This window comes from Streptomyces sp. NPDC050388 (assembly GCF_040655635.1).
Lineage (GTDB): Bacteria > Actinomycetota > Actinomycetes > Streptomycetales > Streptomycetaceae > Streptomyces.
On sequence record NZ_JBFAKH010000062.1, the window covers coordinates 1 to 48,761 of the forward strand.

Annotated in this window: 55 protein-coding genes and 1 pseudogene; 23 read left to right on the forward strand and 33 right to left on the reverse strand. The window is 70.2% G+C overall.

The window, feature by feature from the left end:
* Positions 1-132: 132 nt before the first annotated feature.
* From AB0I73_RS28975 to AB0I73_RS28995, 5 genes are all read right to left on the reverse strand, one after another.
* The gene (locus AB0I73_RS28975; protein ID WP_363042187.1) at positions 133-594 is read right to left on the reverse strand and encodes an RRQRL motif-containing zinc-binding protein; all 462 of its coding nucleotides are present in this window, start codon (positions 592-594) and stop codon (positions 133-135) included.
* A gap of 196 nt (positions 595-790) precedes the next feature.
* The gene (locus tag AB0I73_RS28980) at positions 791-1,030 is read right to left on the reverse strand and encodes a hypothetical protein (protein WP_363042189.1); all 240 of its coding nucleotides are present in this window, start codon (positions 1,028-1,030) and stop codon (positions 791-793) included.
* A 109-nt stretch (positions 1,031-1,139) separates the two neighbouring features.
* A complete protein-coding gene (locus AB0I73_RS28985) occupies positions 1,140-1,391 on the reverse strand; it encodes a hypothetical protein (RefSeq protein ID WP_202279315.1) in 252 nt (83 codons plus the stop codon).
* Between the two features lie 49 nt (positions 1,392-1,440).
* Positions 1,441-2,208 (reverse strand): hypothetical protein, encoded by a 768-nt coding sequence (locus AB0I73_RS28990; protein ID WP_363042191.1) that lies wholly within the window; start codon positions 2,206-2,208, stop codon positions 1,441-1,443.
* A gap of 121 nt (positions 2,209-2,329) precedes the next feature.
* Complete coding sequence (locus AB0I73_RS28995) at positions 2,330-2,878, reverse strand: hypothetical protein (RefSeq protein WP_363042193.1); 549 nt, start codon at positions 2,876-2,878, stop codon at positions 2,330-2,332.
* Between the two features lie 152 nt (positions 2,879-3,030).
* On the opposite strand from AB0I73_RS28995, the gene AB0I73_RS29000 reads away from it, so the two are divergent.
* Positions 3,031-3,192: a hypothetical protein gene (locus AB0I73_RS29000; protein ID WP_019329449.1), complete on the forward strand. Its 162-nt coding sequence runs from the start codon at positions 3,031-3,033 to the stop codon at positions 3,190-3,192.
* On the opposite strand, the gene AB0I73_RS29005 is transcribed toward AB0I73_RS29000, so the two are convergent.
* From AB0I73_RS29005 to AB0I73_RS29060, 12 genes are all read right to left on the reverse strand, one after another.
* Entirely contained in the window at positions 3,193-3,381 is a 189-nt protein-coding gene (locus AB0I73_RS29005; protein ID WP_202279311.1) for a hypothetical protein, read from the reverse strand.
* 71 nt (positions 3,382-3,452) lie between these two features.
* On the reverse strand, positions 3,453-5,597 hold the full coding sequence (locus tag AB0I73_RS29010; RefSeq protein ID WP_363042196.1) for a chromosome segregation protein ParM: 2,145 nt from the start codon (positions 5,595-5,597) through the stop codon (positions 3,453-3,455).
* A gap of 78 nt (positions 5,598-5,675) precedes the next feature.
* A complete protein-coding gene (locus tag AB0I73_RS29015; protein WP_363042198.1) occupies positions 5,676-6,095 on the reverse strand; it encodes a conjugal transfer protein TraB in 420 nt (139 codons plus the stop codon).
* An 18-nt stretch (positions 6,096-6,113) separates the two neighbouring features.
* The gene (locus AB0I73_RS29020; protein WP_363042200.1) at positions 6,114-7,883 is read right to left on the reverse strand and encodes an ATP/GTP-binding protein; all 1,770 of its coding nucleotides are present in this window, start codon (positions 7,881-7,883) and stop codon (positions 6,114-6,116) included.
* A gap of 550 nt (positions 7,884-8,433) precedes the next feature.
* Positions 8,434-8,742 (reverse strand): hypothetical protein, encoded by a 309-nt coding sequence (locus tag AB0I73_RS29025; protein ID WP_202279307.1) that lies wholly within the window; start codon positions 8,740-8,742, stop codon positions 8,434-8,436.
* The gene (locus AB0I73_RS29030) at positions 8,739-9,215 is read right to left on the reverse strand and encodes a hypothetical protein (protein ID WP_363042202.1); all 477 of its coding nucleotides are present in this window, start codon (positions 9,213-9,215) and stop codon (positions 8,739-8,741) included. The genes AB0I73_RS29025 and AB0I73_RS29030 overlap by 4 nt, the downstream gene beginning before the upstream one ends.
* Before the next feature lie 114 nt (positions 9,216-9,329).
* A complete protein-coding gene (locus AB0I73_RS29035) occupies positions 9,330-11,051 on the reverse strand; it encodes a DUF2637 domain-containing protein (protein ID WP_363042204.1) in 1,722 nt (573 codons plus the stop codon).
* A gap of 240 nt (positions 11,052-11,291) precedes the next feature.
* Positions 11,292-11,696 (reverse strand): hypothetical protein, encoded by a 405-nt coding sequence (locus tag AB0I73_RS29040; protein ID WP_363042206.1) that lies wholly within the window; start codon positions 11,694-11,696, stop codon positions 11,292-11,294.
* A 64-nt stretch (positions 11,697-11,760) separates the two neighbouring features.
* Positions 11,761-12,063, reverse strand: a complete 303-nt coding sequence (locus AB0I73_RS29045) for a WhiB family transcriptional regulator (protein WP_363042208.1) — start codon at positions 12,061-12,063, stop codon at positions 11,761-11,763.
* 160 nt (positions 12,064-12,223) lie between these two features.
* On the reverse strand, positions 12,224-12,409 hold the full coding sequence (locus AB0I73_RS29050; protein WP_363042210.1) for a hypothetical protein: 186 nt from the start codon (positions 12,407-12,409) through the stop codon (positions 12,224-12,226).
* Positions 12,410-12,491: 82 nt separating this feature from the next.
* Entirely contained in the window at positions 12,492-12,656 is a 165-nt protein-coding gene (locus tag AB0I73_RS29055; RefSeq protein WP_363042212.1) for a hypothetical protein, read from the reverse strand.
* Positions 12,657-12,828: 172 nt separating this feature from the next.
* Positions 12,829-13,428, reverse strand: coding sequence for a hypothetical protein (locus AB0I73_RS29060; RefSeq protein WP_363042214.1), 600 nt, complete (start codon positions 13,426-13,428; stop codon positions 12,829-12,831).
* 360 nt (positions 13,429-13,788) lie between these two features.
* Here AB0I73_RS29060 and AB0I73_RS29065 point away from each other — a divergent pair, with 360 nt between their 5' ends.
* The 9 genes from AB0I73_RS29065 to AB0I73_RS29105 all read left to right on the forward strand — a co-directional run bounded on the left by AB0I73_RS29065 (position 13,789) and on the right by AB0I73_RS29105 (position 24,456).
* Positions 13,789-14,547: a GntR family transcriptional regulator gene (locus AB0I73_RS29065; RefSeq protein ID WP_363042216.1), complete on the forward strand. Its 759-nt coding sequence runs from the start codon at positions 13,789-13,791 to the stop codon at positions 14,545-14,547.
* Positions 14,544-15,254, forward strand: coding sequence for an ATP-binding protein (locus AB0I73_RS29070; RefSeq protein ID WP_363042218.1), 711 nt, complete (start codon positions 14,544-14,546; stop codon positions 15,252-15,254). The genes AB0I73_RS29065 and AB0I73_RS29070 overlap by 4 nt, the downstream gene beginning before the upstream one ends.
* A 521-nt stretch (positions 15,255-15,775) precedes the next feature.
* Positions 15,776-16,723 (forward strand): XRE family transcriptional regulator, encoded by a 948-nt coding sequence (locus AB0I73_RS29075; RefSeq protein ID WP_363042220.1) that lies wholly within the window; start codon positions 15,776-15,778, stop codon positions 16,721-16,723.
* 1,297 nt (positions 16,724-18,020) lie between these two features.
* Positions 18,021-20,225, forward strand: a complete 2,205-nt coding sequence (locus AB0I73_RS29080) for a hypothetical protein (protein ID WP_363042221.1) — start codon at positions 18,021-18,023, stop codon at positions 20,223-20,225.
* Entirely contained in the window at positions 20,222-21,049 is an 828-nt protein-coding gene (locus AB0I73_RS29085) for a DciA family protein (RefSeq protein WP_363042223.1), read from the forward strand. The genes AB0I73_RS29080 and AB0I73_RS29085 overlap by 4 nt, the downstream gene beginning before the upstream one ends.
* A gap of 111 nt (positions 21,050-21,160) precedes the next feature.
* Entirely contained in the window at positions 21,161-22,327 is a 1,167-nt protein-coding gene (locus AB0I73_RS29090) for a protein kinase (protein WP_363042225.1), read from the forward strand.
* A gap of 645 nt (positions 22,328-22,972) precedes the next feature.
* A complete protein-coding gene (locus AB0I73_RS29095) occupies positions 22,973-23,161 on the forward strand; it encodes a hypothetical protein (protein WP_363042227.1) in 189 nt (62 codons plus the stop codon).
* Positions 23,162-23,165: 4 nt separating this feature from the next.
* On the forward strand, positions 23,166-23,822 hold the full coding sequence (locus AB0I73_RS29100) for a sigma-70 family RNA polymerase sigma factor (protein ID WP_363042228.1): 657 nt from the start codon (positions 23,166-23,168) through the stop codon (positions 23,820-23,822).
* A gap of 4 nt (positions 23,823-23,826) precedes the next feature.
* Positions 23,827-24,456: a hypothetical protein gene (locus tag AB0I73_RS29105; RefSeq protein ID WP_363042230.1), complete on the forward strand. Its 630-nt coding sequence runs from the start codon at positions 23,827-23,829 to the stop codon at positions 24,454-24,456.
* A 123-nt stretch (positions 24,457-24,579) separates the two neighbouring features.
* Here AB0I73_RS29105 and AB0I73_RS29110 read toward each other — a convergent pair whose 3' ends face one another.
* Positions 24,580-24,771 carry a hypothetical protein gene (locus tag AB0I73_RS29110; protein ID WP_363042232.1) on the reverse strand — a complete coding sequence of 64 codons (192 nt, stop codon included), beginning with the start codon at positions 24,769-24,771 and terminating at the stop codon, positions 24,580-24,582.
* A 379-nt stretch (positions 24,772-25,150) separates the two neighbouring features.
* A complete protein-coding gene (locus AB0I73_RS29115) occupies positions 25,151-25,576 on the reverse strand; it encodes a DUF4357 domain-containing protein (protein WP_363042234.1) in 426 nt (141 codons plus the stop codon).
* Positions 25,577-25,774: 198 nt separating this feature from the next.
* On the opposite strand from AB0I73_RS29115, the gene AB0I73_RS29120 reads away from it, so the two are divergent.
* From AB0I73_RS29120 to AB0I73_RS29135, 4 genes are all read left to right on the forward strand, one after another.
* Positions 25,775-28,132 carry a helix-turn-helix domain-containing protein gene (locus AB0I73_RS29120; RefSeq protein ID WP_363042236.1) on the forward strand — a complete coding sequence of 786 codons (2,358 nt, stop codon included), beginning with the start codon at positions 25,775-25,777 and terminating at the stop codon, positions 28,130-28,132.
* 12 nt (positions 28,133-28,144) lie between these two features.
* On the forward strand, positions 28,145-28,702 hold the full coding sequence (locus AB0I73_RS29125) for an XRE family transcriptional regulator (RefSeq protein WP_363042238.1): 558 nt from the start codon (positions 28,145-28,147) through the stop codon (positions 28,700-28,702).
* 272 nt (positions 28,703-28,974) lie between these two features.
* Complete coding sequence (locus tag AB0I73_RS29130; protein ID WP_363042240.1) at positions 28,975-29,898, forward strand: hypothetical protein; 924 nt, start codon at positions 28,975-28,977, stop codon at positions 29,896-29,898.
* Positions 29,899-29,987: 89 nt separating this feature from the next.
* A complete protein-coding gene (locus AB0I73_RS29135; protein ID WP_363042242.1) occupies positions 29,988-31,061 on the forward strand; it encodes a hypothetical protein in 1,074 nt (357 codons plus the stop codon).
* On the opposite strand, the gene AB0I73_RS29140 is transcribed toward AB0I73_RS29135, so the two are convergent.
* Positions 31,000-31,599, reverse strand: a complete 600-nt coding sequence (locus AB0I73_RS29140) for a DUF6233 domain-containing protein (protein ID WP_363042244.1) — start codon at positions 31,597-31,599, stop codon at positions 31,000-31,002. The two genes, AB0I73_RS29135 and AB0I73_RS29140, sit on opposite strands and share 62 nt — an antisense overlap.
* A 2-nt stretch (positions 31,600-31,601) precedes the next feature.
* The gene (locus AB0I73_RS29145) at positions 31,602-31,751 is read right to left on the reverse strand and encodes a hypothetical protein (RefSeq protein ID WP_363042246.1); all 150 of its coding nucleotides are present in this window, start codon (positions 31,749-31,751) and stop codon (positions 31,602-31,604) included.
* A 267-nt stretch (positions 31,752-32,018) separates the two neighbouring features.
* On the opposite strand from AB0I73_RS29145, the gene AB0I73_RS29150 reads away from it, so the two are divergent.
* Together AB0I73_RS29150 and AB0I73_RS29155 are read left to right on the forward strand one after the other, a co-directional pair.
* Positions 32,019-34,052 carry an HNH endonuclease gene (locus AB0I73_RS29150; RefSeq protein ID WP_363042248.1) on the forward strand — a complete coding sequence of 678 codons (2,034 nt, stop codon included), beginning with the start codon at positions 32,019-32,021 and terminating at the stop codon, positions 34,050-34,052.
* Between the two features lie 9 nt (positions 34,053-34,061).
* Positions 34,062-35,420: a hypothetical protein gene (locus AB0I73_RS29155; protein ID WP_363042250.1), complete on the forward strand. Its 1,359-nt coding sequence runs from the start codon at positions 34,062-34,064 to the stop codon at positions 35,418-35,420.
* A 139-nt stretch (positions 35,421-35,559) separates the two neighbouring features.
* On the opposite strand, the gene AB0I73_RS29160 is transcribed toward AB0I73_RS29155, so the two are convergent.
* Positions 35,560-36,009: a hypothetical protein gene (locus AB0I73_RS29160; protein WP_363042252.1), complete on the reverse strand. Its 450-nt coding sequence runs from the start codon at positions 36,007-36,009 to the stop codon at positions 35,560-35,562.
* A gap of 121 nt (positions 36,010-36,130) precedes the next feature.
* Positions 36,131-36,385 (reverse strand): annotated as a pseudogene (locus AB0I73_RS29165) (YnfA family protein); the annotation flags it as partial.
* Between the two features lie 137 nt (positions 36,386-36,522).
* On the opposite strand from AB0I73_RS29165, the gene AB0I73_RS29170 reads away from it, so the two are divergent.
* Together AB0I73_RS29170 and AB0I73_RS29175 are read left to right on the forward strand one after the other, a co-directional pair.
* Positions 36,523-36,786, forward strand: a complete 264-nt coding sequence (locus AB0I73_RS29170) for a hypothetical protein (RefSeq protein WP_307080270.1) — start codon at positions 36,523-36,525, stop codon at positions 36,784-36,786.
* 90 nt (positions 36,787-36,876) lie between these two features.
* Complete coding sequence (locus tag AB0I73_RS29175; protein WP_363042254.1) at positions 36,877-37,407, forward strand: hypothetical protein; 531 nt, start codon at positions 36,877-36,879, stop codon at positions 37,405-37,407.
* 69 nt (positions 37,408-37,476) lie between these two features.
* On the opposite strand, the gene AB0I73_RS29180 is transcribed toward AB0I73_RS29175, so the two are convergent.
* From AB0I73_RS29180 to AB0I73_RS29210, 7 genes are all read right to left on the reverse strand, one after another.
* The gene (locus tag AB0I73_RS29180) at positions 37,477-37,914 is read right to left on the reverse strand and encodes a hypothetical protein (protein ID WP_363042256.1); all 438 of its coding nucleotides are present in this window, start codon (positions 37,912-37,914) and stop codon (positions 37,477-37,479) included.
* 163 nt (positions 37,915-38,077) lie between these two features.
* On the reverse strand, positions 38,078-38,605 hold the full coding sequence (locus AB0I73_RS29185; protein ID WP_363042258.1) for a DUF6233 domain-containing protein: 528 nt from the start codon (positions 38,603-38,605) through the stop codon (positions 38,078-38,080).
* 2 nt (positions 38,606-38,607) lie between these two features.
* Complete coding sequence (locus AB0I73_RS29190) at positions 38,608-38,970, reverse strand: nucleic acid-binding protein (protein ID WP_363042260.1); 363 nt, start codon at positions 38,968-38,970, stop codon at positions 38,608-38,610.
* A gap of 86 nt (positions 38,971-39,056) precedes the next feature.
* Positions 39,057-39,365, reverse strand: a complete 309-nt coding sequence (locus tag AB0I73_RS29195; RefSeq protein ID WP_363042262.1) for a DUF6300 family protein — start codon at positions 39,363-39,365, stop codon at positions 39,057-39,059.
* Positions 39,366-39,634: 269 nt separating this feature from the next.
* Positions 39,635-40,618, reverse strand: coding sequence for a thioredoxin-disulfide reductase (trxB, locus tag AB0I73_RS29200; protein ID WP_363042283.1), 984 nt, complete (start codon positions 40,616-40,618; stop codon positions 39,635-39,637).
* A gap of 5 nt (positions 40,619-40,623) precedes the next feature.
* On the reverse strand, positions 40,624-41,043 hold the full coding sequence (locus AB0I73_RS29205) for an arsenate reductase ArsC (RefSeq protein WP_363042264.1): 420 nt from the start codon (positions 41,041-41,043) through the stop codon (positions 40,624-40,626).
* Between the two features lie 43 nt (positions 41,044-41,086).
* A complete protein-coding gene (locus tag AB0I73_RS29210) occupies positions 41,087-41,722 on the reverse strand; it encodes a three-helix bundle dimerization domain-containing protein (RefSeq protein WP_363042265.1) in 636 nt (211 codons plus the stop codon).
* 104 nt (positions 41,723-41,826) lie between these two features.
* On the opposite strand from AB0I73_RS29210, the gene AB0I73_RS29215 reads away from it, so the two are divergent.
* The 4 genes from AB0I73_RS29215 to AB0I73_RS29230 all read left to right on the forward strand — a co-directional run bounded on the left by AB0I73_RS29215 (position 41,827) and on the right by AB0I73_RS29230 (position 45,334).
* Positions 41,827-42,141: a metalloregulator ArsR/SmtB family transcription factor gene (locus AB0I73_RS29215; protein ID WP_363042267.1), complete on the forward strand. Its 315-nt coding sequence runs from the start codon at positions 41,827-41,829 to the stop codon at positions 42,139-42,141.
* 59 nt (positions 42,142-42,200) lie between these two features.
* Positions 42,201-42,986: an aquaporin gene (locus AB0I73_RS29220; protein ID WP_363042269.1), complete on the forward strand. Its 786-nt coding sequence runs from the start codon at positions 42,201-42,203 to the stop codon at positions 42,984-42,986.
* Entirely contained in the window at positions 42,983-44,044 is a 1,062-nt protein-coding gene (locus AB0I73_RS29225; RefSeq protein WP_363042271.1) for an ArsO family NAD(P)H-dependent flavin-containing monooxygenase, read from the forward strand. Before AB0I73_RS29220 ends, AB0I73_RS29225 begins: the two co-directional genes overlap by 4 nt.
* A 120-nt stretch (positions 44,045-44,164) precedes the next feature.
* Positions 44,165-45,334, forward strand: a complete 1,170-nt coding sequence (locus tag AB0I73_RS29230; protein WP_363042273.1) for a hypothetical protein — start codon at positions 44,165-44,167, stop codon at positions 45,332-45,334.
* Positions 45,335-45,349: 15 nt separating this feature from the next.
* Here the strand turns inward: AB0I73_RS29230 and AB0I73_RS29235 are convergent, their stop codons facing one another.
* From AB0I73_RS29235 to AB0I73_RS29245, 3 genes are all read right to left on the reverse strand, one after another.
* Positions 45,350-45,541, reverse strand: a complete 192-nt coding sequence (locus tag AB0I73_RS29235; RefSeq protein ID WP_363042275.1) for a hypothetical protein — start codon at positions 45,539-45,541, stop codon at positions 45,350-45,352.
* Positions 45,542-45,641: 100 nt separating this feature from the next.
* Positions 45,642-46,019, reverse strand: coding sequence for a metalloregulator ArsR/SmtB family transcription factor (locus AB0I73_RS29240; protein ID WP_363042277.1), 378 nt, complete (start codon positions 46,017-46,019; stop codon positions 45,642-45,644).
* A 42-nt stretch (positions 46,020-46,061) separates the two neighbouring features.
* Positions 46,062-47,120, reverse strand: coding sequence for an NAD(P)/FAD-dependent oxidoreductase (locus AB0I73_RS29245; protein WP_363042279.1), 1,059 nt, complete (start codon positions 47,118-47,120; stop codon positions 46,062-46,064).
* 116 nt (positions 47,121-47,236) lie between these two features.
* Between AB0I73_RS29245 and AB0I73_RS29250 the strand changes: the two genes are divergently transcribed.
* Positions 47,237-48,631 (forward strand): NAD(P)-binding domain-containing protein, encoded by a 1,395-nt coding sequence (locus tag AB0I73_RS29250; protein ID WP_363042281.1) that lies wholly within the window; start codon positions 47,237-47,239, stop codon positions 48,629-48,631.
* The last annotated feature ends 130 nt before the right edge of the window (positions 48,632-48,761 follow it).

Below are 48,761 nucleotides of genomic sequence, written 5' to 3' on the forward strand. Positions count from 1 at the left end.
TTCGACCCGGCGCGGCCGAAACCGAGGACGGCGGCGAAGAGGGCGGAGCGATGCGTCATGCTGGGCTTCTCCTGATCTCGCAGGGGTGAGGGAGCGGGCAGCCGGCCCTTGCCGGTGCTGCGGCCGCCCGCGCTATGCGGCCAGCCGGTGGGCGACCGGGGCCGTGAACGTCATGTAGGTGTCGGGGCTGGGCTCGTAGCCCTTGTCGCAGGGGTCACAGACGCCCTGAGTGCGCAGCGGGAGGCAGAAGTAGTACCTGCGGCGGCACCGGGGGCACGTGGACCTCGCGGCCATCGCCCGGTCCAGCGCTTCTTCCTGCGCGAGCGTCGGCACCCGCTTCGGCCGGGCGAGCTCCACGCTGTAGAGCCAGGCCCGGGTGGGGTGGATGCATGACTGGTCGGGCCGGTAGGCGCACGCCCTGCAGCGCAGCACCGCGACCGGGCCGTGCCCGCCGGGGCTCAGTCCGCGCTCGCGTAACTGCCGCCGGGTGACCAGGCCCTTGGGACAAGCGCGCCGGTCGAACTCCGGCAGTGTCGCGTCACTGCGCGGCACCCGTTTCACCTCGCGGCGGGGCTTCTTCCTCGGGCGCGGCATCACCTGCTCCAGGCGCCGGGCAGCCGGTCGGGGCGGTGCGGGTAGCGGGGGCCGGGACGCTGTGGGCGGGGCCGGCCGATCCGGCGGCGGGGGCAGGGGATGAGCATGAGCAGTTCCTCCAGTCGTCGGGGGACAGCGCTGCGCCCCGCCGACGTCGTGCTGGTGTCGGCGGGGCGCAGCGGGTGGTGCGGCTGGGTTATGCGGCGAGGCTGTGGGCCGTGCGCGTGGGGTGCTCACCGGGCGTGGCCGACGCGGGCGTGGTGTGGCCCGGCCGGGGCGTGTCCGGCTGCTGCTCGGGGGCCCCGTGCAGGTGGGTGCCGATCAGGTAGCCGATCAGCAGCCCGGTGACGCCGAAGATCTTGTGGCGGTTGACCTTCCACCAGGTCGGAGCCGGGGGCTCGGTGAGCACTCCTATGACGGTCGGGACTTTCGCCAAGACGGGGTCTCCTTCTCTCGTGGGCGGGGTGGTGCGTGCGGCCGGGCGGCCTGTCCGGTCCTCGTCGGCCCCGGGTGCGGGGCGGGCGAGGGCCAGGCAGAGCGTCAGGTCAGCGGGCGGTGAACAGGCGGGTGGCCCACGACCGCAGCCGGTCGAAGCGAGTCGGGTGGGTGTGCCGCCAGGCGGTGGGGAACACGCCGTGCTCGGTGGGGAAGGAGCGGGACGCGCCGCACGTGCACGTCCAGGCGAAGGGCTCGGGGCGGGTGTCGTCGCGGGTCGCGGTGACCTTGGCGGGGAGGCCGTCGTGGCTCCCGTGGAAGGTGCCGACCCAGAACTCGGTCTGTTCGAGCTGTGTCTTCATGGGATTCCTTCGGTGCGTGGTGGCGGTGCCGGACAGTGCGAGTGCGGGGTCAGCGCTGGAGCGGGTGGACGTTGTCGGGGCCGTGGTCGTCGCCCGCCGGGGTGGGGGCGGGGATCGTGGCGTGCAGGTGGAGCGCGGGGCTGAACTGGTACTGCGGCGGGTGGTTGTGGACGATGGGCCGCAGGGTCAGGCCGCGCAGGGCGAAGATGCTGGCCAGTGCCCACATGAGGGCGGAGAGCCCGGTGGCGGCGGCGCGGCCCCCGGCCGGGGCGGCGGACCAGATCATGGCGAGGCTGCCGATGCCGAACAGCACCCAGGCGATGCGGGCGCCGGCATTGCCGAAGAACCCACCGACCAGCCCGAGCAGCCCGGTCAGTTGCCAGAACGCGTACAGGGCGGCGGGGGCGACGGCGAGGTGCGCGGCCTGGTCGGCGAGGAACACGCGGACGGGGTGGTCGACCATGCCCCACAGCCCGCTGCCGTCGCTGGCGCTGGTGGCCGGGACGTTGGAGAGGCCCTTGAGTGCGGCGGAGGTGATGTCGCCGGCGGCGTCCAGCATCAGCACGATGAGGCTGAGTCCGCCGAACAGCGCGGCCGTCTTGATCCAGTTGGCGACCTCGTGCCAGCTGGCGTGCCGGGCCTGGCCGACCTCCTCCCACCGCTGGTGGAGGAAGCCGCCCTCCTCCCAGGACTTGCGCCACGCGGTGCGCAGCCGCGTCAGGCGCTGCTTGCCCTTGCGGGCCGGGGACAGTTCGAACTGGTCGAGGATGTTGTTCGGGCGGTGCTGGCCGTTCATCTGCCTGTCGTTGTGGGACATGCGGAGTCGCTCCTTCGGCTGGGAAGTCGGTGGTGCGCGTGGGTGTCCGGCCGGGTGGCCTGCCCCCGCTCCGGCCCCCGGGCAGGCGGGGTTCGGGCGCGAGGCAGGGGACCCGGAGCGGTTACAGGCCGCGGGCGTCGGCGAGGTGGGCGGCCTGGTCGACCATGCGGAGTGGGACGCGGGCCGATCCGTGGGCGTCGTTGAAGGACGGCACAGAGTCGACGCCGTCGCCGAACGTGCGGCGGATCGTGTCCAGGAGCACGGAGGCGGCGCTGGCTTCCAGGCCGCTGTCGCCGCGGGCCTCGGCTCGGATGGCTCCGAGCATGCAGCGGGCGCCGTCCTCGTCGACCAGGGCGCCGGAGCACCAGCCGCCGGTGAGCAGCCGGTGGTGGGCGCGCTGCAGAAGGGCGGCGATCGGGGTCGGGTAGGACTCCGGCGGTGGCTGGAGCGTCGGGGTCAACGGGATGGTGACGACGTCGCCCAGGTCCACGGGCTCGGTGGGGATGTGCGCGGTGTTGACCTCGTAGGCGACGGCCGCTTCGTCCAGGCGCGCGGTCATCGCCGCGTTCACGAGGGTGAGGCGTTCCTCGAGGCTCAGTTCCGCCGGCGGCGCGGCCGGGGTGGTCGGGGCGGGGTGGTCTATAGCGGGGGAGAGCGAGGCATGGGACATCGGGACTCCAAGCAGGGGACGCCGAAGGGCGCCGCCGGGATGGTCTCCGGCGGCGCCCTTCGGCGTTGTGTAGCGGGGGAGTGGGCGTTTGGGTATCAGCGCACCCGTGTCCCGGGCATCCTCGGACCATCAGGCGCGGGGAAGGGGATCGAGTGGAGTTCGTCTTCGAGTGCGGATGGTGCGGCGGGGACAACTACTTCGTGGGCAAGCAGGTCGGCTTCTGGGTCGACAAGTGGGAAGTGCCCGCGGAGTGGGACTGCCGTTTCTGCGACGGGCTCAACTACACCCCTGACCCGCCGTGGACGGAGGCGTAGTCAGAGGCTGGAGATCAGTCCGGCGAGCGAGGCGAGGCCGCTGTTGATGGTCGGGGCCAGGCCGGTCGCGGCGAGGGTGAAGCCGAACAGCGTGCAGGCCAGCGCGGAGCCGACGCGGACGTAGCCGCCCTTGACCAGGACGAAGACGATGATGCCCAGCAGCACGGCGGCGGAGATGGACAGGGCCACGGTGGTGGTGCTCCTTCACATCGGGTGGGGCCGGCCGTGCTCGGGCAGGCCGACCCCGGGGATGGGTGTGATCAGGCGTCGGTGAGGCTCTTGATGGCCTCCAGCGCCTGGCGGGGAGAGGCGACCTGCTCGGAGCGGCGGTTGCCGCTCTTGGAGCCGCGCCCGCCTCCGCCCTTGCCGCCGCCTCCGCCGCCGCGCCGGCGGGAGCGGCCCTCGCCCTCGTCGTCCTCGTCGGGCTCGGGCCAGAACTCGCCGGGCCGCACGGGCTCGTTCCAGTCGAACCACAGGCCGCGCTTCTCCAGCTCGCTGATCTCGTAGTCGGTGAGCCGGTTGACCTCGTCGGGGAACAGCCGGGAGAGGTCGGTGTCGAAGTCGGCGTACAGCGACCGCATGAGCACGGCGCGGCCGTTGTCGAGGACGATGACGGCGACGCCGCCCGTGGAGACGCCGTTCTCCGGGTCGGCCTCGCCGCGCATGGCCCGCTCGATCGCGGAGCCTTCGCTGCGGGAGTAGCGGGCCGGGATGGTCGGCACGTCGTAGGCGTTCTCCATGGTGCCTTCCGCCGCCTTGCGGGTGGCGCCGGGCGAACCCATGTTGAAGATGACCGGGCGGCTGTTCTGCCGCAGGTTGTCCTTCATCTCCGTGGAGAACCCGTTGTGCGCGAACGGCGACTGGCCGGCCGGGTTGAAGCCGATGCCGTACTTCAGCCCGGTGACCGTGAGGTCCTCGCCGTCCTTCTGGATGAACTCGCCGAAGTCCGAGTCCTGGGCGGCGGTCATGAACTCATCCGCGTACACGTTGAGCTGCCGGTACGGGCAGCGGGTGTCGCCCGGCTTGTAGTCGTGCGGCTGGCCGTCGTGCGGCCAGGGCATCTCCGCCCTGATCTCGCACAGCGCCTTCGCCGCCCGCAGGGAGCGGGCCATCCACAGGGCGTTCGAGCCCTGCCGGTCGATGTACTTCCCGAGCACGGTGGTCTTCTCGTCCTTGCGGACGGTGGACAGCCACACCACCTGGCTGTCCAGGGACTGGGCGGCCATGTTGATCGCGAAGAACTGCGTCTTGCCGGAGCGGGACACTCCGAGGGTGAGGCCGTGGGCCGGGGCGTTCTTGTCGTGCTGGTACACCATGGTCTTCACCGGCTGGCCGGTGATGGTGAACCCGCACACGTACATGCCCTTGGCGTCCGGGGTGAGCAGCTCGCGGGTGGCGGGGAAGATCGCGCTAAGCGGCGGGGTGTCGAACGCGCTGATCAGGAACTCCGAGCCGTCGATGAGGACGAACACGCAGGAGTCGTCCTCGGGCAGGTCCAGCGCGCGGCAGACCTTGGGCAGGTCGATGCGCGGGGACTCGGTGGAGTCGCTCATCTTCGCCCGGTAGAAGGTCACCCCGCGCTCGTTGTCGCGGGTCTTGTGGACCAGCTCGGAGCCGGGGGCGCCGCCCTTGGGGCCGGCGACCCGGTCGATCCAGCGCTCCTGGTCGGTCGGCTTGGTGCGCCGCCGGGCGTTGGCCTCCGGGGTGATGAGGGCCTCCATCCAGCCGGGTCCGCCCTGGCGGCCGGGCTGGATGGCGACGTCCGCGAGGGTGACGTCGGCCGCGGACACGCCGAACGCGGCTCCGACGATCTCGGGGGAGAGGCCGGTGATCGGCCGCCCGGTCTCCGAGGCGCGCAGTAGCAGGGTGAGGTCGTGGCGCATGGCGGTGTGCCGGGTGGCCTTGACGACGTGGGTGCGGGCGGGCATCCCGGCGCGCTCCCACAGCATCCGCGCCTCGCGGGTGAGCTGGTCGGCTCCGTCGTCCGGCTGCGCCACGGTCGGCTCCGCGGCCTGGGCGGGCGCCGGCTGCGGGGCTGGGGCGGCGAGCGCGGGGCGGTGACGGCGGCGGGCGTGGCGGGAGAACGGCAGCACGAAGGAGCCGGCCGCCGCCCATCCGGCTGCGAGCAGTCCGTCCAGCCAGTACGGGCCGAAGCCGGTGGTGTGCCCGGCGGCGACGTCGACGGCGGCGGCCAGGACCAGCGGGGTCCAGCGCAGGATCTTGCGTCCGGCGCCGGTCTCATCGCTCTTGGCGGCGAGGAAGATGCCGCCGATCCCGGCGGCGCCGGCCAGCTGCACGACGGAGTTGACGGGGCTGTCGGGGTAGAGGTTCGGGGCCACGGCCAGCACGGGCGCGGCGAGGGTGTAGGCGAGGCGCTCAAGCGCGACACTGCGCGGCGTGGTCACCGGCTTCTCCTTCGGGAACGGGCACGGGCGGCCCCGCGGAAGCTGCGGGGCCGCCCGTGGCGGGGTGGGGGAGTGGGGTCAGCGGTTGAAGAAGGCCGGCTTGGGGGTCTTCTCGCGCCGGTTGGAGCGGATGTCGTCCAGCGCGCCGTAGAGCTTGGAGTGGGTGCGCCGGGCCTGGTGGGTGAGGTCGGCGGTCTCCTCCGCTGTGTCAGCCAACTTGCGGACCTGGGTGGCGGCACCGCCCAGGGCGACGGCCACGTTGTTGGTCAGCTCCACGAACTTCACGTCCAGGTCGGCATTGGCGATGTCGCGGGCCACGTCCTCGGTGCGGGAGGCGTTGGCCTGCATGCTGCGCCGCAGCCCCTCCAGTTCGAGGGTGGCGTCGTCCATGGCCTTGCCCAGCTTGAGGAGTTTGGCCTGGACGGCCTTGTAGCGGTTGTCGCCGTCGGCCGGGGCAGGCGCTGCGCTGGTGTTGCGGGGTGCGAGATCGCTGCTCATCAGCGGGGTCCTCCGTGCTTAGTCGTGGTGGGCGGCGGCCGACGCGTACTTCAGGCCCGCGTCTTCCTTGGCGGCCATGTCCTGGCCGTAGACGCGGGCGACCATGGCGGCCGCGAGCGTGGCGGCCTCCTTGGCGATGCCGCACTGCTCGGCACACCGTTCGGCCTGCTGCTTCATACGGGCTGCGGCGTCGGCGAGGTCCGTGATCAGGTCGGTGACCTGCGTGGAGACGTTGTGGTCGCTGATCAGGTCGGTGGCCATGTCCCGCAGGGCGTCGGCGACCTTGGTCAGTGCCTCCGCTAGGGCTTCGGCGCGCTCCTGGTTCATGCCGGCCTGGATGGCGATGTTCGCCATCTCCATCAGGAACTCGTCGAACGTGATGTCCGTGCGGTGCTGGGCGGCCAGGCCGCTCTGCCCGGACGGCCTGCTGACTTCCGAGCTGCTCACGTTGCTCCCTTCCGTGCCGGGCCGGCTGGTGCCGGGCCGTGCGGTGTGCGGCTCCGGCGCGGGCGGCAGGCCCTTCACGCCGGTCGTGACGGCTGTGGGCCCGTCGGGGACGATGTCCGCGTCGACGATGTCGTCCTCGCCCTTGGCGTCGGTGCGCGGCGGGCGGGTGGGCCGGTCGGGCCACTCCACCGTCGGGGTGGAGTCCTCCGCGCCGAACGGGCTGTCCGCCGGGCGGCCGCGCCGACCGGCACGACCCGTACGACCGCGCCCCGTCCGGCCGGTGCGACCGGTGCGGCGGGTACGTCCGCGCCGTTCGGCCCGGCCCGTGCCGCCGGTGCGCCGACGCCGGAACCGCCGCCGCTTCTTCGAACCGTCAGACGCCCCGTCACCGGCCGTGGAGTCCTTGCCCGGTTCATCGGTCGCCTTGCCGTCCTTCGCGGTGCTGGAGGCCCCGTCCGAGCCTTCCTTGGCGGTCTTTCCGCCCTTGCCGTCGGTGCCCTTGCCCTTGGAGTCCTTGTCCTTGGACAGGTTCACCTTCTCGGTGCCGGCCTTCGCGGCCTTCGCGGCCTCCGCGTCGGCGCGGCGTTTGTCCCAGCGGCGCTGGGCTTCCTCGCCCACGGCCTGGCCCAACGTGGTGCGGCCCGGCGTGGCCGACGCGGCGGCTTCCCGCTTCGCCTTCCGCGCTGCGTCGCGCTCCTGCCGCTTCGCGCGGCGGTCCTCCCAGGCCTGCTGCCGCTGGGCGCGGGCCTGGTCGCGGCCCTTGGACCGGTCCGCGACGCCGGCGGCGTGCCCGGCGCTGCGCCGCTCCTGCCGCCCGGCCTGCCGGACCCCGGCGCGCTCCTGGCGGCTGCGGGCCCGCTCGGCCCGAGCACTGGACGCCGGACCCTGCTGCGTCCGACCGCCGTCACCCTTCGAGCCGCTGCTCCGGCCAGAGCCGCCAGAGCCCGTCTGAGAGCCTTTCGAGCCCCCGGACGAACCGCTGCGCCCGGAACCGGCTGCGCGGCCGCCAGAGCCCGACTGAGAGCCCTTCGCGCCGCCCTTGCCGCCTCCGCTGCCCCCGGTCGATCCGGAGCCGGAACGACCGCCGGGGCCGCCGGAGTTGGAGCCGCGTGAGGCCCCGGACCGGTTCGCTCCCGAGCCGGAGTTGTTGCGGGACGGCCCGTTGCCGCCCCCGCCGCGCGAGGACCCGCCCCCGCCGCCGGCCTTCGAGCGGCCCTTGTCCGACCCCAGGCCGGAGGCGGACGACTTCGCGCGGTCGGCGTCCGCCTTTCCGCGTGCCGCCGCCTTGTCGCCCTTCGCTTTCATCATCGCGGCGTGGAGCTTTCCGTTCTGCTCCATCATCGCGACTTCCTGCGCGGTGCGGCCTTCCAGTAGCGCAGCCTTCCGCGCTATTTCGGCCTCGCGGAAAGGCGCTTCGCCTTCATGGAGCGCCCGCGCCCTTTCCAGCCGGAATTCCAGCCAGTCACCGAGACGGTCAGCGAGAGAACGAGGCTGCTCGTATTCGCCTTCCTCGTATTCGCCGTCATCTTCACCGGTTTCCGGCGCCGTAATCCCTTCGGAACGCAAGGCCGTCGACGGGTCCGGGGCAGCCGGAATCGTCGGCAGTTCCATTGTCGTCTCTTCCGGCGATTCCGGGGGAGCCGGGGGAATGTCTTCCGGCGGCGGAATGGTGTCGCCGTAATCCGGGATCGGCGGTGGCACGTACGTGGAATCACCGCTCCAGGGGCCTTGGACCAAGGTCCCGGTGCCGTCCTCATCGGACACGGTGCGCCTCCCTCCTGGGACTTGACAGAGCGTGGGGTCTTGTGTGCACGCGTGTGCACGTGCACGTGTGCACGCTTTACGCGCGCGAGGCCCCGCCGGAGTCCGGCGGGGCCTTCGCTGGTGACGTTCAGTGACGCGGGGGGTGCTTCGCCACGACCTGCTCCGCGTACTGCAGCAGGTCGTTCCAGATCCGTCCGTTGCCCTCCACGCGCTGGTCCATCGCCGTGATGAACAGGCGGCAGATCAGCGCGAATCCGGAGTAGACGTCGCCGCGACCGGCTTTAACGTCCTTGGCCATTCGGGATCGTGCCAGGCGGAGCCAGAATTCCATCTGCCCTGCCTCGCCGCGAGATTCGCGGGCTTTCGTCGCCTCTTCCTTCAGCCAGTTCTGGCGCCGCTGTGCGGAGCGTTCGGCGCTGCTGAGGGGGCGGTTCACGCCGACTCCCGACCCATGTCGTAAATCGACGTGGGACCACCATAGCCGAGATTCTGGCTCTGTGCATCTTGCTGCGGCGGATTCGGTGCGGCCTGGAGCGGCTGCGGGTTCTTCTTACGCTGCCTTTCCAGCTCCTTTTCCTTCCTTCCCTTTGCCGTATTCACCACGGTCTCGTCGTGAGCGCGACGCTTATAGGCGCTCTTTTCCAGGCCGTCGGTGAGGTTGTTCAGGTTCTTGAGCACGTTCCCGAGGGCCTTTTCGACGGGCATCGCGCGCAGCCTGGCGTGGTACCAGCGGTCGCCCTCCACGTGCGTCTTGCGCAGGTGGAGGCGGGTCTCGATCGCGAGGGTCTCCAGGTTCTTGCCGATGTCCAGCAGGACCCGCTGAACGTCGGCCAGGTACCGGGCGGTTGCCTCCGGGCTCTGTGCGACGTCGCGCAGAGGGGAGTAGTTCGGGTCGTTGTTGCTGTTCACGGCGGGGATTCCCTCCTGGTGTACTGGTGGGGCTGTGACTGCTTCCGGCAGTCGCAGCGAGGGCCAGCCCGCTTCCTTCGGGCTGGCCCTCACTGGTGTGTGCCGGACGGTGGGTCAGGGGCGGTAGCCGCCGGCGAGCAGCTCGGCTGCCTCCTGGCGGTACTCCGAGGCGGTGCCGGGCGAGGTGACCGCCAGCTCGTGCTGGATGTCGGCCAGCGGCAGCCGGTCGGCGTCGCCGCCGGCCGCGAGGATCATCCGGGCGACCCGGCGGACCGCCCGCTCGCGCGGCTTGAGCTTCGCGACGTCCTCGGCTTCGACCGCGCGCCGCTCGATTTCGGCAGCAGCCCGCCGCGTTTCGGCGGCGGCCCGCTCGGCTTCGGCGGCTTCCTGCTTGGCGCGCGCGGCGTCGGCGAGCGCGACCTCCCGGAGGCGCTCCTCCTCAGCCTCCTTGCGAGCGGCTTCGGCGGTGGCGCGCTGCGTTTCGGCAGCAGCCCTCTCCGTTTCGGCAGCACGCCGGTTCGCTTCGGCAGCAGCCTCGCGGGCTTCGGCGATGGTCTGGGTCTCGATCGCCTGTGCCTCCGCCGCGGCGACCCGGTCGGCCTCCGCCGCTTCCTTCCGCTTCTCGGCTGCCTGCCGCTCCAGGTCCGCCGCGCGAAGGTCCGCTTCGGCCTTCGCCTCGCGCTCGTCGGCCTCCTTGCGCTCCGCCTCCGCCTCACGGGCTCGGGCTTCGGCCATGACGGCCTGGTCCAGCGCCTCCTGCTCCAGTGCGGCGGCCCGCTCTGCGGCGCTGACCTGAGCTCGGGCGTGAGCGCGGGCCTGTCCGGTCTGGCCGTCGACCTCCGCGCGGACCGCCTCCACCTTGCCCTTGGCGCGCAGCCGCTCGGCTTCGGACTCCGCCTGGGCGACCTCACTGCGTGTCTCCGCGTCCAGGCGCCGGCGTTCGGCTTCCTCCTCCCGCTCCTGGGCTGCCTGGTCCTGCTCATCGGGCATGGCCAGGGCCTGGTCGACGGTGTAGCCGTAGGGGGCCATCTTCATCGGCAGCAGCTCATCCTCGCTGGCCTTGGAGATGTCGCCCTTGTACTTGCGCTTGAGCCACTGCTCGTAGGCGATGAGCTGCTGGTCGCGGCGGATCATCTCCGGGTAGGAGGTGACGCCCCACAGCCGCATCCGGCGGAAGATCCGGGCGGTCGCGACCGGGGCGAGGATCCACCGCAGCCACGGGATCGAGTCGCGTTCTTCCTGGTCAGGCCGGAGGACGCGGTCGATCGCGGTGCGGCCCAGCTCCACCACCATGATGAAGAGGACCGGCACGACGCCGTGGGCGCCGGCGGCGACGTAGTCCAGCAGCTTCCAGGCGCCCTCCGGGGCGCCGGAGGCGGCATTGAGGACGACCGTCGCGGCGGTCAGCAGCCACACCGGGTAACGGATCCAGCTGATGGGGCGCTTGAGCCAGGCCATCAGCAGGTCGACCGCGATCATCACCATGATGCCGACGTCGACGCCGACCGCGAACAGCTGGCCCTTGCCCAGCGAGCCGAAGCGCAGCTCGGTGAAGGCGAACTGGGCGACGTGCTCGAAGGACAGGTACAGGCCGATGCCCGCGAGGGCGAGCGCGGCGATGACGATCGCTGCGGCCGTCCACTTCTGGGTGCCGGTCAGCTTCGCCAGGGAGGGTTTGGTTCCGGTTCCGCTTTCCGTCTCCGAAACGAACTCCGGCGCATCCGAAACGGTGCCGGTCGTCCGCGAAACCGGCCTGGGCGTTCCCGAAACGGCGGCCGGTGCGTCCGTCTCGGAGTCGGGTTCGACCGCGGTGCGCGGCCAGTCGGTGATCGTCATGCGTGCCTCCGGAGGGGGTCGTTCAGGGCGTGCGCGAAACGGCGGGGGCTGCTCCCGAAACGCGGCGGCGCGTTCCCGAAGCGGCGGTCGGTGCGGGCGGGTGATCACGAAGCTGGCACCGGCTCTACCCGCTCCGCGCGCACGAAAAGGCCGGCGGCCCGGGTGGCGGGCGGCCGGTCTCGCGAAGCGTCGCGGGGCGGGCTCGAAACTCGATGCGGCTCCCGCCGGGCGGGCGCGAAGTCAGCTCTCGGGGAACTGCGCGCCGTGCCGCTCGAGGTCGGCGGTGGTGATGCCGAAGTGCCGGCACCGGTCGATCAGCGGCTGGAGCCTGCTGCCGTCGCCGAGTGCCTCGGGCGAGCCGACGCCGTACAGCTTCTGCGTGGCGAACAGCTCGTTGAGCGCGGCCGCGGTGCGGGCGGTGTGCCGTTCGAAGCGGCCCTCACCCACCCACTCCTCCGCGATGACGTGGAGGGTGGTGCGCCAGCTGCCGCTGTAGTCCTCCGGCCCGATCGGCGGGATGTCACTGCCGAAGATCGCGAAAGCGGCGGCCTGGGCGGCGGCTTCCGTGCCGGGCGGAGCGGGGTCATCGTCGTGGCCATGGGGCCTCCCTCGACTGTCGGTCCGGGCTGTCCGGCCCCCCTTCACCGCCCGTCCTGGCCGTCGTGGTGCAGCGGTCGGTGCGGGCGGATCAGGCAGCCGCCAGAACGGATCAGGCAGCGCGGTTACGGGCGGCGCGGCGCTTGAGGGAGCGGCGCTCCTTCTCGGACAGCCCGCCCCATACCCCGGCGGCCTCGCCGCGCTCCAGCGCGCCCTGGAGGCAGGACTCCATCAGCGGGCAGCGACGGCAGACAGCCTTGGCCTCTTCCTCCTGGAGCAGGGCCGGGCCGCTGTCCCCGATCGGGAAGAACAGCTCCGGGTCCTCGTCGGCGCAGGCCGCGCGGGGACGCTCGGGCGCGGCCGCGGTGGAGACGGCGCCGTAGTACGGGGTGCGTACGATGGAGTTGCGATTCATCAGGGCCTCCCAGAAGGTCCAGTGCAGGAGACAGCCCCAGGGCGGCCACCCTGGGGCTGTTCTGTGTCGGCGGCCGGACGGCCGGAGCGGGCGGGAACTCCCGGCGCTCTCCGCCGGCCCCGGCCGGGAAGGCGCGGGGGCGACGGGGCAGGGCCGGGGATCAGCGCTGCTGCTTCTGGCGTGCGGTGTAGGCGTCCTGGAGGCGGGCGAACCGATCGTGGATCGGCACCCCCTCCGCGCACGGCGTCTCGCCCTGGCAGGCCGGGCAGTCGGCAGTGTGCTCGGTGGAGTCCTGGAACGCGCGCATGTAGCGGACGAACAGGTCGTCGGTCGGGCGGGCGCTCATCGGCGGTTGGCCTCTGACCTCTTGTTCTGCTCCCGGTTCTTCTGCGAGAGCGCCTCGCGTTCGGCGTCGGTGAGGCTGGTAATCACGCCGCCACCTCCCAACCGGCCGGCACCGGCGCGAGGTTGGGAACGAGGACCAGGGCAACGTCGACGCGGGCGGCGTCCTCGGGCTCGTAGCCCTGGTCGTCGTCCTCGCGCTCGATGTCGTCGATGATCCCGGCCCGCGGCTGCGGCGCGGTGCGTGTCATGCTGTGCTGCATCAGGTCCTCCGAGTCAGGTCCTGGACAGTCCCCGGGGCCCTAATCCCTGGGGCTGTCGCGTTCACTCCCCAGTTGGGGAGGCGGCCGCTGTACGAGCAGCCACGGCCCCGGCCACCCCTCTGCGGGGTGGCCGGGGCCGTGGTCGTTCGTCCGGAGCGGGTCAGCTCGCGCGGCGTTCGGGGTGCAGCGTCTTGAGCGGTACCGGCGGCGCCCCCAGCGGCGCGTCACCGGCGGGCGGCTCCGCGCGGCGGGTGTCGGCGTCGCGGACCGCCGACTCGATCGACGCCCACTTCATCTCGCGCAGCAGCCACAGGGGCCGGCCGTCGTCACCCGTCGCCGTCTGCTTCTGCGCGGCGATCTGGCTGACGGCCGGGGCAACCGCGACCTTCGGCTTGCGTCGCACGGTGGTCCGGCGGCGGTGGACGGTCTCCGAGTTGCCGTCCGTCAGGCGCTCCTCCCACTTCCTGACCGTGACGTTGATGGTGACCAGGCGGTTGCTGCCCAGGCGACAGCGGAGGGCCGCGTCCTTGCCCGCGCGGCCGGTGTCGTGCGGCACGAGCTTGGGCTTCTTGGTCTGGAGGCCGGTGATCGGCACCCACGTCTTGCAGTCGGGGCAGATCAGCGACGCACAGGCTGGGCGCAGGTCGTATTGGTGGGGCTTGAGGGTGGAGAGGGTCAGCGCCGGGCGGCTGTTGACGCTCCGGGAGCGGATCCGGCTCCGGCGGGGACGGGCGGTGCGCTCAAGGGTGGAAGCAGACATCTGAACTCCTCACGGACGGAGAGGCAGGGAGCGCGTCGCGATGCTCTCTCCGCCCTCCGGGCCGCGCGGCATAAGGCCGGCGTCCCGCAGGACAGACAGCGCACAGCGCTGCGACGTGCACACAGTCGTCGCGGCCGTCAGGCTCTGGGGGAGTTCGATGGTGCTCTCGCGCCCTCAGTGACCCGAGGACTACCCCGGCCGCCCCTAAGGGCGGACGACTACTGCGGTCTTGCGGTGGTGCTCGCTCGGTGCTCCCGGAGGATCACCGACGCCCTACATACATCAGGTTGCATCAGGTATCCTCAGGTGTCAAGCGGTATAGTGAGGCACCCAGAGGGAATTTGAAGGAGGCGAAGGCACATGCCAGGGCCACCCCGAGCCGACAATCGGCCGCCGTACGCGCGCATCGCGGGCCACTACCGCGACTTGATCAGCTCCGGGGAGCTCTCGCCGGGCGACCTCCTGCCCAGCATCAAGACGCTGGCAACCGAGTGGGAGGTCAGCACAGCCACTGCGGACCGGGCCATGCGACTGCTGCGCGAAGAGAAGCTGGTGCGGGGCATCCCGGGCGTCGGCACCGAGGTGCTGGCGCGCCCGATCTCGCTGTCCTCCGGGGCGGAGCGTCACGACCGCAGCATCAAGACGCAGTCGTCGTGGGGTGTCGGCGAGAAGTCGTCCGGCCACACCGCCGGCATAGTCGAAGCTCCCGAAGACGTTGCTGACGTGCTGGGCATTTCGGCTGGTGACGACGTGATTCGCCGTAGCCGTGTCTACCGAGACGGTCACGGCATCGTCTCCCACTCCACGTCATGGATCCCGGCGGAGTTCGCCCAGGCCGTGCCCGAGCTGGCGCGGAGCGAGCGGCTCAAGGGCGGGTTGTCGCTCGACTTGATCGCTCGGGCCACCGGGCGGCACGTCGTGAAGCGCGTGGATGAGGAGACAGCTCGCATCGCGACAAAGCGCGACCTCGAGCTCCTGGAGCTGGAGGCCGACACCGTCGCGGCAATCCTCGTGCTGACCGCGCGCTTCCTGGACGCCGACGGCGAGCTGCTGGAGTACGGCGTGGACTTGGGCGCCCCGGGCCGCACCCGACGCACGACGTCAGAGGTGCAGCGGTGACCACACGGAACGTCGCCGTCCTCGACGACACGCTCGTCTCCTGCCTCGAAACCCGCCTCAGCCAGCTTCTTCGAGCCGAGCACACCGACACCCTCACGCTGGAAGGACGATTCGAGATCACGCGCACCTCCGCCGCTTTGTCCGGCCGACCGGGCCCCGCGCCTCGCGCGATCCTCATGTCCGGTCTCCAGGGCTCCGGCAAGACAACCCTCGCCCGTGCCCTGGAGAAGGCCGACTTCCGGCGCCTGTGCCCTGATGAGGAGATGTTCCGCCGCTACGGCCACTACGGCAGGGACTTCCCCCGCGGCGAGTTCAGGGTCCGGGAGGCGCCCGTACTCAAGGACATCGCCCTTGAGCTCCAGGACCTCCTGGCGGCCGGACACGACACCGTGGTCGACCACGGCTTCTGGACTCCGGAAGAGCGAGCCCAATGGGCAGCGACCGTGATGGAGGCCGGCGGCGAGCCCGTTCTCATCTACTTGCCGGTGCCGCATGAGGTGCGCTGGGACCGAATCCGGAAGCGCAACGAGCAGTCGCTGGTCGACGCGAACAGCATCGAGTTCAGCGAGGAAGACCTCCTCAGGCACGCGGGCCGCTTCCACCCGCCGACCGCCGATGAGCCGCACATCCTGTACGACGGTCACCCGGAGACCGTGCTGGCCGCGCTCCGTCGTACACGTCCTCCCATGGATGGCGGCCCCCATTGACCCCTACCTCCCACACGCAGCTCCTGGCACTTGTTGACCATGACCGTGCTCGGGTCCTGCGACTGCGGAAAGTGACATCGGCCGGTGACATTCGGAATGTCACCACCACTTGTCACCTCCGCGCGATCAAGAGGCCGTGCCATGCTCGGCCGCAGAAGGGCCGGCTTCCGCTCCGCGGGCATCACCCTGTCGGGGCGCAGGCTGCGCCGCTGGACCGTACGGGGAAGGGGATCGCGATGGTTGACGAGCGTCCTGACTGGGCTCGCCGGATGGTGGATGAGCGCGCGGCTCGTAACTGGTCGCAGTCCGATGCAGTGCGCGCGTTGATGGTCCGGCTCCCAGACGACCAGGTCGTAAGCGAGCAAGACCTACTGCGCCAGTGGAAGCGGTGGGAAGCGGGGGAGAGTCAGCCGACGAAGTACCGGTCGGCCATCGCCGCCGTGTTCGGAACGACCACGGGCGCCTTTTTCCCCGAGCGCTCCCGCCGTGACGGCCGTGCGGAGATTTTGCAGGTCAGCGGCATGGACACAGTGGACATCATCGCGCGGCTGCGAGCCTCGGACGTGGACGTCGCCACGCTGGACGCACTGCGGATCACAGCGGATCGGCTGTGCTGCGAGTACGCGTACATGCCCGCCGACCAGCTGCTCCTGGAGGGCAAGGCATGGCTCGCCCGCGTCGTCGGCCTCCAGCACCAGCGGGTCAGCTTGGCGCAGCACCGCGAGATCATCGCGCTCGCCGGGCGGCTGTCGCTCCTGGTGGGTTGTGTCGAGTACGACTCCGGCCGGCCCCGCGACGCCGAAGCCACCCGGCAGGCCGCGCTGATGCTCGGTCAGGAGGCCGGGGAGCTGAGCGTGCAGGGCTGGGCTCATGAGATGAGGGCGTGGTTCGCGCTGACCCGGGGCGATTATCGCGGTGTCATCGCGGCCGCGGAGGCCGGCATCGCCGTGGCGCCGACCGAGAGCGTCGCCGCGCAGCTGTACGCGCAGAAGGCCAAGGCATGGGCCCGGTTGGGCGACCGGTCGCAGACTGAGGTCGCGCTCGACAAGGGCCGTCAGATCCTCGAACTCCAGCCGTATCCCGAGAACATCGAGAACCATTTCGTCGTCGACCCCGCGAAATATGACTTCTACCGCATGGACGCGCTGAGGAAGTCGGGCGAGAACCGGCTCGCGGAGCAGCTGGCCAACGAGGTCATCCGGGCGGGCACGGATTTCGACGGAACGGAGCGCTCGCCCATGCGGATCGCGGAGGCCCGCGTCACGCTCGGCGTGGTCGCCGCGCGCGAAGGTGACCTGGACACGGCGCTCGCCCACGGGGAGCGGGCCCTGACGGGGGAGCGGAAGTCTTTGCCGTCGCTGGCGATGGTGGCCGCCGACCTCGGGCAGGCCCTACAGACTCACTACGGGTACGCCTCGGAGGCGCAGGAGTTCGTCACCCATCTTCGTGAACTGCGGGGTGGACAGTGACTTTCCCGTGGGGCGGGCACTTTCCCGCGCGCTTCCCGTCAGGCGGGATCGTCTCGGATACTGCGCGAATTCGCCCCACAGTTCTGGCCGGTTATGCAGTTAGGCTGTGCGCAGAAGTGATCGACAACGGCGAAAGCCCCCGGGACCGGGCCTGGTCCACTGGGGGCTCTCGAACGGGGCGAAGCTCCGTTTGGGCGAGCACCTGGTTGGGAGGTGATCGCGGAATGAAGACTACCCGCACCCGTGGAACTTCACGCGCAGCTGCGCCGTTCCATCATCGCGATCACGCCTTCGGGTGCGCTTTCCGGCATGCCGACTCCACCTTCGGTATTGAGGGGGTCGGGATGACCTAGGTCATCGGCCGCGCGCGCCATTCTGCGGACTGACAATCCGCTTCGGCCTCGCGCGGCCCTTCGCACCGACCGGGCTTGACACCCCGGCTCGGCTGCTCGGTCCCGGGCTTGACACCAGTTCCGAGCTTCGGCTCATCGAGCCACTTCCTTTTCAGCAATACCCCGCCTTCGACAAGCGGGTCGGCCCCTTTGACAAGGGCCACCAGCAGCACCCCGGCCACTGACAGGGCTGGCGCACTACCTGAGCAAGACCCCGGCCGCTGACAACGGTCGGTGCCCTACCCGATCCGCGGGGCCCTTTGACGGGGGCCCTGCGGTTCACCAGCACCCAAACGAGAGGAGAAATCTCCCCCCTTCCGATCCACCTCGCGGCGTTTCGGTTGGGACCGCGCCCGCTCCTCACGGAGGGGGCTTGGTGCCTTCCATCCACTCGTCGGCCCGTCCCGCGTTGCGGGGTGGTCCGGCTCGCATATGAAAGTTGGTGTCCCCGCCATAGTGCACGACTTCGCGTCTCCTTGTCAGCTCGACCGTGTCCGATTCACACCGGTTCGAGCCCCCCACACTTCCCGCGTGACGGAATTCGCACACCCTGTTTGCGCAGTTCACGGCATTAGTCACGAAGATTCCTGGGGTCGGAGTGTCACACGTATCCCGGTCCGCGACACCTGTCTAAAGAGGGGGTCCTCTGTCCTTCTGACGGTCGCCGGGGGTGCGCTCCTGCTGGGCCGCGCTCGGCTCTCCGTTGTCCACAGCTCCGGCGCCGGTCGCCGGGCTCTGCCCACAGGTCGTTCGGTGCAGGTTCACCGGATAGATGAGGAAGCGCGCGTTCTATCCCCAAAGGGAGGTGTCCGCTTTGGCGTGTACACCGGCCCGATGGCGACACAGGCGACGTTGGGATGCTCGGCCTTTGCGGTGTCCACCGCTCCTGTCGGGGCGGTGGGCCGATGAGCGCCGTGGCGGCACCGGCCGCCGCGCTCGCGCATCCCCGCTCGGAGTTCATTGACAACTCCGTCGGCGGGGCCTCGCGCCGTCGGCTGCGGCCGGTGCCCGCGCAGGCCGGTCCGGTCGTTCCGCTGGAGCTGGGCAACCCGCTCCAGCTGTCGAAGACGATGCGCGCCCGACTGCTCGCTGCGGTGCGCGTGCTGGTCACGTCCCCGGCCCTGGCCGGTGCGTCGGACGGCGCCCGGCTGGCCTCCGTCGTGCTGATGGCGAAGTCGAAGGTCCGCGACGACTACCAGGCGTCCATCTGGGCGGCTGAACTGGGCCGGTGGCTGGGGGTGTCGCAGTCAACGGTCGCGCACACCGTGCTGCCCGAGCTGCGCGCTGCCGGGTACCTCGGCTCGAACGTCGCGACCAATGCCTTCGGGCACGCGACGGGCTTGGAGTGCTGGGTGATTCCGATGTACCGGGCGCAGAAGGCCGGCGACCGGCGGCACGTCCTGGCGCTGTCCCGCTCGGAGCTCGCGGTGCTGCTGCGGCTGTGCGAGGTGCTGTTCGGTCCGGGGTGGGCGCCGAAAGACAAGGAGCCGATCCCGGCCGGGCTGCTCGCCGGGCGTACGGGCCGGGGCGCGGCAACCGACCGGCTCGGGCTTCTGCTGATGGTCCTGACGACGGGTTCGACGGGCTGGCTGCAGCTGTGCCCCGGCAGTGTGGACTCTGCGCGGGGACGTCCGGCGGCGACAGTCGGGCGGCTGCTGGGCTGCACGGCGGCGGCCGGAGCGAAGGTCCTCAAGCGGCTCCAGGAGCACGGCGTCGCGGACGTCGTGCGGCAGGAGACCGGCTCGGGCCTGCACGCGAAGTCGCGGGTGCGTCTGGTGCCGGTCGCTCAGGCTCACGGCGTGGCCGTGCGGGAGGCCCGCCGGGCGGCGAAGGCCGTGTTTTCAGACCTCGCCGGTACTGCATCCGGAGATCTTGAATCCGGCGAGACGGGCGAGACCCTTGTCATTACTGGGGCGGAGGGGGCACGGCAGGGCGAGAAGACCGGATCGGCAGACCTCGCCGCAGCTGCACAGCACCACGCTCTCCACGCTCCTGTGGTTACTCCCGGTGGGTCTCTTGCGCTCTCTGGTGGCTTTTCCGGCGAAGGCCGTGGTGGGACCGGTGATCTGCCGGACCGCGCGTGCATGCGCGAGGACGGCGGCCCGCTGCGCGGGGAACAGCCAAAGAAGTCCCCGTCGATCAGCAGCGAGAAGCCCGGCCGCGGGCCGGTGACCGGTACCCCGGTGCGGGTCGTGGACGGTGCGGGGCAGAGCAGGCAGCAGCGGGGGAGGGCGCCCCTGCCGCCGGAGGATCTGCGGACCGTCCTGGCTCCGGTCGACCTGGTGTGGGCGCGGCTGGACCGTGCGGCCGCTCGCCGCCTGGTGGAAGCCGCCGCCCGCAGTGAGCTGAAGCGGGTGATCGGCTTCGCCGGCCGCGCCGACGGTCCGCAGGTCCTCGCCGACCGGCTCACCCGGCGCCTGGCCGACCAGATGCGGTTGCATGGGCCGATCAAGGACCCGGTGGGCTGGTTGATCGGCCTGGCCCTGCCGCAGCGTCAGCAGTGTGGCGACGTGCGGTGCGATGACCGGGTGCTGCTCGACTCCGGGCAGGACTGCCCGCGCTGCGCGGAGAGGCAGGCCGACCGTCGTGACCAGCGCCACGCGGTTGCGGCCGCCGTCGACGCGGCGATGCCCGGCGCCTCTGAGACCGAGCGCCGCGCGGTGACCGAACAGCAGCTGCACCAGGACGTGACCGCCAGGGCGTGGGCGAAGGCGTACGAGTGGGAGCAGCACCGCGCTCGGCAGGCCGTCGCAGCTCAGGCCCGTGCCGAAGCTGCGGCCGCGCAGTCGGCCGACGACGTTCCGGCCGCGCCGGTGGCCCCGGTCGTGGTGCCCTCACCCCGCCCGGCTGGCGTCGTCCCTGCTCCGGAGCCGGAGCCCGCCGACGTCGACGACGACCAGGAGCTGGTCCTCGAGGAACTGACCCGCGAGCAGGTCCGCGGCTGGCGGGTGCGGGCGCTGAAGGACCACCAGGTGGTGTTCGACCACATCGACCGCTACGGCGAGACGTCGGCCAGGCGTCTGTTCAGCAACCAGCTGGTCGACCAGGCGCAGCACTTCGCCCGGCTCGGGCACCTGGATCTCGGCTATGCCACCTGGGGGCAGGCGTGAGCGGCGGCGAGGTGTCCGGCGTCGACCTGGCCAGGGTCGCGCTGCGGGCCGCGATGGAGGCGGCACGCGCCAACGGCGGCGGCCAGAAGGCGAAGGCGAAGCCGCGGATGATCCGTGCGGTGCGCCGAGACGAGCGCGAGCCGATGGGCCTCGGGGCCGCGATCGGCGCGCTGGTCACCGAGCGCGCTTGGGAGCTCCCGGCCGTCGGCGCGACGCTGCGCGAGCGGTGGGCGGCCATCGCCCCCGAGCTCGCCGGGCACGTCGCCGCTGTGTCGTACGACGCCGACTCCGGCCAGCTCACGGTGTGTCCGGAGTCGTCAGCCTGGGCGACGAAGGCCCGGCTGGAGCAGACCCGCATCATCGCGGCCGCCAACCAGTCGGCGGGCCGGACGGTCGTCCGGTCCCTGCGGATCCTCGCGCCTGGCTCTGTTCCGGCGCCCGAGCCGGCCGACGTCGATCCGGTGCCCGTCACTGTGCCCGCCGGGCCAGTGCGCACCCGGGAGACCGCCTCGCCCGGGTACCGGCTTGCCCTCGAAGCGCACCGCGAGGTTGCGCCAGCGCCCCGGGTGGATCCGGGTATTGCGGAGGCGGTGGAGCGACAGACCGCCGCGCTGCGGGAGCTGTCCCGCCGTGCGTTCCCCGAGATCGACGACGTGCCAGACGACGCGCCGACCCCGTTCGATGCCGCCCGTTCCGAGCGGCGCCGCCAGGCGGAGGTGTCCCGCGCGGCCGCGCTGCGCCGGGCCCGACAAGAACGCGCGGCCCGGGAGTCGGGGGCGACGGCCAGCGTCCCGGATGCGGCCGTAGTGCGGACCACGGCCTGAGCCAACTGATAGATCAGCACCCCCTGTTACTGGTGCATGTCCCGGCGTAGCGTGACGGATACACGCCTGGTACACATCGTGCGTCGCGTTGTGTACCGAGAAGAGGGAGCCGTGCAGGCAGGGACCGTGCTGGACGGCCGCTACCGGCTGATCGAGCCAATCGGTGCGGGCGGGTTCGGACAGGTCTGGGCAGCACACGACCCGAGGGTCAACCGCCTGGTGGCGGTCAAGGTCCTCACCAGTGACGGAAGCGCGGACCACGACCGGCAGGTGGCCCGGTTCGCCCGCGAGGCCGCGGTCGCCGGCGGCCTGTCCCATCCGCACATCGTCACCGTGCACGACTTCGGCTCCGCCGTGCACCACGGACGGCCGTACGCGTACCTGGTGATGCAGCTGCTCCCCGGCAAGTCCCTCAGCGCCGTCCTCGAGAACGGCCGACTTCCCCTGCCGACGGCCCTGTACGCGGCATCCTGCGTCGCCGACGCCCTGAGCGCCGCGCACGAGGCGGGCCTCACCCACCGGGACATCAAGCCGTCCAACATCATGGTCCTGGACGACGGCGAGGCGACGGTCGTGGACTTCGGCATCACCAAGGGGAGCGACGCACGGCACGACATCACCACCACCGGCGTCCTGATCGGTACCCCGGCCTACATGGCGCCCGAAGCACTGTCCGGCTCCTTCGACCACCGCTCCGACCTGTACTCGCTCGGATGCGTGCTCTTCGAGACGATCACCGGCCGCCGGCCCTTCACCGGCACGTCCTGGCACCTGATCAACCAGCACCTCAACGAGCGGCCCGCCCCACTGCGCACCCTGCGCCCGGACGCCCCCGTGGAACTGGAACGGCTGGTCAGCCAACTCCTGGCCAAGGACCCCGCCCAGCGGCCGGACAGCGCCGAAGAGGTCTATGACCTCCTGGAAGAGATCGGCGACCGCTACCTCGGTGACACTGCGCCGCCCAGCCGCGGGGCCGACGTCACTTCCGAAGTCTGGCTCCACCCGGACGAAGCCACCGGTGGTGCAGTCGTCCCCATGCGTATGACCGCCCACGAGAACTGCCCTGCCTGCGCCACCACAGGAGACGAGACGAGGGTGCTGGACTGCGCCATCTGCAGAGGGGAGGGCCGGGTCGCCAGCAAGCGGCGCACCTTCAAGATCCGCCTTCCCGCTGGTGTCCGGAACGGGCAGAAGATCCGACTCAGGGAATTTGGCGCGCCGGGGAAGCACGGCGGAGCGCCTGGAGACCTGTACGTCACCGTGCACGTCACCAGCTGATCGAAGGCAGCGGGACGGGGTCGGCTACTCGCGCTGAGCGAGGTCCTCGGGTGTGGGCTGGTACCGGATCTCGTGAGAGGGCCGCTGTAGTTGACGGTCACCGTGTGCTGCAAGACGTCGTCCTCGGCGTCGTAGAAGACCTGCTCGACCACCAGGTAGGCCCGTTCGGTGACCCCCGAGGGCGAGAACGTCCTTATCCCGTCCGTCGGCCAGCTCTCCGTCATCCACTCGCGAACCGCGCGCTGTGCCACCTGTCCGTCCTGGTCATCGTCCGGCTCGGCTGACTCCCGTACACGGGGCGTGTCAGCCGCAGGTCCGGGGCGAAGTGCCGCTTCATGCTGTGATCTGCATCACTCATTCGACGGGCGGTCGGCTGTTCGCACCCCCGACTCGGCTGCACCCGCCTCCTGAACGGATCACATTTCCGCTGATCACGAAGAGTGCCTGAGCGGTAGCTTAGAGGATTGTTTATATCTGTACGTGTTCGCGTGATCACTTAGTGTCAGAAATTGATCGGCCATGAAATGCGCGTCCGGGGGGCCTGATCCGAAATCCTGCGGAGGAGGACAGCGGTGTCCTCCAGCGTCACCCTCCCTGTGGGGAAGGGGAGTTGGCGCTGCCCGCAGACTGAAGGACAGGGCCCCTGTGACCGTTGACGACCTGCTCGCCGTGCTGGTGGGGGTCACCGCACTGCGCGTATTCGCTCCAGACGTACGCAAAGTGACGCGCCGCCTGCTCCGCGCGGGCGTCCGGGTCGGTGTGACCGAGCTGCTGCAGAGCCCCGCGAGCACGCCGGCCCCGGCCCCTCCTGCCTCTCGTGACCAGGAGGCCTGACGCCATGACCAACTTCCCGCCGTACGAAGACTCCGACGGGGCGAGCGAGATGCAGTACACCCTGCCCAGCACCGCCACCGAACTCAACGCCCTCCACGGCGTGCACTACGTCATGCCCCCGGACCTCGAAGCCTTCATCGACCTGTACTCCCGGCCCCACCTGCGCTACGCGCACACCATGCTGGGCGACAAACAGGCCGCCAAGGCCGTGGTCCAGCGCTGCTACTCGCACCTGGCGCTGAACTGGGCCGTCGTCCTGAAGGAAGAGAGCCCCGAGGCGTACGCCTGGCGGCTGCTCAAACAGCGGGTTGAACTCCATCTGCGCATCACCGGCAGCGCATCGGGCCGGGGAACTTCCGCCTCGCCGGACATGCGCACCGTCGCCATGCAGCGCGCCGCCCGCGCCACGCTGGAGGCCCTGCGTCGGCAACTCGAGGTCATGGAGTCCGCCCTCGGCCTCTACACCGCCATAGCCGCTCTGCCCGAGCGCCAGTACGACGTGATCGTGCTGCACTACGTCCTGGGCTATCCCACGCAGCAGGTCGCCAACATCATGGGTATCAAGCCGGACACCGTCCGCGGGCACCGGCGTTCGGCCCGTGAACGCATCGCCAGCAAGCTCCGCCTGAACATCACAGCTGGCGACGAGGACAAGGAGTAACACCGTGCCGCGCAGCATCCACGACATCTTGGCGCAGGCCGTGCTGCCCGATGCCTTCACCGACGAGGACGTCGCCGACCTCAAGCAGGAAGTCGTACGCGACGTCACCGCCACCCTCATGTTCGGCACGCAGCTGGCTCCCGAAGGACGCTTCCCCACCGCGCTGGACCGAGCCGACCAGGACCTCCAGGCCCTGACCGCCGAACTCCTCTACAGCGACGACGCCGCAGCGCACCTGGCCAAGTTCACCGAAGAGCCCGCCGACATCGACGGCGCCCTGCACTTCGCCTGCCTCCTCAGCCTCGCCGACTCCCCCGATGGCGCCCAGTGGTGGTGGCAGTTCGCGGCCGGCGCCGGAAACGCCACCGCCGCCTACTGCCTCCACCTGTTCCACTTCAGCCGCGGCGAACTCCGCGACGCCGACCACTGGGCCCACCAGGCCATTACCCTCGACACCGACATCCACCTCACCCCCTTCTCCCGCCGCCGGACACGCCCCCGCCGCCCGCCCCTCGCCCTGCGGGAAGCGGTCGGCCGACTCAAGGTCAACGAAATCGAAGGGTGGGGCTTCCAGGTACTGCGCCCCGACTCGCACCTCGCCCACCAGATCGAAGAACTCGCTGACGCCCGCTGACCCGGCGATGGCCGGCATCACCTGGCGCGGTGGACCCACGCCATGAAAGAACGGCTTGTTCCCCGGCACCGAAGCCGCCGGGGAACGAGCCGTTCCGTGTCTTGCCCGTGATAGCCGCGAAGGTCAGCGACGGATGTTGATCGTCACGTTCGCCGCGGTGCCCGTGGCGAAGACGGCGCCGCCGAACACCGCGACAGCGGTGATGTGCTCGGTGTGTCCGCGAGCCGCCAGCAGACAGATCGCGATCATGGCCAAGAGAGCAGTGATGGCCGGGGCCGCCTGGCTGACCTGGGCAAGCCGGGACGCCGGTCTCATTGCTGTACTGTTCCGCGGTGTCGCTTCAGGATTCATCTCTCATGATTTCGCTCGTGCGGATGTGATCTCAGCGCGACACCGGGGAGTCCCGGTCATACCCTCCGCCTGCAAGCTCGGGTACGACCTTCAGGGCTCCCCTTTTGCGTGCGGAAACCACGGCGGGCCAGGCAGGAGACCGCACGGTCTCAACCGCCGCCCCCTGCACAGAGTTCTACGACTCAACCGCTCGCGCGGTCACATCGAGATGCTCAGGGCGCATCCTGCACCCGCCTGCCGCGGGAAAGCCAATTTGGCACCCATGGGAGTCACACGATTTGGCACACTCGAGGCGCTGACAAGGTATTTACGGATCTCCGCCGGACGGCTGCGGGACTTGCGGCTACTGCGCGTTGCGTGACTCCAGCTCGCGGCGCAGGGCGTCGAGCGTGGGGCCGGGCCCGTCATCCTCCACATGCCACAGCGTCCATCCATTGATCACGTTGCCGGTCACGGCCTCCGCTGCCTTGGACGGCGAGGGGAACGGAGTGGCGTGGCCGTCGACGACCAGCTGGCCGTCGGGCGTCACCACGGCCCGCCCGGATCGATTGGCCCGGCGCTGATGGAACCTCAGGACCGTGCCCGCCTTCAGCAGGTCCGCCTTCATGAGATCGGCGAGTGGGCCGTGGGGGACCACAGGCTTGGCCGCTGGTGCTGCTGTCGGGTCCCCGGTGCCAAGGGTGAGCGTGACATGAACGGTGTCATCGCCGCTCGCGCTCATCAGGTGCGCGATGACGGCTGGATCGAAATTGATGCTGAGCGTAGGCATACGGCCTCCCGTTGACGGTGGTCCGGCTAGCCCGAACCCCTCGCTTCCCTTCGATCATATGCTATCCAGGAGGCTTACTTTTGCTTTTAGTTTCAGCGGTCCAGGAGAATAAATAGAGTAGGAGACGTACGCCATTCGTACGCGTTTGGTACGCGATTTGTACGGTTCGCGCTACACTTGAGGAGCAGGAGGTGTTCCATGTCCGAGTTGTTCGACGCGGTCGACGCGCTGATCGCGTCCCGCGCCACGCTGCCGCCACCGGCGGAGCGCAAGCGGCTGCGTGCCGCGCACGGCCTGACGATCGACGCAGTGGCCACCGCGCTGAAGGTGCGCCGGGCCACGGTGTCCGGCTGGGAGTCCGGCAAGACCGAGCCCCGCCCGCCGGAGCGCGACGCCTACGCCCGGCTGCTGGACAAACTCGCGGAGCTCTACCCCGCCGCTCCGGCCGACGCAGCCGCACCCGTTAAGGACGCCGCGGTGTCGGCCACGTGCACCGGCGCGCCCGACGCGGCAGGCGAAATGCCAGAGGTTCCGGACGCTGTATTCGACGAAATCGCCGAATCCCTTTACCCCACCAGGGCCACGCCGACGTCGCGTCGTCCTGGGACACAGAAGGCGACCCCGGCGGAAGCGCGGACTCTGTCCACAGGGGAGGCGTCCGAGGCTGCGGCCATGACTGCAACCGAGAACACCCAGACTCCTGCCCCTGTCGCCGCTGCTCCGGGCGCCGCGACCCGCCCGGCGCGCACCACCAGGACGTCGTCGACGTCGCGCCGCCCGGGTGCGAAGAAGGCGGCCCCGGTCGTCACGCCGGCGGGCGGCACCGATCCGCGGTTCGAGAACGGTCCGTTGGCGGTCGTCGACGTCGAGGACGGGCAGGTGCTGGCGTACTGCACCGGCAGCCTGGTCCTCGAGGTGCCCGCCAAGTCCATCCCGGCCCTGGTCGACTGGACGCTGCGCGAGGCGAAGCTGGGGCAGCCGAAGCTGTCCGGGCCGGGCAAGGAGGCCGACCCGCTGCTCGTGCTCACCGAGGCCGCGCTGGAGCGCTACGGCCTCCCTGTCACGCTCACGGAGGAGGAGAAGCGCGCCGGGCGGATCCCGGAGGGCCACAAGGTCATCAAACAGCTGACCCGCGCCGACTGGAAGCTCACCAAGCGCGGCTTCGGCCCGTGGGCCAGGATCTACCGCCCCGCGCAGGGTTCGGAGCGGGCCTGCGTGCAGCTGTGCATCCCCTCCTGGCACGCGCTGGACACCCGGCACTGGGGCGAGGCCGGGCAGCTGGCGCCCGCCGAACTCGCCCGCGTCCTGGGCGTGTACGCCTCGCGAGTGATGACGCCGCGCGGATCGACCGCAGTGACCGGCCTGGAGCTGATGACCGCGCTGCACCCGCCGACGCGCGCCTCCGAGCCGGACGCCGACGGCAAGCGGCACTCCGAGCACAACCCCGGCTCGCTGGGCAAGGACCCGGTCGACCCGGCACCGTGCGAGGCCCCCGACGGGCACCCGGTCCTCAAGGACCTGCCCCGGTTCCACGTGCGCGGCCCGGCGGAGAAGCTGTTCGAGGAAGCGTACGACTGGGCGCGGCCGATGACCGACGATGAGTGCACTCTGCGCCACTTGGTCGGCATCGACGTCAACATGGCCTTCGCCGCCGGCGCCAACGGCCTAGTCCTCGGCCTCGGTGCGCCGACGCACGTCACGAGCCCGGCGTTCGACCCGAAGCTGCCCGGCTCGTGGCTGGTCGACCTCTCCCACGTCGACCTGTCGAAGGTGAAGGTCGCCAAGGACAAGTGGGCGGACCTGGACGGCAGCCTGCTGCCCAGCCCGTTCACGCCGACGGGCCAGCGCCCGGAGGGGCCGGCCTGGTACGCCACGCCCACCGTCGCCTACGCGGTGGAGCTCGGCTACGAGGTGCGCCCGATCGAGGCCTGGGTCCGGTACGAGAACGGCCGCTACCTGGACGGCTGGTACAACCGGCTCCGTGACGCCTACCTCGCCACCATGGCCGACCTCGGCGTCGACGCCGACCTCGCCCCGAACGACTTCCTCGCCGCGATGGACGACTACAAGAGCCGTGACCCGGAGCTTGCGATCGTCGTCTCGGCGATCAAGGCGACGGTCAAGGGCGGCCTGGGCAAGCTGCGCGAACGCCCGCGCGGGGAGGGCTGGCGGCCCGGCGAGCCGTGGCGCGCCCTGTCCCGCTCGACGTGGCGGCCGGACATCCGGGCGGCGGTCATCTCCCGCACCCGGATCAACCTGCACCGCAAGATCGTCAAGCACGCGGCGTTCACCGGGCAGTACCCGATCGCGCTCCTGTCCGACTGCGTCGTCTACGCGGCCGACGGCACCAGCCCGCTGGCCTTCCTGCCCTACCGGGAGGGTAAGCCGCTGCCCGGCGGCTTCAAGCTCGGCATCAACCCCGGCCTGGTCAAGCACGAGGGCACCCAGACCGTGCTGTGGGGCGAGGAGGTCCGCGAGCGGTTCAACGCCCCGGAGCTCAACCTCGCCCGGTACATCAAGGACGGCACCGTCACCGACGTCGACAACGGAGAGTAGGAGTAGGCCACGATGAGCCTGTTCGGGGACGGCCTGGACGCCGCGGTGCAGAAGTCCTTCACCCGCCCGGCACCCAAGAGCGCGGGTGCGCAGATGCGGTACCTGGTCAAGCAACTCAAGGGCACGAAGGCGGTCGCCCAGACGCTGCGGGTCTCCCAGCGCACCGTCGAGCGGTATGTAAAGGACCAAATCAAAAAGCCCCGTCCCGACCTCGCTGCACGTCTGGAGAGGGAGGTGAAGAAGCGGTGGCAGCCGCAGATCCGGGCCAAGGCCCGGCAGAAGGCGGCGTCCACGGGCGGCATCGTCATCGACACCCGGGCCCGCATGGGCTACGTCGCGCCGATCGGGTCGACGGACGAGGACCGCATCCGGCACCTGACCGTCGCCCTGCCGCCCGTCTACGCGGCCCGCCTCTTCGACGCCCAGGAGGCCGGCGCTGGCGACGCCCGACTCCAGGAAATCGCGGCCGAAGCGCTCAAGGAGGTCTACTTCCAGGACGGCGGCCGCCGCGCCGGGAGCCTGGAGGAGGTCCGGTTCACGGACATCGAGCACCTCGAGTTCGACCTGTAGTAGATGCGCCCCGAACAGGTGACGATGCCCCGATGTGATCCGGCTACCCGACCACACTCGAGCGAAGCGAGGGCGAGGCCGAGTCGCCGGTACGCTGCCGAGCAGGAGCCGAGACAGCCATCCCGGGATCGTTGTCCGTGCCACCCCAACGCCGCGCGGAGGGTCATCAATATCCGCGGTAAATGGCCCTTGCTGACCTGATCAAGGTCGGCAGGGGCCGTTCTGCACGGAAACTTCCGGCGCGTGTCAGTGGGTGGCGCTACCGTTCGCTCATGTTCATGCGCGGCCGCAAGCGGCGTGATCCGCAGGCGGCGGATCTACGAGGTTCGATAGACAAGTCCCTCTCCGAGGGCGTCCCGGACTACATGGAGATCCCTCTGCGCCAGTGGGTGATGGCTCTCCTCGAAGACGACGAAGCCAACGCACAGAGGATCGCCCTGCACCTGAAGCTGCGTGTCGACACCGGTCCCCGGGTGTACTCGCCGGCGAAGTTCCTGGCGGCTGGTACCGCCAAGGAGCAGCTGCTCGATGTCGTCAACGCGATGCTGCACTTGAGCCTGCCGCCGACTACGCAGACGTATTATCCCAACCCAGCCACGTGGAGCGGCCGTCGGCAGTACCTCGGGACACACGGGAGCAGCGCCCGCGAGCAGGCCATCGCGGAGCTGGAGGACATGCTGACGCTCGCGGGGTCCGCGTACCGCGTCAACGACGCTCGCACCGGGCTGGAGCTCCGGGTCGACGCAACGGCGCAGCAAGCTGTCGCCGGCACTCTGGCAGCTGCTCGTACCCCGCAGAGCGGATCCGCCGCCGACCACCTGGCAACCGCTTGGAAGTGCGCGTATGGACGGGACCCCGATCCCTCCAAGGCGTACAGCGAAGCGATCAAGGCCGTGGAGTCGGCCTCCCAGTCTCTGATCGAACCGAACAACGCCAAGGCGACGCTCGGAACGATGCTGGGCGTGATTCGGAACTCGCCGCAGCGGTTCTCCACGGCGATCCCAGCAGGCGGGGGCGGGGACGACATCACGCTGGTGGCCGACATGATGCGGCGCCTGTGGCAGGGCCAGACCGCCCGGCACGGATCGCAGAACCCGACGCGGCTCGAGAACCAGCGCGAGGCCGAGATGGCCGTGCACCTGGCTGCCACCCTCGTGCAGTGGTTCACCGTCGGCCTGGTCCAGCGAACACCGTAAGCAGGGCACTGCGCAGTGCGCCGATGCCGCTGTCGTACCCCGAGCAGGCGGGCGCTGCCCGACCGCACCACGATGGAAAGACAGACGTGATGACCGATCTGACGGCCGCCCTCTCCCGGGAGCAGACCATGCTCCTGACGACGATGGCCCATCAGTACCTCATGGAGGACGAGTGGCCCGTATGGCAGTTCACCGTCGACACCCTGGATCGGCATGATCTCGATGCCGAGGAGCTCCTCCGCTCCCTGCCCCGCGTCGGTTCCTCCGGGCATGTGGGCCCCTCTTACGGCCTCACGACACACAACAGCTTCCACATCTCCGACGACGACCGCCCCGCCCTCACGATCGCTGCCGCTCTCCACGTGCCCGAGCTCCAGCCGTACGTGGCCGACCCCTTCCTACGCGTCCTCCACGCGCTGATCGCGATCCAGCGCAGCGCACCGCTGTCGACGCAGAAGGCAGCCAGGCCGCGGTTCACCCTCGCGGACATCGAACGGGAGCTGCCCGGACTGCCCCGGGGCTTCCTGGCCCGGCTGCCCGACGTCCTGACACATGAGCCGGCCACCTGGGGCGGCTCCAGCGGAACGGAAGACGGCGCCTGGTGGCGCGAGCTGCGCCGGGAGATCCGCCAGTACCGGGACGCCACCACCCTGCACGAGTACGTGCACACCACCGCCCGCCTCATCACGGCCCAGGCAGAAGCTCTCCCGGCTCCTCACCCCCTGGTTCCAGCCCCCGCGCCCACTCCAGCCGTCGGCTCGTACGTTGCCGAAGAACTCATTGCCGACCTGGAGGCCAAGGACACCACCTTCCGGACGGACAAGCTGCTCGCCCTGGTCCGCGAACTCAACGCCAGCTACGCCGACGAGCGTCCGTACGCGTGCCAGATGCTGCTCCGAGCGATTTTGGATCACGTCCCTCCGGTCTTCGGTCAGAAGAACTTCCAGCACGTCGTCGCGCACGGGCCGTGGGGCAGGACCGAGAAGGTGTACATGAAGCAGCTCACGGAGTTCCGCGCCTCCGCCGACGACGCACTGCACCGGCAGATCGGCACTCGGACCAGCCGCTTCAGCATCGGTGACCTCCCGATCCGCGCCAGCGTCAACGCCCTCCTAGAGGGCGTGCTGGACCACCTTCCCGCGCTCCAGCAACAGGAGGCATAACGGCCGCAGGACGCGCGTCAGCCGTCGAAGCCTCGATCGAACCCGCGGAGCACGGGTCGAGCTCGGCGGCGGCGCCGCACAGCGAGCACAGCCGGACGCCCGGCTGCGCCGCCACGTCCAAGGCACGCTCCAGCGTGAGCACCGGCGCCCCGCCCGGGGCCTCTTCGCAATCGATGGCGTGCACGACACCGCCCCGGCCGGGACCGCGGCCGCCGGCCTTCGCCATGACCCAGCCCGACGGGCGGTGCGGCCCGAGGACCTGGTCCACGACGGACGGCTTCGGCCGGTACTCGGTGGGCACCTGCTCGTACGAGACGCCCTTCACGGGGCGTACGTGCTGCGGCGCCCGCACCCAGACCCGGTACTCGGCAGGCTCCACCGAGTCCCCGGGCCCGTTGCGGTACGCGGGCAGGCCCACCTTGTACAGCCAGTCGTCGAGGACCTGGCGCTTCGCCCACAGCCGCGCGACGACCTCCTGGCCGTCGGGGAGGACCACGGTGATGTGCGGCGGCTCCGGCTCGGGTGGCGTGTCCGCCACGGCTACGCCGCCTCCTGGCCCTCGCCGTCCTCACGTTCGAGGGCGTGCTTGAGCTGGGAGCGGGCATCGAGCCGTTCAGGCCCGGGGACCTCGCTCCAGAAGGCGTGCGTGAGGATCACCCCTGTGAGGTCGCGTTCCTTCTCCCGCAGCACGGCGACCTCCTGCTGCTCCTGCTCCGACCAGCCCGGCGAGTCCAGATACGCGCGGGAATGCGACTACGGCACCGACGGCCTGACCACAGACCCTGCCACGGCTGCTCAGTGCGTTGTACGCCTGCCGACCTGTCCTTCGGTCCGTAAGCCGATCAGAAAGAAGTGATGATCGGTCAATCCCGTTCAGTACACGGCTCGTTGTCAGACCCCGCCTGTAGCCTGCGAACCGGCAACTGAGGTGCATATCGGGGGACTTAGGGAGCTGTAGTGGCGGATCGGGATCCTCAGCGGTTCTTCACCCAGAACCAGCGCAACATCCTGTACGACCTCGCCGAAGGACGGTGCGAGACGTGCAGTGCACCGCTGCTGGACGGCTGGGAGGCCGACCACATGGTGCCCTGGGTGCAGGGCGGCCGGACAGTGATCGAGAACGGGCAAGCACTGTGTGCGCAGTGCAACAAAGGAAAAGGACGTGGGGTGCAGTACACCGACGAATTCTCGCCGCGGCCCTTCCAGCGGGAGGTCATCGACCAAGTCTTTGACCGTATCCATGCGGGTGAGCGCCTGACGGCCGTCCTTGCCTCTCCCGGATCGGGAAAGACGCTCACCTACCAGGCAACAGCCACCAAGCTCTTTCGGGCTGGCCTGATCGACCACGTGGCGGTCTTCGCCCCCCGGGTCGCCCTCGCCGCGCAGTGCGAGACCGACTGGATGCAGCGGGACAGCCAGGGTTCTGTGACGAAGGGGATGTGCCTGCTGTTCGACAGCACCAAGCGCATCGGGATGATCCGCCACAAGATCAAAGAAAAGCCGCTCACACCGGTAACCGAACCGGGAAGCGGCTTCGTCTCCACCTACAGCGCGCTGGTCACCAACGAGTCGGTCTTTCTGGAATGGGCGGCCAAGCATCAGGGCCGGTTCCTGCTCGTGGCTGACGAGGCGCAGTTCTGCGGCGACACGACCGACCCCGACGCCGGCGAGGGCGGTACCCGCGCAGGCGCATTGATCAAGCAGATGCACGAGTACGCCCGGCACACCCTGCTTTTGACCGGAACGCCGAACCGCGCAGACAACCAGCGGCTGGTGCTGGCTGACTACGAGCCCCACCCGACCGACCCCAAGCGTGAGGTCCTGGTCCACCACGCGGAAGCCAAGTACTCCAACGGCATTGCGGAGGGCTACCTGCGCAAGTTCGAGATGCGCCTCACCAATGCACGCGTCTCCAAGCGCACGCTCGCCGACGATGCCGGCCGCGGGGACAGCGTCCTCGAGTACAACCTGTCCGACGACGGCAGCGAACTCGTACCCGTGCTCAGGGACGAGAAGACCTGGCAGCCCCTCGTCGACGACGTCGTGAGGGCCATCCGGGACAAGCAGAAGTTTCACGCCTCCTACCGCGGCCTGATCTCCTGCATGCAGCAGCAGGACGCCAAGAAGGTCTACAAGTACCTCCAACAGCGCTACCCCGACCTGCGCGTGGCGCTCGCCGTGTCATCCGACACCGGCGCCTCACAGGTCCTGCAGGACTTCAAGGTCAAGCCGATGGACCTGCTGGTGACCGTGCGCATGGCGTTCATCGGCTACGACTGCAAGACCATCACCGTCGTCGGCATCCTGACCCACTACCGCGACGGCGGCCACCTGATGCAGCTGATCGGCCGCGGCCTGCGCGTATGGGACGGCACACCGGCCCGTGAACAGACCTGCCTGATCGTGGCCCCGGACGACCCGAAGATGCAGGGCTTCCTCGACCTCCTGCGCGAGGAGAACGACCGGGGACTGAAGGTCCTGGAGGAACGGGAACAAGAGGAGCGTGAGGAGCCCGGAGACGCCGTCCAGGAAGAGTTCTCCTACATCGACTCCGCGGTCGCCACGACCACCAGAGCCTCAAGCAACGAACTCGACATGGACGCGGACGAGACGCTGATGGTCGAGACGCTGAAGCGAGCTGTCGACGCCGCAGAAGACGTCACCAAGCTGAAGCAGATCATCGAGATGGCCGGGATGATGCTCAAGCAGCCGACCCCGGTCCCCCAGCCGCGCACCGAACCGGAACCGGAGCCGCCCACAGAGGCCCCGAAGACCGAACGTCAGCAGATCGCCGATTTCAACTCCAAAACTTCAGACACGATCAGGCAGTATCTGTACCGCGGCGGTGTGAAGCCGGGAGACGCCGGCTACCGGGACGCTGCGATGAAAGCGACGGCACGCGTGAACGAGGCTGCCGGCTGCACGGCAGCGAACGCCAATACCGTAGAGAAGGCCAGCAGGAGGTTCCGCGCTGCACTGGCCCTCAAGTAGGAGAGCTCCATGACCGTCCGAGTCGAATCAAACAGCTATCTCACTGAGGAGCAGCATCAGGTCTACCAGCTCCGAGACTCCCTGGAACGCAACGGTGGCACGCCGATCGGCTTCCTGGAGCTGCTGGCAGCCGTCATGGCGGAAGGAACCTGGAAGAAGGTCCCCTCCGGCGTCAACCAGGAGAAGCCGTTCAACAGCTTCTCCGAGTTCATCGAAGCGAACCCCCCCTTCGGGCTTGGCGCCAGCGTGGAGAACGTCCGCATACTGCTTCAGTTGCGGCATCCGCACGAAGGCGTGCCACGCATCCGAGAGCAGATGGACGCCATGCGCGCGGAGGTCACCCGGCTCCTCGGGCCCGACCCCGAACGCGACCCCGTCGCCCGCGATGCCCGGGTTTTCGGCGCCTATGACCGAAGCGGTGGATGGGTCTTCGGGCTCTTGGTCGCCCGCAACGTCCAGCCCGGCGCAGTCGAGCGCCGCCCGAGCGAGACGTGGGGTGTCGACGATGGGGATGTCGAGAAGGTATCCGCCAGCAGGTTCGCCGAGATGGCCGGCATCTCTGCTGCGCGGGTGATGCGCTTTTACCGTGCATGGGAACGTGCAGCGGCAGACAGTAAAGTCCCCAGTTTCGACCAGCTGACCCCGGGCCAAGAGATTGACCTGCCCGACGCGAACCTTTGGGGCGACTACTTCACCGTCTACGAACAGAGCACCGACCGGCGCGAGCGCATCGCGGAGGAAGCCAAAGCCGCAGGCACCAGCTACACCGAAGCCATGAAGGTGGCCAAGAATCCGGCCGCGATGCGAACCGCGATCCTGGGCGACCCCAAGACAGCCGAAGCCGCTCGCGATGCCTTGATGGGACGCACGGAACTCAGAGCCACAGTGGTTGCGCAGGCGATGTCTGACCCGGCGATCCGCAAAGAAGCCGCGGCCCAGACACGCAAGGCAGAACGCATCGAGTTCGTACGGCAAGTCGCCACAGACGGGAAAGCCAAGACCCCCGCCGGCCAGATCATCGAGCTCACCAGCCAGGCCCGCCAGAAAGTTTCCGCGTGCCTGGCAGCCGTCGAAGACTCAGAGGCGACCCCTGAGAGCGTCACCGATGCATACGAAACCGTACGGGAAGCCATCGAGGAGACGGTGGAGTCCGATCGGGACCTCCAGACAATTGAACAGCGCACCCAGTACCTCAAGGCACTGAAGTCCACCGCGAAGGGCATCGAATCAATCGACCCCCAGCAACTGGCAACGGTGATCGACGATGACGTCCGCGAAAGCATCAAGCAACTCCAGCTGAGGATCAACGCGCTGGCCAGCTCCATCGCTGACCCGAACGCGGAAGCGTCGGCTCCTGTAGTCGGGTGACACCTTCGATCTGTAGCAGCCGCGCCCGAACAGCCTGCGAGCCCCGGACCCATGTGGTCCGGGGCTCGCTCGCGTATCCGCGCGGGGGTGGGAGGGTCATGCACGCGATGCCGTGCTCAACGACACTGCCGCGCGGCGGTCACCCGGCGTCCGTGGCCGTGCCGGGAGGAGACTGGCTCTCCTGCGCGGTGAGCGCCGCGTCGACGTAGGCCCGCACGAGCGCAGTCACCTCGGACGCCGTGACGTCCTTCGTCCAGTTGCTGACCGCGTGCCAGCCGCTGCACTCCAGCTGGAACCGGTGCACACCATGAGTGTGCTCCAGTTCGCGGGCGTACGGCTGCCTGCGGCAGCGCCCGTGCCGCCCGGTCTGCTCCAGGTGCGCGCGGACCACGTCCAGGTGGAACCGGCGCGGCAGGGTCCGTTGCTCGAGGCAGCCGCGGCACTCCAGGAGGTGCAGCGTGCCGCCTTCGAGCTGGAGGAAGTAGTACGGCGTGGCCTTGCCCTCGCGGGTGTTGCAGCTACCGCATAGCGGTCCTTCTCCGAACTGATGGGGATTCTTGAAAACGGCCAGGGTTGCTCGTCGCCCCACTCGGTCAGGGGTTCAACAGAGTGGGGAGTGGCAACGAGCATGGTGAGTCCGACACTGAGGAACACCAGAGCGGAGATCAGGTCATCCCTGCTGGGTGCTGACAAACGGTGGACGAGGTCGGTCAGTGGCTGCGGAGCGCGTACACGATCACGGCCATCCCCGCGAGGCACACCAGGGCGCCGATCACGTCCCAGCGGTCGGGCCGGTAGCCATCGGCGACCATGCCCCAGGCGATCGACCCGGCCACGAAGATCCCGCCGTACGCGGCGAGGATGCGCCCGAAGTTGTCGTCGGACTGGAAGGTGGCCACAACCCCATACAAGCCCAGCGCGATGATGCCAGCGCCGATCCAGATCCAGCCCTGGTGCTCGCGGAGCAATAGTCAAGAGCTGTGGATGGGACCTTTCGACGGGGTGATCTCAGCAGCCGTGAGCCGGGCGTTTTCGCGCACCTTCGAGGCGGTATTGGCGGACAACAGCGCGGCGGTAGCCCTCAGCGTGACAACATCAACGTATGGGCATCTTCAACTCCATCGCGCGTGGCCTCGGTAGCCTCCGCCCGCTGTCCGACGCGGAACTCGCAGACGAACGCGAGGCGCTGCGAGAGCGTTACGTATCCGCTGGGGATGTCAACGAAGCGGATAAACTGTACGACGAGCTGCACCGCTACGACGCAGAGATGATTCGCCGTGCAAACGAGGCCTATGCCCGCGAGAACCCGAACCCACCAGAGCCCAGGCATCGCGAGCACGGGTGGTACCTGCCGAACGACGACTAGGCGGGCGTCTGCAGGCGGAGAGTAAGCGCTTTTGCACGCAGTTCCGGCGAACCCGCCTACCGCGCAGGGTCGTTGGGCGACAATCTCTGCATGCTGGCACCGATCCCCCCGCTTCCGCCGTCGCAGCGGAGCGTCATCATCAAGAAGCCCCGCAGCCTGGCCCGACGGCTCATGCAGGAGGCCGGCAGCGGGCCGCTGCCCGTTTTTGCCCTGCGCATCCAGGACCGCGCCCGCGCCACCGCCAATGACTTCCTTCGCGAGCACGGGTACCGTGAACATCGGCTCTACGTCCTGGAGATCGCCGGACACACACCCCGCATCAAGATCGGGTACAGCAGCGCTCCATGGGAACGCCTCACCCGGCACATCGGGGAAGTCAATCGCTGGCAACACACGCTGATCCAGGCCCATTTCTCCGACGCTCTGCCCGACAAGGCCACGGCCAAGAGCGCCGAGCAGCAGGCGCACGCGTTCATGAGCAAGTTCTATGACTGCGTGCCGGGCTCTCCGGAGATGTTCGTTGGCAGTGACTTCCGCGCCGGGAAGACCTGCGTGGAGACTGCCGTGGCCTGTGCGTTGTGCGGACGGTCGGAGCAATTGTCAAGATCTGTGGATCGCTGAAGTTATGGCGCCACACACGCGAAGGCGGCCAGGCCCCCGAGCGCCTTCGGGGCGCGGTGGGGGTGGTGGTCAGCAGCAAGGTCCGGCATGGCGGTTCTCCTCGGCGAGGTCGGTGTAGGGCCGGAAGGCCGCTCCGGAGCACGGCGGGCCCTGGTGACGTAGCCCTTGCTGGTTGATGTCCGCCAGCCGTCCCAGTACGGGCCCTGGACGCCGCAGGAGGAGCAGACCCGGGCCCGGTTGACCAAGTTCCTCCTCCCGCTGCGCCCAGCGGTCCAGGAGCTCGATGTAGGCGCGGGGCAGAAGCCACCCCTCCCCGGACCAGGTCAGCAGCTCCAGCGGTCGGGTGCCAGCCATGTTCTGCGAGTGCCGGTAGCGGCTACTGGCAGCGACGAATTCCTCCCACGTCAGATCCCCGGGCAGCCCGTTCACCCCGACCCGCTGCCAGGCGTCGTTCCACTCGTCATACAGGATCCCGTCGTGGGCTTTGTGGCGGGCCAGCCCGAACATCCATGACACCAGTCGGCGCCGCCAGTCGACGCGCTGCCACTCCTCCGGGTCGCTTTCTCCGAAGTCGCGGTACGCGGGCAGTTGGACGTCGACGACGTCGTCCAGGTCCAGGCGCAGCTCCGCGAATGCCTGCCCGGCCCGCCGGATGTCCCGCAGCGCGGGTCTACTCTTCGCCGTCGAAGCCGTGGTCGAAGCCCTTGAGTACCGGATCCAGTTCGGCGGCCGCGCTGCACAGCGAGCACAACCGGGTACCGGGCTGCTCTGCGGCGTCCAGCGCTTTGTCGAGGGCCAGCTTCGGTGCTCCGGTGGGTGCTTCCTCGCAGTCGACGGCGTGGATGACGCCCCGGCCGGGACCGCTGCCGCCGTCCAGCTTCTGCAGGACCCAGCCCGACGGCCGGCGCTCCCCGAGGATCTGCTGCTCCGTCGTCGGCGCCGGCAGCCGGGTCGTGGGGACGCCGTCGTAGGAGACGCCGGGCACGGGCTTCACGTGGTCGGGGGCTTGCACCCACACCACGTACCAGGCGGGCTCCACCTGCCCGGAAGATGTGTTACGCCAGGCCGGGACGGCCACCTTGTACAGCCAGGTGCCCGGGACCTGTTGGCGCTCCTGGAGGCGGCCGGTGACCTCCTGGCCGTCGGGGAGGACCACGGTGATGTGCGGCGGCTCCGGCTCGGGTGGCGTGTCCGCCACGGCTACGCCGCCTCCTGGCCCTCGCGGTCCTCACGTTCGAGGGCGTGCTTGAGCTGGGAGCGGGCATCGAGCCGTTCGGGCCCGGGGACCTCGTTCCAGAAGGCGTGCGTGAGGATCACCCCTGTGAGGTCGCGTTCCTTCTCCCGCAGCGCGGCGACCTCCTGCTGCTCCTGCTCCGTCCAGCCCGGCGAGTCCGGGTACGCGCGGGAGGTGGCGAGCCAGTAGCCCTCGGGGCGCTGCCAGGCCTCCATCGGTTCGACGGAGTAGGGCAGCCGCTTGTACAGGGCGGTGAGGTTGGCCCGCACCTGGGTGAGTTCCTGCTGCGCTGCGATGAGGTCGCCGGGGTAGTCGTACGTTGTCGCCACGGCCCCAACAGTAGTTCGACCCGGCGGCCGTCCTGCCCGTACGACGCGGCGGCACTACGCGCCCGGCATCTGCTGCTGATGACGGCTCAGGGCTGGTCGGGCGGGGTGTCCTGCAAGTACCAGCCGTGGGTGGCCATGCACTCCTTCGTCCACTCCATCAGCAGGTGCGAGCCCTCCTTGACGCGGCTCTCGTCATGACCGCCACGGTCGGCGAACCACTGCACGAGAAGGCCGGCCGCCGGGCGGTCGACGTCGCCGGTGTCGCACACCGGGCACAGCTCCAGGTGGATCGGCCGCCCGTGTTTGTCGTTCTGCGGCGCCACCCCGTTCATGATGAGGTCGCCTCGGCAGCGTGAACACTGCGGCAGCCGGTCGGAAAGCCTGAGCAGATCCATGGCCAGTCCCCTTGCTCTGGACGTGGCCCTCCACCCAAGCCCCGCTGATCTACGCCGTCAACTGTGACCACGCAGCTTTGTTGGCAAATAGCGGCGCAGGTTGTCGCTGGCCTGACGGATGTGTCGCTGCGTAGTTGGCAAAGGTGCAGCAGGTTAGTTGGCAAGCCGTGGTCACCGAATGTGATCGGCTCGCTTTACCGATGACGGCTGGTGCGAGAACGACGACGGGGCCGCCCAGAGCTTCCGGGCGGCCCCGCCTGCGAGTGCGCTCAGGCCCGAACGGCAGCGGTCGCCGGCTCGGTCTCTGCCGCGCCGCGGGCGGCGAGGTAGCGCTCGGCGTCCAGCGCCGCGGCCGCGCCGGTGCCAGCGGCGGTGATGGCCTGGCGGTAGGTGTGGTCGACGACGTCGCCAGCGGCGAACACGCCGGGCAGGCTCGTGCCCGTCGTCGGGGAGGCGACGATGATGTAGCCCTCGACGTCGAGGTCGAGCTGGCCGGTGAACAGTTCGGTGCGCGGGTCGTGGCCGATGGCGATGAACAGCCCCGTGACGTCCAGGTCTCGGGTGGCTCCGGTGAAGACGTCGCGCAGGACGACGCCGCTGAGCATGCCGTTCGTCTCCTTGATCTCGGCGATCTCGCTGTCGAAGGCGAAGGCGATTTTGTCGTCGGCGAAGGCCCGGTCCTGCATGACCTTGGAGGCGCGCAGGGTGGAGCGGCGGTGGACGACGGTGACCGACTTGGCGAAGCGGGTGAGGAAGGTGGCTTCCTCCATGGCGGTGTCGCCGCCGCCGACCACGACGATGTCCCGGTCGCGGAAGAAGAACCCGTCGCAGGTCGCGCACCAGGAAACGCCCCGGCCGGACAGTTCCTCCTCCTTCGGGAGGCCGAGTTTGCGGTAGCCGGAGCCGGTCGCGATGATCACCGTCCTGGCGCGGTGCACGGTGCCCGCGGAGTCGGTGAGGAGCTTGATGTTGCCGGTGAGGTCGACGGAGACGATGTCGTCGTCGATCATTTCGGCGCCGAACTTCTCGGCCTGGGCCCGCATGTTCTCCATGAGGACCGGGCCGTCGACGCCCTCGGGGAAGCCGGGGAAGTTCTCCACCTCGGTCGTGGTGGTCAGCGAGCCGCCGACGAAGATGGAACTGCCGAACAGCAGGGGCTGGAGCTGGGCGCGGGCGGTGTAGAGGGCGGCGGTGTATCCGGCGGGGCCGGAGCCGATGATGATGACCCCGCGCACGTCGCCGGGGTGGGTCACCGAGGTCACGCCTCCTGCCGGGCGTCGATCTCGGCGATGAGCGCCTCGATGCGGGTCTTGATCTCGTCGCGGATCGGGCGGACGGCCTCGACACCCTTGCCCGCAGGGTCTTCCAGGGCCCAGTCGAGGTACTTCTTGCCGGGGAAAATCGGGCAGGCGTCGCCGCAGCCCATGGTGATGACGTAGTCGGACGCCTGGACGGCCTCGGTGGTGAGGATCTTCGGCTTGGCGCCGGCGATGTCGATGCCGACTTCCTGCATCGCCTCGACGGCGGCCGGGTTGACCTGGTCGCCGGGGATGGAGCCGGCGGAGCGGACCTCCACGCGGTCGCCGGCGAGGTGGTTGAGGAATCCGGCGGCCATCTGGGAGCGGCCGGCGTTGTGGACGCAGACGAACAGCACGGAGGCGAGCGGAGCGGAGGACATGCGTTCTTCCTTCACGAAGTGGTGGCAGGTGGTACAGGGCAGTTCAGGTGCTCGGCAGGCTGGCGAGCAGGTCGGTGATGCGGGTGTTGATGTCGTCGCGGATCTGGCGGACGACTTCGATCGATGCGCCGTCGGGGTCGGCCACGGGCCAGTCCAGGTAGCGGCGGCCGGGCACGATCGGGCAGGAATCCCCGCAGCCCATGGTGATGACGATGTCGGCGGCCCGCACGACCTCGTCGGTCAGCGGCTTGGGGAACGCGTCCGTGAGGTCCACCCCGGCCTCGGTCAGCACCTGCGTGACGACCGGCTCGACCTCGGCAGCCGGATGTGTGCCCGCGGAGGAAACAGCAACCTGTCCGGCGGCGCGGTGCGCGAGGAGGGCGGCGGCCATCTGGGAGCGGCCGGCGTTGTGGCTGCACACGAACAGCACGCGGGGCAGGCCGCTGCCCGGCGCGCCCTCGATGTGCGCGAGCGCGTCCAGGCGCTCGGTGGCCAGGTGCTCGGCCAGCACGACCAGGTGGGTGCGGACGCGGGCGTGCTCGGCGAGGCGCTCATAGGAGTCGATGACCAGGCGCTGGATGGTCTCGGCGGCGAAGCGCCCGCGATAGCGCACGGCGAGGCGGGCGATGCCGGACGCGAGGCGCTCGTCGGGCAGGACAGGGGGCGGGGATGCGGTCATGGGAAACCCCTTCGAGGCATGGGTCCCCACGCGGTGTGGGGATGCGGGTCCCAAGGATCACCCCAGGCTGGTATCAGCCCGGAGTGATGTGAGATTATCAGTCCATGATGATGTCAGTCGACACTGATCTGATGCGGGTGCTCGCGGACCCGCTCCGGCTCCAGATCGTCACCCTGCTCGCCAGGGAGACGCTGTGCAGCACCCACCTGATCGAGGAGACGGGGGCCAAGCAGACCAACCTCTCCAACCATCTGAAGGTGCTGCGCGAGGCCGGAGTCGTGGAGACCGAGCCGTGCGGCCGGTTCACCTACTACCGGCTCAAGCCCGACGTCATCGCCTCCCTCGCGGGCCAGTTCGCCGATCTGGCGGAGACCGCGCGCGCCACCGCCGAGAACAACGTCAAGCGGTCCTGCCCCTGATTCCGGCGCCGGTCCGTCGCCGCGGCCCGTCGCCATCCCGCATGCACCGAGGAGTCCTGTTGACCGCCACCGAGGCCACTGAGCACGACAGAGCCGGCCAGGCCGCCATAGCCGCCGCCGAGCCGCAGCCCACCCCGGGGGCCACCCCGCCCCAGACTCCTCCGCTGATCGCCAAGGCCGCGGCCGAACTGATCGGCGCCGCGGCCCTGGTAGCGGTGGTGGTCGGCTCCGGCATCCAGGCCACCGAACTGACCAAGGACGTCGGCCTGCAGCTGCTGGCCAACTCGCTCGCCACCGTCTTCGGCCTCGGCGTCCTGATCACCCTGCTCGGCCCGGTCTCCGGCGCGCACTTCAACCCCGCGGTCACCCTCGCCGAGTGGTGGACCGCCCGGCGCGGCGGCCCCGGCGTGAACGGGCGCGAGGCGGCCGCGTACGTCCCGGCGCAGATCGCAGGCGGCATCGGCGGCGCGATCCTGGCCGATGCGATGTTCGGCGAACCGCTGGTGAAGTGGTCCACGCACGACCGGTCCGCCGGGCATCTGCTGCTCGGTGAGGTCGTCGCCACGGCCGGTCTGATCCTGCTGATCTTCGGTCTGGCCCGTACCGACCGGCTTCGGTTCGCGCCCGTCGCGGTCGCCTCGTACATCGGTGCCGCGTACTGGTTCACCTCGTCCACGTCCTTCGCCAACCCGGCGGTGACCATCGGCCGCGCCTTCACCGACACCTTCGCCGGCATCGCCCCCGGTTCGGTCATGGGCTTCATCGGCATGCAGCTCATCGGCACCGTGGTCGGGCTCGCGCTGGTGGCGCTCATCTTCGCGCCCGGCCGGAAAGCCGCCAAGTGACGCGTACGTCCCCGGTGGTAGTGATCGGCGGCGGCCAGGCCGGGCTCGCCGCCGGCTACCACCTGCGCCGCCTCGGCATCGACTTCACCATCCTCGGCGCCGACCCGGCGCCGGGCGGGTCCTGGCAGCACATGTGGGACTCGCTGCACCTGTTCTCCCCGGCCGACCACTCCTCACTTCCCGGGCGGCTCATGCCCACCCAGCCCGGCACCACGTACCCGGACGCCGGGCACGTGGTGGAGTACCTCGCCGACTACGAGAAGCGCTACGACCTGCCCGTCCAGCACGGCGCCCGGGTGGACGCCGTACGCCGCGACGGCGACCGGCTCCTGGTCGAGGCGGACTCCGGCACCTGGCGGGCCCGGGCGGTCATCAGCGCGACCGGCACCTGGTCGCGCCCCTTCCTCCCCGCCATTCCCGGCCGATTCGTCTTCACCGGACGACAGCTGCACACGGTGCACTACCGCCGTCCGGCCGACTTCGCCGGGCAGCGCGTCATCGTGGCCGGCGGCGGCAACTCCGGCGCCCAGATCGCCGCCGACCTCGCCTTGGACGGCCACATCGATGTCACGTGGGCAACCCAGCGCCCGCCCCGGTTCCTGGCCGACGACATCGACGGCCGCGCCCTGTTCGACGTCGCCACCGCCCGCCGCCGCGCCCTCGACGCCGGCCGCAGCGACACCGGCGGCGTCGCCTCGCTCGGCGACATCGTGGCCGTGCCCCCGGTCCGCGCCGCCCGCGACGCCGGACTCCTCGCGGCGAAGCCGATGTTCACCCGGCTCACCGCCGAAGGCGTCCAGTGGGCCGACGGCAGCCAGAGCGGCGCGGACGCGGTCATCTGGTGCACCGGCTTCCGCCCGGCTCTGTCCCACCTCGCCCCGCTGGATCTGCGCGGGCCGCGCGGCCGCATCCCCACCGACGGCACACGTGCCCTGGGCGAGCCGCGGCTGCACCTGCTCGGCTACGGCGACTGGACCGGCCCGGCCTCGGCCACCCTCATCGGCGTCGGCCGCACCGCCCGGGACGCCGTCCGCGAGGTCACCGGCCTCCTCACGTAGGCGCCGGGCGGCCGCCGCGCTGTCACCGCCCTGTTCACCGGTTGCGTACAGCTCCCCCTTGTCGGTGACACCAGCGACAATTTCTTCCGACAGCGCTGTGGGGCAGGGGGACGCGCGAGCATGCAGACAGATGACTTCTTCCGCGGCAGGCCCGATGAGCACGTGGACTGGCCCGACCACAGGCCAGGTGAATGGGTGTGCCAGCTGTGGGAGCTGGATGTCGAGCTGATGGAGTCCCTGCGGTTCGGCCCCCTGCCGGCCCACCCGGACCTGGACGTAGCCGTGGCCCTGACCCGGTTGCTGCACGAGGACTTCGTCGCCCGGGGCACACGCCACGACGAACGCATGAATGACGAGGAAGTCGTCCTCGCCGTGAAAGCGCACCGGGCGGTTCTCGAGCGCTTGGGCCTTGAGCCGCCGCAGCTGCCGTTCCGCCATCACAGCGGCTTCTACGACTACTGGCGCAAGAACGACATGTCCGGGGGCGGCGGCTGGCAGGCGCGGCGCGAGTGCATCGAAGGGCTGCTCGGGCCGACCCGGCAGGCCCTGGAGGACCTGCAGGAGGCCGAGTACGAGCGACGCTTCAAGAACGGCCCCCGTGGCCCTTTCAAGAACCTCATCTTCGCGGCCGTCGGCCCGAAGCCGAAGATCGTGCTGCGGGACGCGGTGAACAACGACGTGGAAATTGTCCAGAACGCCGAGAACTGCCTCGTCTACAGCGATCCGCTGCCGGTACAGGGCCTGACCTGGCGGCAGGTGGTCACCTGGTGGCAGGCGAACCACATGCCGGCTGCCAAGGAGCCGGAGGCCGCCGATGCCCTGTACCGGCGGCTGTACCGCTCCCTGGATTCCCTGCCGGAGCAGACGGTCCTGCGCACGTACTGCGCCCGCTATGCCGAACCCGACGGGTTCGACCTGCCCGCCCTCATTCCGCAGGTCTACCTGCACTACGACCCCTACACCCGCAAGAGCGGCGGACACAGCGGTGCCCTGCACCGCCAGCGCATGGACTTCCTGCTGCTGGCCCCCGACCGCTCCCGCATCGTGATCGAGGTCGACGGCGCCCATCACTACGGCACCAAGAACCCCACCGGCGCGGACGGTCGCACCACGTACACCGCCTCGCCCAGGCTGTACTCGGAGATGGTCGCCGAGGACCGCCGCCTGCGGCTGGCCGGCTATGAGATCTACCGCTTCGGCGGCTGGGAACTCACCCGGCCCGACAGCCCGCAGCTCATCTCCGACTTCTTCACCGAGCTCCTCACCCGCCACAAGAAGCCGACACCGTAGCGACGGCACAGCGCTTCAGGAGCCGGCCGTGTCCATGCTGTGCCGGTAGTTGTAGAGGATCGGGAGGGGCAGCAGGTCGTCCGGGCCGTGGGCGATCCAGTGTCGGGCGGCGGTCTCGGCCACTCGCAGATAGCCGCCCCAGACAGCGATCTCGGCATTCGCCCAGCGGGGCCGGGGCAGGCTCAACCGGTCTTCTGCTTCCTCCATCCCGTCAGGATGGCAACCGCCCGCCTCGTCCACTACCGCTCTTGGCAACTGCCCGCCGCCGCAGCGGCCCTGGACGTTACCGGCGGGCGTCCGGGTGTGGTCATGCCGCAGCCGATGCGCCTACCAGCAGTTGGCCCATGGCGGCGAGCACGGACGGCTCGACGCGGTAGTACACCCAGGTGCCGCGCCGCTCGGAGGTGAGCAGCCCGGCCTCCTTCAGCTTCTTCAGGTGGTGGGACACCGTGGGCTGGGAGACGCCGACGTCGGAGATGTCGCACACGCACGCTTCCCCGCCCTCATGGGAGGCCACGGCAGAGAACAGCCGAAGGCGGACCGGGTCACCGAGCGCCTTGAACATCCGCGCCGCGGTCTCGGCCTCCTCGGCGGTCATCGGGCGCTCGGTCAGCGGCGGGCAGCACGGCGCCACACTCTGACCGTCGGCGGGCTCGAGCAGCGGCAGCACCTTCGCATTCGACATGCGTCTATGTTGACACACGTCGAACCAGTGCGGGGAGGTCCGTCACCGGCGCGCGAGGTAGGCGGCCAGGCACCGGGCGATCCGCTCCGCGTCCCGGCCCACGCCACGCAACGAGTTCGACGACAGACTGCGCTGCCATTCCAGCCCGACGAATGCCAGCCCCGGTACCCCGGTGGCGATGCCCTCCCGGTGCCGGGGGTTCCCGGCGGCATCCAGGGCGCCGGGGAGGGGAGCGAGGTAGGGCAGGTCGGGGCGGTAGCCGGTGGCCAGCACGATCGCGTCGGCCTCCTCCCGAGTTCCGTCCGCCCAGACCACCTTCGCCTCCTCGGCACCGGTGAACACCGGCCGCCGGTCTGGCACGCCCTGGCCGAGGGCGGCGCGGTAGCGGCCGTCGTCGATGACGAGCTGGGTCGGGGGCTCGCGCAGCAGGCCGCCGAGCGGGGCGGTGTCCAGGCCGGTGCGCTGCAGCCAGAAGTGCAGGTCCCGGCCGAGGATCTGCTGGCGGGCGAACTTCACCGGTGCGCGGCTGGCGAGCGTGACCCGGGCGACCGTGGCGAGTTCGGCGGCGATCTGCACGGCGGAGTTCCCCGCGCCCACCACCACGACTCGCTGCCCGGCGAACGGCTCCGGGCGGCGGTACTCGGCGGCGTGCAGCAGCGTGCCGGTGAACGTCTCCAGGCCCGGGAGGGCGGGGCGGTGGGGCCGGCCGAACGTGCCGGACGCCGCGACCACGGCCCGGGCCGCGAGCAGGCCGCCGCTGGCCAGCTCCACCTCGAAGCCGCCGTCGCCGCGCCGGACGGCGGTGACCCGGTGGCCGGTGCGGATGTCCGCGTCCAGGCGGGCGGCGTACGCGGTGAGGTAGGCGGCGACCTCGTCCCGGTGCGGGTAGCGGTCCGGATCGCCGGGGAACGGCATGCCGGGCAGGGAGCTGTACCGGGCGGGCGAGAACAGGGTGAGGCTGTCGTAGTAGCGCGGCCACGACCCGGCCGCGCGACCAGACGCCTCCAGCACCACCGGCCGCAGCCCGCGGCGCAGCAGCGCGTGGGCGCTCGCCAGTCCCGACTGGCCGCCGCCGATGACGACGACGTCGATGTGTTCCATCAGTAGACCCCCATATGGATTCGATGAATGCCTATGTTGACGCCTATCAATACAGGTGTCATGCTGGGCCGCGCAAGCCATCGACAGATGTCGAAACAGACACGCGAGGAGTCTCCGTGAACGCGCCCACCATCGAGCTGCCCGTCGTCGTGATCGGGGCCGGCCCCGCCGGTCTGGCCGCCGCCGCCCACCTGGTCGACCGGGGCATCGAGCCCCTGGTCCTGGAGGCCGGGCCCACTGCCGGCGCGGCGGTGCGCGAGTGGTCGCACGTCCGGCTGTTCTCCACCTGGGGCGAGGTGGTCGACCCGGCCGCCGAGAAGCTCCTCGCTCCCACCGGCTGGACGAGGCCGGACCCGGCCACCTACCCCTCCGGCGGCGACTGGGCCGACCGCTACCTGCAGCCGCTTGCCGACGTCCTCGGCGGCCGCGTCCGCTACGGCGCGCGCGTCACCGGTGTCTCCCGGGCCGGCCGGGACCGGATCGTCGACGCCGACCGCGACCAGCAGCCGTTCGTCGTGCACGTCGCCCACGCCGACGGCCGTGAGGAGCGCCTCTTCGCCCGCGCCGTCATCGACGCCTCCGGCACCTGGGCCACCCCGTCCCCGGCCGGTGGCAGCGGCCTTGCCGCTCTCGGCGAGAAGGCCGCCGTGGACCGGATCACCTACCGCGTCCCGGACCTGAAGGACCTCGCCGTCCGCGCCCGGTACGCGGGCAAGCGCACCGCTGTGATCGGCTCCGGCGCCTCCGCCTTCACCGCGCTCGCCTACCTCGCCGACCTCGCCAAGGCCGACGACGACGCGGGAACGAAGGCGGTATGGATCCTGCGCCGCGGCATCTCCGGCTCCACCTTCGGCGGCGGCGAAGCCGACCAGCTCCCCGCCCGCGGCGCCCTGGGCCTGGCGGCCAAGGCCGCCGTCGACGAGGGCCACGCGGAGGCGGTCACCGGCTTCCGCACCGAGGCGGTCGAGCGCAACACCGACGGCCGCCTGGTCCTCGTCGGCGAGGACGGGCGCCGCCTGGACGCGGTGGACGAGGTGATCGTGCTGACCGGCTTCCGCCCCGACTTGTCCTTCCTGTCCGAGGTCCGCCTCAACCTGGACGAGCGCCTCCAGGCCCCGGTCGAGCTCGCCCCGCTGATCGACCCCAACCAGCACTCCTGCGGCACCGTCTACCCGCACGGCCACCGCGAGCTCGCCCACCCCGAACAGGGCATCTACCTGGTCGGGATGAAGTCCTACGGCCGCGCCCCCACCTTCCTCGCGATGACCGGATACGAGCAGGTCCGCTCCGTCGCCGCCGCCATCGCCGGCGACCTCGACGCGGCAGACCGCGTGGAACTCACCCTGCCCGAGACCGGAGTCTGCGGCGGTGCCGGCCTCTTCGACGCCCCCGACGCCGCTCAGGCCGACGGCGGCGGCTGCTGCGCGCCCCAGCTCGTTCAGCTCGGCGCCCCTGTGGCGGCGTCGGCAGTCGCTGCTGAGGCCCCGGCGGGCGGCTGCTGCGGCTCGTGACCGACCTGGGCACCCCAGCCCGCGGGGCCGCGACCGGAACAGGGGACCGGGCGCCGCCCCGCCCCCGCCAGGCCGCCCGCAACGGCCAACCTCTGATGAAGAGGGGGCGCGAGAAAAAAAACGTAACCCA

What these genes read in the sequence shown, in the direction of transcription:
- AB0I73_RS29175 (WP_363042254.1), top strand. Translation starts at nt 36,877, where the DNA reads ATGCTGGCACCGATCCCCCCGCTTCCGCCGTCGCAGCGGAGCGTCATC.
- AB0I73_RS29080 (WP_363042221.1), top strand. Translation starts at nt 18,021, where the DNA reads ATGAGCGCCGTGGCGGCACCGGCCGCCGCGCTCGCGCATCCCCGCTCG.
- AB0I73_RS28995 (WP_363042193.1), bottom strand. Translation starts at nt 2,878, where the DNA reads ATGTCCCATGCCTCGCTCTCCCCCGCTATAGACCACCCCGCCCCGACC.
- AB0I73_RS29015 (WP_363042198.1), bottom strand. Translation starts at nt 6,095, where the DNA reads ATGAGCAGCGATCTCGCACCCCGCAACACCAGCGCAGCGCCTGCCCCG.
- AB0I73_RS28985 (WP_202279315.1), bottom strand. Translation starts at nt 1,391, where the DNA reads ATGAAGACACAGCTCGAACAGACCGAGTTCTGGGTCGGCACCTTCCAC.
- AB0I73_RS29135 (WP_363042242.1), top strand. Translation starts at nt 29,988, where the DNA reads ATGACCGATCTGACGGCCGCCCTCTCCCGGGAGCAGACCATGCTCCTG.
- AB0I73_RS29115 (WP_363042234.1), bottom strand. Translation starts at nt 25,576, where the DNA reads ATGCCTACGCTCAGCATCAATTTCGATCCAGCCGTCATCGCGCACCTG.
- AB0I73_RS29240 (WP_363042277.1), bottom strand. Translation starts at nt 46,019, where the DNA reads ATGTCGAATGCGAAGGTGCTGCCGCTGCTCGAGCCCGCCGACGGTCAG.
- AB0I73_RS29170 (WP_307080270.1), top strand. Translation starts at nt 36,523, where the DNA reads ATGGGCATCTTCAACTCCATCGCGCGTGGCCTCGGTAGCCTCCGCCCG.
- AB0I73_RS29210 (WP_363042265.1), bottom strand. Translation starts at nt 41,722, where the DNA reads ATGACCGCATCCCCGCCCCCTGTCCTGCCCGACGAGCGCCTCGCGTCC.
- AB0I73_RS29020 (WP_363042200.1), bottom strand. Translation starts at nt 7,883, where the DNA reads ATGATGGAGCAGAACGGAAAGCTCCACGCCGCGATGATGAAAGCGAAG.
- AB0I73_RS29045 (WP_363042208.1), bottom strand. Translation starts at nt 12,063, where the DNA reads ATGAATCGCAACTCCATCGTACGCACCCCGTACTACGGCGCCGTCTCC.
- AB0I73_RS29245 (WP_363042279.1), bottom strand. Translation starts at nt 47,120, where the DNA reads ATGGAACACATCGACGTCGTCGTCATCGGCGGCGGCCAGTCGGGACTG.
- AB0I73_RS29205 (WP_363042264.1), bottom strand. Translation starts at nt 41,043, where the DNA reads ATGTCCTCCGCTCCGCTCGCCTCCGTGCTGTTCGTCTGCGTCCACAAC.
- AB0I73_RS29120 (WP_363042236.1), top strand. Translation starts at nt 25,775, where the DNA reads ATGTCCGAGTTGTTCGACGCGGTCGACGCGCTGATCGCGTCCCGCGCC.
- AB0I73_RS29235 (WP_363042275.1), bottom strand. Translation starts at nt 45,541, where the DNA reads ATGGAGGAAGCAGAAGACCGGTTGAGCCTGCCCCGGCCCCGCTGGGCG.
- AB0I73_RS29050 (WP_363042210.1), bottom strand. Translation starts at nt 12,409, where the DNA reads ATGAGCGCCCGCCCGACCGACGACCTGTTCGTCCGCTACATGCGCGCG.
- AB0I73_RS29075 (WP_363042220.1), top strand. Translation starts at nt 15,776, where the DNA reads ATGGACACAGTGGACATCATCGCGCGGCTGCGAGCCTCGGACGTGGAC.
- AB0I73_RS29100 (WP_363042228.1), top strand. Translation starts at nt 23,166, where the DNA reads ATGACCAACTTCCCGCCGTACGAAGACTCCGACGGGGCGAGCGAGATG.
- AB0I73_RS29125 (WP_363042238.1), top strand. Translation starts at nt 28,145, where the DNA reads ATGAGCCTGTTCGGGGACGGCCTGGACGCCGCGGTGCAGAAGTCCTTC.
- AB0I73_RS28975 (WP_363042187.1), bottom strand. Translation starts at nt 594, where the DNA reads ATGCCGCGCCCGAGGAAGAAGCCCCGCCGCGAGGTGAAACGGGTGCCG.
- AB0I73_RS29065 (WP_363042216.1), top strand. Translation starts at nt 13,789, where the DNA reads ATGCCAGGGCCACCCCGAGCCGACAATCGGCCGCCGTACGCGCGCATC.
- AB0I73_RS28990 (WP_363042191.1), bottom strand. Translation starts at nt 2,208, where the DNA reads ATGTCCCACAACGACAGGCAGATGAACGGCCAGCACCGCCCGAACAAC.
- AB0I73_RS29130 (WP_363042240.1), top strand. Translation starts at nt 28,975, where the DNA reads ATGTTCATGCGCGGCCGCAAGCGGCGTGATCCGCAGGCGGCGGATCTA.
- AB0I73_RS29215 (WP_363042267.1), top strand. Translation starts at nt 41,827, where the DNA reads ATGATGATGTCAGTCGACACTGATCTGATGCGGGTGCTCGCGGACCCG.
- AB0I73_RS29035 (WP_363042204.1), bottom strand. Translation starts at nt 11,051, where the DNA reads ATGACGATCACCGACTGGCCGCGCACCGCGGTCGAACCCGACTCCGAG.
- AB0I73_RS29230 (WP_363042273.1), top strand. Translation starts at nt 44,165, where the DNA reads ATGCAGACAGATGACTTCTTCCGCGGCAGGCCCGATGAGCACGTGGAC.
- AB0I73_RS29110 (WP_363042232.1), bottom strand. Translation starts at nt 24,771, where the DNA reads ATGAGACCGGCGTCCCGGCTTGCCCAGGTCAGCCAGGCGGCCCCGGCC.
- AB0I73_RS29155 (WP_363042250.1), top strand. Translation starts at nt 34,062, where the DNA reads ATGACCGTCCGAGTCGAATCAAACAGCTATCTCACTGAGGAGCAGCAT.
- AB0I73_RS29195 (WP_363042262.1), bottom strand. Translation starts at nt 39,365, where the DNA reads ATGGATCTGCTCAGGCTTTCCGACCGGCTGCCGCAGTGTTCACGCTGC.
- AB0I73_RS29180 (WP_363042256.1), bottom strand. Translation starts at nt 37,914, where the DNA reads ATGTTCGGGCTGGCCCGCCACAAAGCCCACGACGGGATCCTGTATGAC.
- AB0I73_RS29055 (WP_363042212.1), bottom strand. Translation starts at nt 12,656, where the DNA reads ATGACACGCACCGCGCCGCAGCCGCGGGCCGGGATCATCGACGACATC.
- AB0I73_RS29060 (WP_363042214.1), bottom strand. Translation starts at nt 13,428, where the DNA reads ATGTCTGCTTCCACCCTTGAGCGCACCGCCCGTCCCCGCCGGAGCCGG.